Below are 56,401 nucleotides of genomic sequence, written 5' to 3'. Positions count from 1 at the left end.
CAGCGATGGTTTCCCCGGTATGAAACCGGGGAAAATATTCAAGCAAATACGCATCGACTTGTAGCAACACCCGCCGCCGATCCACCCGATCCAACGCGGCATCCTGCTCGGCGCTCAACCGAAACGGCGCCACGAGCGCCCCACCCTGCCCGTGCCGAGGTCGCTGACAGTGCCAGACTTGCCGCGCGCCATCCGCCGTGACCACGCACCCCAGCGGCCCGAACAGACTCGCATCGCCGCTGGCAAACAGCGCCTGCGCTACGGCGGCATCCGCCAGCCGCAACAACACCGGCGAGCCGACCGGCAACTCGACGATCAGCAACTGGCGCAAATGCGCGACGATTTCATGCGCCGGCGCGGCGCTGAACAGCAGCACGCCCCATTCCTGTTGGGCGTGCTGGCGATAAAACCGCGCCACCGGATCGTCAGCGTCAGCGAGCGCCACCAGCAGCGGCGATACGTCACGCAGGGCCGAAAACGGTGGCTGGTCGTACAGCGCAAAAGCGTTGGCGGCGGGGTCGAGCCTTCGCAGTTGCGCCGGCAAATCGGCGATCGTCGCACCATCGAGCAGCACAAACGCCCGCTGCTCAGCCCACGGCAAACCTTCAGGCCAATCCGTCAAAAGGCTCATGCCTGGGCTGCCTCGCAGATCAGGCAACGCGAGGTCCGGGTGGTCAGCAGCGCATGCCGTTGCTGCACGGCATCGAACGTCGCCTTGAGCAACGGCGCAGCCCCCGGCAGCAAGGGTTCCGCTGGCAGACACACCGTCGGCGCCCCGCCCTGCACCACCGGCACACTGCTGAAAATGCCGGCGGCGCCGACCGTCAGCCAATGCCCGCCAGCAGCCAGGGTGATCTGCAGGCCGCTGTTGAAAACCACCTGCTCGCCCGCGCCGAAATGCAGCTGCTGCGCGGCACTGACGCGCTGGCTGGCGACCCGCACATGCTGCTCGCCCTGCACCCACAGATGATCGTCCTGCTTGAGTTCAGTCAGGCGGTTGCCGTGGGTCAGGTGATGTTCTTCGTCGCGCAACTCAAGGCTGGAAACGCCGCCAATCACTTGGCTGTGCAGGTTGTCGATCTGCACACGCAAGTCGTTGAGCACGTGCTGCACCAAGTCGCGCTGCGCCCTGATGGAGATTTCTTCCGCGCCTTGCCGGTCCTCGATGCGCAGCTCGTTGTAACCACCGCCGCCGGGGCTGCTCTGGCTGCGCCAGATACTGCGCGTCTGTTGCGCCGGCAGTTCCAGTGGCACCGGGGTTTCGGCGTTGGGCAGGCAGGCGAGCACATACGGTTTGTCGGGATCGCCATCGGTGAACCCCACTAGCACTTCCATACCGACGCGAGGAATCTGCACGCTGCCGTAGCGGTCATGCGCCCAGGCGGTGGCCACGCGCAGCCAGCAACTTGACTGTTCATCACGCTGGCCGTCGCGATCCCAGAGCATTTGCACTTTCACGCGCCCGTAGGCATCGCTGTAGATTTCTTCGCCGGGCGGGCCGGTCACCACCGCCAGCTGACTGCCGCTGACGCGCGGTTTGACATGCCTGAGCTGCGGGCGAAACACCACGGCCCACGGTGTCGCGACGAAATGGTTGCGATAGCCCTGACTGAAACCATCTGCGTCAGCCTGCTCGGTGAACGCTTCCTCGAGCACTTGCGGCTGTTTGCCGATGTGCTCGACCTCGGTCAGCAACCATAAATCGTTGCAGTCGGCGCGCGAGTAATCCGCCATGGTCATGAAACTGCCGCCGCGCATCAGCGCCTGATTGCTGCGCCCGTTAGCCAGACGATAGTCGGCACCATGGCGCTCAAGCGCACGCTGGCTGAGGTGCTTGCCGCGCTCGCGGTGGGTGAACTGCCCGGGAAACTCATAATCTTCCAGCAGCGGAACCCGCGCTGCACTGACCTTGGCGTCCAACTGCACTGCGGGCTTTTCGAAGTGATAGTCGCGGCGCTCGACGAGGTTGGAGCGTGGCTCCAGGCGCACAGTGAACTGGTCGATAACCGGCGCATCGGCAACCAGGCCGTTGCCCTGCAAATAGCGCGTCTTCACGTCGTGTTTGAGGAACGCCGTTTGATCGTCGCCGAACACCAACAGGTGCGCCTCACGGCGGTGGCGGAAGTGAAAGTGCAGGCCCTCCTCTTCGCACAGCCTCTGAATGAAGTGCAGATCGGATTCCTGGTATTGCACGCAATACACCCGCGCCGGGTACTCGGCGCTGAGCTGAAAATGCCAGGCATCGGCCTGCATACCGTGATCGCCCAGCACATTGGCGATGATCTGCGGCACGCTCAGGTTCTGGAAAATCCGCTGATTGCGCCGATACGCGAGGTAGGCAAGGTGTGGCGCCAAGGTGATCTGGTAACGGCTCAGCCGAACACCGCAATCACCCTGGCCGACCCGATAGACCAGCCCGTGCATGCCGCTACCGTCGGCACCGAAACAGAGAAAGGCCGGCCGATGCAGTAAGCCTTCGAGATCCAGATCGGGGCGCTCGCTGACCAGCTCGAGATCCAGTTCGTAGGTCTGGTTGAGCACTTCCCGGGTGCGAAAACCGAACACTTGAAGATCGTGGGAAACGCCTTCTATCTCGAGAGTGAAAACAACGGGCCTGCCAGCGATGCGCATCCACCTGTCCCTGTGTCTGAGTGAAAGACGGGACTGTGCAACGGTGCACTGCAATGGGTGAAGTCAGACCTTTCCCTGTTTTGCCGGCCTGCGAGCGAAAAGGACATGGCCCACAGAGAAACGGCCGGGATCCTACGGAAATGATCCCGGATCCTATGCCTTTCCCCCTGCATAGCGCGCCGGCCCTTCAGCCAGTGGCACCTCCACCAGGCCCTGCGGCAGTGGCAAGCGATCCTCATCGAAGAAGCGCCCGAACTGCTCGAGCATCGCCGCGCACGCCTCAACGCCGTACAACAACGAGTTGATCCCGACCACCGAGCCGCCCTTGCGATACAGCGCCAGCGCCGGCAATTGCACGTGGCCGTCGACCGGCGCGGCGATGATGGCGATGCGGCCGAAGGTGGCCAGTGCCGCCACCGAGGCCGGTAGCCAGAAACCGGTGGTGTCGAAGATCACATCGGCGCCGCCGCGATACACCGCGTTGACCTGGGCACCGAGGTCTTCTGGCTTATCCAGTTGAATCGTCTGATAGCCCTGCTGCTGCAGATCGGCGACCTGCTCGGGCCGGCGCGCCGCCGCCAGCAATTGCGCGCCGCGCACTTTTGCCAGGGCCAAAGCCGCCGTGGCCACCGCCCCGCCGCCAATCACCAGCAAACGCGTATCGGCGCTGACCAGGCTGCGTTCCAGCGCATCCCACGCCGTGGTGTACGGCACGCCAAGGCTGGCCGCCTGAGCAAAACTCAAATGCGCCGGTTTGTGCGCCACGCCGCTGGCCGGCAATTTGACGAATTGCGCATGGGCGCCGTCGGCGAAGAAGCCCAGCTCGCGCCCGGTACCCCAGACTTCCTGACCGATCAACGCTTGCGGCCCCTCGACCACCACCCCGGCAAAATCCCGCCCCGGAATCCGTGGCAGCGTGGTGTAAGGAAAACGCCCGAGGACGTTTTTCACATCGCTGGGATTGAGGCCGGCAGCCTTGATCTGCACCAGCACTTCATCGGCGCCGGGCACCGGGGTCGGAACGTCGACGAAACGCAGGGAAGACAGGTCGCCGGTCTGATCGAATTGCAACGCTTTCATGGGCACATCCACCGAAAGGAAAAGGGAAAATTCAGGACAACCAGCCAGCGACCAGTTGCCGGCCCAGCGGCCACAACTGCTCACCGGCCAACATGCCGAGCAGACCGACCAGCGCGATCGCCGGTGGTGCGGGAGAACGGAAATCGAGCGCGCCGTAGAGCAGGCCGACGCCCAGGCCGATGGCCAGAGAAATGAGGTAGTTCATGGGGGAACTCCGCCGCGATAAGTGATGGGCAGAGTCTAGGGAAACGGGCGGAGCGGTATCGGCCAAGGACTTCTGAATTTCGGACAAACCTTCTGCAGCCGCCATAGAACCGTGTGGGAGCGAGCCTGCTCGCGAATGCGGTCTTCCAGTCAAAACTTCATTGCCTGGTGCAAAGCTTTCGCGAGCAGGCTCGCTCCCACCGGGATCTGTTCAAGTTGCCGAGAATTGCGAAGGCGCCACCCCCAGCTCTCGGCGAAACATGTCGCTGAAGCTGCTCGGTGAATAACCCAGGTCGCGAGCAATGACGCTCACCGCCACGCCCTGAATCAACGCTGCCGCCGCCGTCGCCAGCTGCACCTGGCGCCGCCATTCGGCGAAGCCCATGCCGAGGCTGTCCTTGAACAGCCGCGCCAGCGTACGCACGCTGGCCCCGGCGTTCTGCGCATGCTGCTCGAACGGGATCTCCAGCGACGGCGCGGCCATCACGGCCTGACACAGATTCATCAGACGCCGGTCGGACTCATCCGGCAGCGGAATCTTCAGTTGCGAACGCCTGGCCCGGCGCAGTTCCAGCAACGCCAGCCCGACCAGTGCCTCGTAATACTCGGCCTCGCCGGCATCGCCCTGCGCCACCAGCCCGACGATCAACTCGCGCAGCAACCCGCCGACTTCGATCACCTGAACCGTCGCATCCAGGGTCGCCGCCAGCGCCGGGCGCAGGTAGATATTGCGCATCTGCAAATCCGACACCACACGAATCCCGTGCGGCACTCCCGGCGGCAACCACACCGCCCGCTGCGGCGGCACCACCAGCGCTTCGTGCGGGGTTTCGACCCACATCACCCCGCTCATCGCATACAGCAACTGCCCCCAGACATGCTCGTGCGGCTCGATGAACAAACCACGCGGATAGGTTCGCGCCAGCGGTTGCACGGGCACATCGGTGTCGGTCAGATCAGGGGGCGCGGCGAGGGCCATGGCGAGCGTTCACAGGGGGGTTGGCGAAGCCGCATTGGTAACCAGCCTGCCCCGCCCTCGCCAACGATAGCTACCGTCGGACAATCCGAATGAATTTTCCCGGCACAGCGCGATCCGTTTAATACCACAGGGAGGAATTCGGGCTTTATGAACAACGCAAAACTTTACGTCATCGACTACACGCTGCATGGCACCCCCAAGTCGTTCATTATCCGCTCGGACAAAATGGACAACGCCGAAGCCTGGCATTGGGCAAGCTGCGACGCGGGCGTGGGTCGCATCCCGCGCTTCGGCCGCGAGAAAGTGCAAAAGACCAGCAAACCGATGGCAGAAAAATTCGGCCTGGAAAACGTCACCTGGCGCCAGACCAACTGACCCCACCGCCTTCACCGCAGGCTTGGCAATCGACAGGGGGAATCGACCGATGACCGACCTTTATCACCCGGCCCGACTGGACTACGGCCTGACCACCTTCTTCGGCCAGATCACCAAAACGGTGAATTGCCAAGTCGCACTGGAAACGGTCGCGGATGACCCTTATCGCTTCACCTTGTGCGTCCAGGCACCGGTACCGGAAGACCTCCACCAAGCCAAGGTTGTGGTGGTCAAGGTCGAAGGGCGAACACTGCAAGGCACGGTGAGGCACTTTGAGCGACAGGAAGACGACAGTCTGAAAATGGAAGTGGAGCCTGATTAGGCTCCACTTTTTTTTCCGCGCTTATTTCGGATGAGCGCAACCGCAACCCTTCATCGCACACTCTTCACCGTGTTTGTGGTGATGAGCGCAAGCCTCGCAGCAATAGTGTTTGCCGTGCACAGCGTAGGAATGTTCGCCTTCTTTGATCGTGCAGTTGCAGCCCGGGCAGTCGCATTTTTTATCGGACATGGGACAGACTCCTTGCGTGGTGGTTGTCTGAGGCTTGCGAGCAAGCCATATGGGACAGTGTAGAAGGTGGTGTTGCAGGCTGGCCAACTGTTGAGAGATTGGGCGACGCAGAGATGGCTTTCGCGAGCAGGCTCGCTCCCACAGAACAACTGCGCGCAGCACAGACCTGCGCAGACATCAAAAGCCCCTCACCCTAGCCCTCTCCCGGAGGGAGAGGGAACTGACCGAGATGATTGCGAGAAACCCGCCGACGTGGAATACCGAGTCGAACGCAAATTTTGAAAAGCCCGAAAATCGGCCCCCTCTCCCCCGGGAGAGGGCTGGGGTGAGGCGCGAATCCCAGCACAAAACCAAAGCCAGACACCACCCGCTCCTAACCACTCAAAACAATGAGCGCAAGCTCGAGTACCGCTTTTGATCTTGATCTCAGAGCCCGTCGGCAGGCTGAGTGGAGGGATTGATCCGGACGTGCGAGCGCAGCGACCGAACGACGCAGTCGTACACAGCGCAACCGCCAGAAGCAACACCCGCAGCAACGGATATGTACACAGTCATACAAATAAATCACTGCGCCTGCCGCGAACTCCGATACATAAACACCAAAGCCACCGCCAGACACACCATCGCCAGCATCCGGCTCGGAGACAAGCCGATCGCCGGATTCCCCAACCAGCCAAAATTGTCGATCAACATCCCCATCCCCAACTGCCCGACAATCACCGCCACCGTCGCCACAGCCGTCCCGACCACCGGCACCGCACCCACCATCACCATCATGTACACCACGCCGAACAGCGCCCCGGTCAACTGCCACTTCGGCACCTCAAGCAGACTCACCGCCTGCGCCGGCTCGAAAAACAGAATCAACAACCCGGTCACCACCGCGCCCACCGCAAAGGTCAGCAGACTGGAGCGCAGCACACCGACCGTTTCACCCAGACGCCCATTGATCGCGGCCTGCACACTCAACACCGCACCGGCCAATACCACCACCGCCAACAAAATCACCAGACCCATCACTCACCCCCGCGCAATCAGAACCAAAGCCACCACAATCAAGCCCAACGCCAGCCAGCGCTCGCCGTTGACCTTCTTGCGCGTCGCGCCGAACCAGCCGAAATGGTCGATCAGCACACTCTTGCCGACCTGACCGGACAAAATCGCAATCATCGTCATGGCGATGCCGATATGCGGCGTCGCCAGCGTCAGCACCACCACGTAGATCGGCCCGAGAAACCCGCCGATCAACTGCCAGCGCGGCAACTCGGTCAGTGCCGGGCCTTTCTGTGGGCCGGCGAACAGCAAGAGCAAAAACAGAATCGCCGAACCCACGCCGAAGATGCTCAAAGTCGCCCACAAATGCCCGACCTGCTCACCCAGCGGCCCCAGCAATCCGGCTTCTACCGATAAGCCCATGCCAGCGAGAATCACCAGCGGCAGCAACAGCAGACGCAACACCGACCTTTTTACCGGTGCAGCAACCACCCCTTCATCCAACGTCTGCATACATCACCTTCCACGCTCAAAAACAATGGCGCGGATTATCGGCTGGCGCCGCTGTGCGATAAATGGGAGCATCCGGACAACACTTTTGCGCAACACGCACAGCGAGACAAGGCATGCACGGGCTCAACGAACTCGGATTCAAAGCGTTAAGGCTGTTTGTAGCGGTCCTCGACCACGGCAGTTTTTCCGAAGTCGCCCGCCGCGAAGGGGTCGCGCCCTCCTCCATTTCACGGCAGATCCAATTGATGGAGCAGGCGCTCAACCAGCAATTGCTCTACCGCCACACCCGCGCCGTCACCCCGACTGAAGCCGGGCGCACGCTCGGGCACCATGCGCGGTTACTGCTGGTGCAATTGGAAGAAGCCGAACAGGCGTTGCAGGAACAGCAAAGCGAACCCACCGGACTGGTGCGCATCAACGCCCCGGTGGTGTTCGGCCAGCGCCATCTGACGCCTTGGCTGGGCGAGCTCTGCGCGCGTTATCCGAAGCTGCAACTGGATATCCAGCAAACCGACCATTACGTCGACCCGCTACAGGAAGGCGCCGACCTGCTGTTTCGCATCGGCGCGCTGCACGATTCAAGCATGCAGGCACGAATTGTGGCGCCGCACCGTTTTCAGGTCGCGGCCAGCCCGGCCTATCTCAAACTCCATGGCACGCCGCAGCATCCCGACCAACTCGCGCAACATCAGTGCCTGGCCTACAAAGGCGCGGCCGGTCAGCAGCGCTGGTTTTTCCGCCGTGATGGCGAGGACTGGACGCCGTACACGGTCAGAGGCCCAATCACCGGCAACCACGCCGACACCCTGACCCAGGCCGCCCAGCAAGGCTTAGGGCTGGTGATGTTTCCGTCGTGGCTGATTGGCGAAGCGGTACGCGAAGGCACGCTGGTGCCGGTCCTGAGGGAGTATCAGGTGTCGAACAGCCTGGAACCGCAGCAGATCGCCGTGCTGTGGCCGGGGAGCCGACGGCTATCGGTGAAGGTGAGGACGGTGATTGATTTTTTTGTCGAGTGCTTTGGCGAAGTGCCCTATTGGGACAGACCTTAAGCCCCACACAAATCCAATTGTGGGAGCGAGCCTGCTCGCGAATACGGTCCGTCTGATATCAGAGCAGCGTCTGATACACAGCTTTCGCGAGCAGGCTCGCTCCCACAGGGTTTATGCAGGGCTCCAGAATTGCGTCAGATACGGAACTGCCCCACCAGCTTGCCCAACCGCTGCCCCAGCTCCGCCAGACTGCGCGACGTTTGCGCGCCCAGTTGCGTTTCATCGGCGACGCTGTCCACCGCCACGGCAATCTGATGCACGCTGCGGTTGATCTCTTCGGCCACCGCCGTCTGCTCTTCCGCTGCGCTGGCGATCTGCGCGTTCATCGAGTTGATCGTCGCGATCAACTGCGCCATGGCATCCAGCGATGCACCGGCCTGATTGGCTTGCTGGGACGTGCCATCGCCGGCCTCGCTGGAACGCCGCATGGCTTCGACCGCCTGTTGCGTGCCGGCCTGCAAGCGGTCGATCATGCCCTGGATTTCCTGGGTGCTGATCTGCGTGCGGCTGGCCAGTGCGCGTACTTCGTCGGCGACCACCGCAAAGCCACGACCGGCCTCACCGGCACGTGCCGCTTCGATCGCGGCGTTGAGCGCCAGCAGGTTGGTCTGCTCGGCAATCGAACGGATCACCCCAAGCACGCCGACAATCGAACTGACGTCCTGCTGCAAGCTGTCCAGCGACACGCCGCTGTTGCGGATATCGTCGACCAGCGCATGAATCTGCTTGATGCTGCCCGCCACCACGCGCTTGGCGCTCTGGCCTTCTTCGTCGGTCTGCTGCGCGGCGACGGCGGCGTTTTGCGCGCTCTTCGCCACTTCCTGGGCGGCGGCGGACATTTCGTTGATCGCCGTGGCGACCTGATCGGTTTCGTGGCGTTGACGCTCCATCGCCTGATCGGAACGCTGCGCCTGTTCCGAGACCTGAGTAACCAGCCCGGTCAGTTGCGTGGTCATCTCGGTGATCTGCCGAACCAGGCCGTGGATCTTGTCGACGAAGCGGTTGAACGAGCCGGCCAGTTCGCCGAGTTCGTCCTGGCTGGTGATGTTCAGGCGCCGGGTCAGGTCGCCCTCGCCTGCCGCGATGTCGTCGAGGTTGGCTTTCATCAGGGTCAGCGGGCGCAGAATGGTGTTGGCCAGCAGCATGCCCGCTGCCGCGATCACCAGCAGCACCAGCACCGCGACGCCGACAATGCTCAGCACCACGCCTTGCACGCGCTCCTGCACTTGCGCCTCGACCTGCGCCACTTGCGCTTCAATGCCGTCGAGGTTGACCGAAGTACCGACCGCCATGTCCCACTTCGGCAGGTATTCGGTGTAGCCGAGTTTCGGCACCAGCACCTTGGCGTTGCCCGGCAGCGGCGAGCTGTATTGCAGATAGTGAGTGCCGTCCTTGGCCACTTTGACCAGGCCGAGGTTGACGTAGACGCCGTTCGGATCGCGGTTGTCCTTGAAGCTTTTGCCCACGCCGTCGGGGTCGTTGGCCTTGAACAGGCGCACGGTCTCGGAGTCGTAGCCGAAGAAGTAGCCGTCCTTGCCGTAGCGGATGCCCGAGAGCAATTTGATCGCCTGCGCCCGCGCCGCGTCGTCGCCCGGTGCGGCGGCGTCGTAAAGCGGTTTGATCGTGGTCATGGCCACGGCGACGTAACTTTGCAGGGTGGCCTTGGCGTCGCTGAGCAGCCGCTCGCGGGTCTGTTCGACCTCCTTACGCGCCTGTTCCTGGAGGATGAACAGCGTGGTCACGCTGATGACCAGCGCAAAGAGCAGCACCGGCAGAACGGCAAGGGACAGGACTTTAGCCTTGAGACTCAGGCGCATCGGGGGACTCACTCTTTTGATTTTGTTGGCGTGGTTAAAGGCTTTAACGGCACGCCGGAGCAAAAGTTGAGTCTTGAAACATCGCCGCCCCCCCTGTGGGAGCGAGCCTGCTCGCGAAAGCGTTGGCTCAGCAACCTGTGTGTCGACTGACACGACGCCTTCGCGAGCAGGCTCGCTCCCACATGGGGCAGTTGTGGATTCTTACAGAACCATCGCCGCCACCCAGCCAAACACCAGCAGCGGCAGGTTGTAGTGCAGGAAGGTCGGTACGACGGTGTCCCAGATGTGGTGATGCTGGCCGTCGATGTTCAGACCCGAGGTCGGGCCGAGGGTCGAGTCCGAGGCCGGCGACCCGGCATCGCCCAGCGCGCCGGCAGTGCCAACGATGCAGACGATGGCGATCGGGCTGAAGCCCAGTTGCACGCACAACGGCACGAAAATCGCTGCGAGAATCGGCACGGTGGAGAACGACGAACCGATGCCCATGGTCACCAGCAAGCCCACCAGCAGCATCAACAAAGCCCCGACGCCTTTGCTGTGATTGATCCAGGCCGCCGACGATTCGACCAGCGTCTGCACCTGCCCGGTGGCCTTCATCACCTCGGCAAAGCCTGAGGCGGCGATCATGATGAAGCCGATCATCGCCATCATTTTCATGCCTTCGGTGAACAGATCATCGGTCTCGCGCCACTTGACGATGCCCGACACCGAGAAAATCAGAAACCCGACCAGAGCGCCGATAATCATCGAGTCCAGCAGCAACTGCACCACGAATGCCGAAGCGATGGCCACACCGGCGATCATCAGGCTCAGCGGGTTGTAGTGCACCGCCGTCTGCTCGACCTGTTCGATTTTGGCCAGGTCATAAACGCGCTTCTTGCGATAGCTGATGAACGCGATCGCCAGGCCGAAAACCATGCCCAGTGCCGGAATGCCCATGGCGTGGGTGACATTGATGCCGCTGATGTCGACGCCGCTGCGGGCGACGTTGGCCAGCAGGATTTCGTTGAGGAAGATGTTGCCGAAGCCCACCGGCAGAAACATGTACGGGGTGATCAGGCCGAAGGTCATGACACAGGCGATCAGACGGCGATCGAGTTGCAGCTTGGTCAGTACATATAGAAGTGGCGGCACCAGCAGCGGGATGAATGCAATGTGAATCGGCAGAATGTTCTGCGAGGCAATCGCCACCACCCACAGCAGGCCGATCAGCAGCCATTTGACGTTACCGCCGCCGGTTGCATGCTGCCGATCCACCATGGCCAGGGCCTTGTCGGCCAGCGCATGGGCCAGGCCCGACTTGGCAATCGCCACGGCGAAAGCGCCGAGCAAGGCGTAGGACAGCGCCACGGTCGCGCCGCCGCCCAGACCGCTGTTGAACGCCTTGAGTGTTGCGTCGATGCCCAGACCGCCGGTCAGGCCACCGACCAGCGCCCCGACGATCAGCGCGATCACCACATGCACGCGCGACAGGCTGAGGATCAGCATGACGCCGACGGCTGCTATGACTGCATTCATTTCACTACCTCAAAAAACACTGCGGGTGAAAACACACCGCCAGACAGGATGAGTCCGCCCGGGGTTGGCCGGCGGAGGTGTACAGAGGGTCTTGTTAGAGGGCGCGCACTGTGCCGCAGAGTGGCGGCGCTGTCAAAGCCCCGTGGCGAGGGGATTGATCGTTCCCACGCTCTGCGTGGGAATGCAGCCCGGGACGCTCCGCGTCCCTTCCAGAGCCGAACGCGGAGCGTCCGTTGAGGCATTCCTTTGCTGCGCGTGGGAACGATCATAACCCTACACGCAAATGTCACGTCTGCTTCGCAGCCGAACGGGGATAAATCCCCTCGCCACAGGACCACAGGACCACAGGACTACAGGACTACAGGCCCCGCATGCGGCAATCGGTCATATTGCGCTCACGGCATAAAGAAAGCCGAAACGCGGCCGCTACAGTGCAAAGTCTCAGATATTTATCGGATAAGGATGTTTTCCATGTCGCTCAGACAACTTTCCATCCAATGGAAAATCACCCTGCTCGCCGGCCTCTGCCTGGCCGGTATCGTGACCCTGTTGGTCGGTCTTTCGCTGTATCGCATGGAACACAGCTCGGCGCTGGTCAAGGCCTCGAGCATGGAGATGCTCACCGAGTCGGCGCAGGCGCGGATCGAATCGCAAGGTGAAGTGCAGGCTGCCGGCATTCGTCAGCAATTCATGGACGCCTATCAGTACGGCCACGGTTTCTCGCGGCAGGTGCTGTTTTTGCGTGAGCAGGCCGAGAAGCGTTTTCTCGATGCCTTCGATCTGCGCGAGGACATGACCCGTCAGGTCAAATCCGCGCTGCAAGCCAACCCGGACCTGCTCGGCCTGTCGCTGGTGTTCGAGGCCAACGCGCTGGACGGCAAGGACGAACTGTTCGCCGATCAGGCTGAACTGGGCAGCAACGACAAGGGCCGTTTCGCCCTTTACTGGTCGCAGCCGACCCCGGGCAAAGTCACCTCGATGGCGCTGCCGGAAAGCGACATGAGCGACACCAGCACCGGCCCCAGCGGTCAGGCCGCCAACGCCTGGTTCACCTGCCCGCGCACCACGCTCAAACCGTGTGTGATCGAGCCGTACTTCTATGTCATCGACGGCCACAAAGTGCTGATGACCAGCATCGTCTTCCCGCTGCAGGTCAACGGCAAAGTCATCGCCTCGCTGTCGGTCGACATCAATCTCAACAGCCTGCAAGCGATCAGCCAGAACGCCAGCCGCAAACTGTATGACGGTCAGACCGCCGTCAGTATTGTCAGCCCCGCCGGCCTGCTCGCCGGTTACAGCCCGGATGCCGGCAAACTCAGCCAGCGCCTGGATGCGGTGGATCAGGCCAGCGGCAGCGAGTTGCTGCGCCTGCTCGCCGCGAGCACTGGCGTGAGCAGCCTGCACAGCAACGGCCAGTTGAAAGTGCTGTCGCCGTTCCAGCCGATTCCCGACGGACCGGCGTGGGGCGTGTTGCTCGATGTGCCGGAGAAAGTCCTGGTCAGTCGCGCCGAAGCGCTCAAACAGCAACTGGATGCGAGCAATACCTCGGGCACACTGATCGAACTGAGCCTGGGCCTGCTCGCCGCGCTGATCGGCCTGCTGCTGGTGTGGCTGATGGCGCGCAGCGTGACCAAGCCGATTCTCGGTGTGGCGCACATGCTTGAAGACATCGCCAGCGGCGAAGGCGACCTGACCCGGCGTCTGGCCTATGACAAGCAGGACGAACTGGGCCAATTGGCCGGTTGGTTCAACAAGTTCCTCGACAAGTTGCAGCCGATCATTGCCGAGGTAAAACGCTCGGTGCAGGACGCGCGCAACACTGCCGACCAGTCCTCGGCCATCGCCACTCAGACCAGCGCCGGCATGGAGCAGCAATATCGCCAGGTCGATCAGGTCGCCACCGCGTCCCACGAAATGAGCGCCACTGCCCAGGACGTTGCACGCAGCGCCGCGCAGGCCGCCGAAGCTGCCAAGGACGCCGACCGCGCCACGCGTCAGGGCCTGACCGTGATCGACCGCACCACCGCAAGCATCGACACCCTCGCCGCCGACATGAGCGCAGCGATGGTTCAGGTCGAAGGGCTGGCTGCGAACAGCGAGAAGATCGGCACGGTGCTGGAAACCATCCGCGCCATCGCCGAGCAGACCAACCTCCTGGCGCTCAACGCCGCCATCGAAGCCGCCCGCGCCGGTGAGGCCGGACGCGGTTTTGCCGTGGTCGCGGATGAGGTGCGCAACCTTGCGCGCCGCACTCAGGAGTCGGTGGAAGAAACCCGCCAGGTCATCGAGCAATTGCAGAACGGCACGCAGGAAGTGGTCGGCTCGATGGGCAACAGCCATCGTCAGGCCCAGGGCAGCGTTGAGCAGGTGGGCCAGGCCGTGACGGCGCTGCGGCAGATCGGCGATGCGGTGACGGTGATCAGCGACATGAACCTGCAAATCGCCAGTGCTGCCGAAGAGCAGAGCGCGGTGGCTGAGGAGATCAATAACAACGTGGCGACGATTCGCGATGTGACCGAATCGCTGTCCGGACAGGCGAACGAGTCGGCGCGGGTCAGTCAGTCACTCAACAGCCTGGCGAATCAGCAGCAGCGGTTGATGGATCAGTTTCGCGTTTGACAAGTGCGGGGTGTCAGTTGCAATCCCCCCTCACCCCAGCCCTCTCCCCCCAAGGGGGGCGACGGGGAAAGGGAGCCGATCTTCATGCCATTCAAGTCCTGAGTTCGACTCGGATTTCAAGTGGGTGCATCTCTCAAGAACAACTCAATCAGTCCCCTCTCCCTCTGGGAGAGGGTTAGGGTGAGGGGCTTTTCAAGGGCTCACCGCCGAGGCAGTTCAATCACCACTTTCAACCCGCCCCACTCGCTTTCGCCCAGCACCAGCAAGCCACCCCAGGTATCGACAATATCCCGCACGATCCCAAGGCCGAGCCCATGCCCGTGGGTCTGCTCATCCAGTCGCGTGCCACGGCTGAACACCTGAGTGCGCTGCTCTTCGGGAATCCCCGGGCCGTCATCTTCCACGCTCAGGGCAAAGCCGTCAGACCTTTCGATCACACTCAAGCGCACCTCGGCATCGGCCCATTTGCAGGCGTTGTCGAGCAGGTTGCCGAGCAGTTCCAGCAAATCCTCGCGGTCCCACGGCAGTTGCAAGCCCGGCGGTGCGACGTAACTCAAGGCCAGATGCTCGCCGTGAATCATGTTCAGCGTCGCCAGCAACCCCGGCAACTCGGCATCGCAATCGAACAACGCGCCGGGCAGCGCATCCCCGGATAACCGCGCGCGATTGAGTTCGCGATTGAGGCGCTGCTGCACCTGTTCCAGTTGTTCCTTGAGAATTTTGCGCAGCTCGGGATGCTCATCGAGCTTGTCGCTGGAGGCCAGGCTGAGCAGCACCGCCAACGGGGTTTTCAGCGCGTGGCCGAGGTTGCCCAAGGCATTGCGCGAGCGCTTGAGGCTGTCTTCGGTGTGGGCGAGCAAGTGGTTGATCTGCGCCACCAGCGGCTCCAGTTCCACCGGCACCTGATCGTCGAGTTGCGAGCGCTGGCCCTGTTGCAACTGAGCGATCTGCTCGCGCGCGCGTTCCAGCGGTTTCAGCGCGCGGCGCACGGTCAGGCGTTGCAGGAACAGGATCAGCAGCAACGCCGCCAGCCCCAGGCCGAGGCCGATCTGGCGCATGCGCTGGAAGCTGTCGCTGACCGGCGTGTAATCCTGGGCGACGCTGATCGAGATCGACTGACCCAGGCGCCGATAGTCCGAGCGCAGTATCAGCAAGCGTTGCCCGCCCGGGCCCAGTTGCAGGTTGCTGTGCAGCCCCGGGTGTTGCAGCAGCGGCAGTTCCTGATCCCACAGCGAGCGCGAACGCCAGTGGCTGTCGGAAAAATCGATGCGAAAGTAATGCCCGGAAAACGGCCGCTGATAGGCCGGCGAGAGATGCCGCTCATCCAATTGCAAACCTTGCGGGCCGCGCACCAGCGCCACCAGCAGGCTTTCGCTGTCGTTGCGCAGGCCGGCTTCGAGGTAGCGCTGCAAACCGACTTCGAACAACCACAGGCTGGTTTGCGCCAGTACCAGACCGACGATCACCATCACACTGATCAAACCCAGGCTCAAACGGCGCTGGATTGATCTCATGAAGCTTGCCCGCCGAACAGGTAACCCTGACCGCGACGGGTTTCGATCACGCTTTTGCCGAGCTTGCGCCGCAGGTGATTGACGTGGACTTCGAGGACGTTGGAGTCACGCTCGGTCTCACCGTCGTAGAGGTGTTCGGCGAGGTGGCTTTTCGAGAGGATTTGTTCCGGGTGCAGCATGAAATAGCGCAGCAGACGGAATTCAGCGGCGGTCAGCTGGATGTCGGCGCCATCGCGAACCACGCACTGGCGGCCTTCGTCCAGATGCAGGCCGGCGGCTTGCAAGGTCGGCTGGTTGGCCTGGCCCTTGGAGCGGCGCAGCAGCGATTGAATGCGCAGGTACAGTTCTTCCGGGTGGAACGGTTTGGTCAGGTAATCGTCAGCGCCGGCCTTCAGCCCTTCGATGCGCTCGGCCCAGGAATCACGCGCGGTGAGGATCAGCACCGGAATCGCCAGACCGGCGGCGCGCCACTGCGCCAACACCTCCAGCCCCGGCACGCCGGGCAGGCCGAGGTCGAGGATGATCAGGTCATAGGGCTCGCTGCTGCCCTGATACACCGCGTCACGACCATCGGCCAGCCAATCCACCGCGTAGCCTTGGCGCTGCAGACCGGCGAGCAATTCGTCGGCCAGCGGTACGTGGTCTTCCACCAGAAGCAAACGCATCGATCAATCTTCCTTGTCTTTGACTAACTCGCCGGTATCGGCCTTCAGGTGCAGCTCGCGCGCCACGCCTTCGACCGTCAGCAATTCGACTTCGTAAATGTACACGTCGTGTTTTTCTTCCAGCTCGACTTCCAGCAGTTTGGCGCCGGGGTAGCGATCCATGGCCTGCTGCAGCACTTGCTCCAGCGGCAGGATCACGCCATCGCGACGCAGGGCCAGCGCCTCGTCCTGATCGAGGTCGCGAGCCATGGCCGTGCTGCACAACAACACCAGCGCCAGCGCCGTCAGGCGGGTGGCGCGACTATTCAGCTTCATTACGTATCCTGATGATCCCTGAGCACTTCACCATCGACGGCGTTCAACTCCAGATCCCACTTCAGCCCTTTCGGGTCGCGCAGTTCGATCTGGTAAATGAACTTGCCGTACTCTTCCTCCAGCTCGGTTTCGGTGATTTCCGAACCGGGGTGTTTTTCCAGGGCGATGGCGTTGAGCTTCTCGAAGGAGACGATAGTACCAGCGTCGCGCAAACGAAGCGCCTCATCGGGTCCGAGATCGCGCGCCAGCGCAGTGTGGGCGCCAAGGCCGAGGATCGAGGCAGTGGTCAGGGCAGTCAGGGTTTTCATGGGTGTCTCCGAATTCTTATATGTTGCTTACGGTGGGCACCATAGCGGGATCAACTTAACTGAAACTGAATGGCCATCATTGTGCCCCTCAGTCCGATCGTTCCCACGCTCCGCGTGGGAATGCCTCAAGGGACGCTCCGCGTTCCAATGGGACGCAGAGCGTCCCCGGCTGCATTCCCACGCAGAGCGTGGGAACGATCTGTACACCGTCGTCGCGGGCCCTCCCACAGGATTCGGCGGTGTGCTTATAATCGCCAGCTTGCTAACGATCGAGACCGGTATGACCGCCATCCACATCAAGTTTCCCGCCCTCACCCTCAAGGCCGGCCCACGGGCCATGGCGCGGATTCGTGCGCAGGGTTTGCACGCCGCGGACGTCGGCACCCTGCCTGGTGCGGCCGGTGGGCCGAAGGCGTTGGGGATTCAGGGGCTCGATCTGGCGTTGTTCGGCGAGTGGCTGCCGAGTGCGCCGCGCGAGCGTTCGCTGATCGGCGCCTCGGTGGGTTCCTGGCGCTTCGCCAGCGCCTGCCTGCCGGACGCCGCCGAGGGCATTCGCCGCCTCGGTGAGCTGTACGCCGAGCAGCATTTCAACAAAGGCGTGAGCATGGCCGAGATCAGCCAGAGCTCGCAGCGCATGCTCAATGATCTGCTCGACGGCCGCGATGCGAGCATCCTCGAAAACGCCGATTACCGACTGAACATCATGGTGGTGAAAAGCCAGGGCCGCCTCGCCGAAGACCATCGCGGGCGCCTCGGTCTGGCGCTGGGTTCGGTGATCGCCGACAACCTGCGCGGTCGTGCACGGCTGTCGCGGCACTTCGAACGGCTGATCATCCACGATCCGCGCCTGGCGCCGCCGCTTGATGCCTTGACCGATTTCCCCTCGCGCTTCGTTGCCCTCAATACCGGCAACCTGCGCCAGGCCCTGCTCGCTTCCGGATCGATCCCGATGGTCATGGAAGGCGTGCGCGACCTGCCCGGCGCCGGCGCGGGTACGTTCCGTGACGGCGGCCTGCTCGACTACCACCTCGACCTGCCCTACAGCGGCGACGGTATCGTGCTCTATCCGCACTTCACCGATCGAGTGATTCCCGGCTGGTTCGACAAGACCCTGCCATGGCGCCGCGCTTCGGTGCAGCGTCTGCAGGATGTGCTGCTGGTCGCGCCGTCGAAGGAATATCTGGCGCGCCTGCCCTACGGCAAACTGCCCGATCGCAACGACTTCAAACGCTTCATGGGCGATGCGCCGAGCCGACAGAAATACTGGCACACGGCGATGGACGAGAGCCGCCGACTGGGCGACGAATTTCTCGAACTGACGGCCAATGGTCGCCTCGCCGAGCGCTTGCTGACCCTTTAGTCAGCACGGCCAAAGACAAGCTGATAAACTCGCCGCCTGCCCGAATCGCTGCGGCGAACGCCATCTGAACAGAGCCGAAAATACCGTGGAAATCTTCAAAGAGTTTACTTTCGAATCCGCCCACCGCCTGCCGCACGTCCCGGACGGCCACAAGTGCGGACGCCTGCACGGCCACTCGTTCAAGGTCGCGCTGCACCTGAGCGGCGACCTCGACCCGCACACTGGCTGGATTCGCGATTTCTCCGAGATCAAAGCGATTTTCAAGCCGCTGTATGAGCGTCTCGACCACAACTACCTGAACGATATTCCCGGCCTGGAAAACCCGACCAGCGAAGTGCTGGCCAAATTCATCTGGAATGAGATGAAGCCTTTGCTGCCGGAACTCAGCGCGATCCGCATTCATGAGACGTGCACCAGCGGCTGCATCTATCGCGGCGAATAGCAACAAAGATCTCCTGCCAAAGCCATCGCCGCTGCCCTCATGCGCTTCTTCTGACCCAACATTATTCCCCCTGACACCGATCGTTCCCACGCTCTGCGTGGGAATGCCTCAACGGACGCTCCGCGTTCGGCTTTGGAATGGGACGCGGAGCGTCCTGGGCTGCATTCCCACGCAGAGCGTGGGAACGATCAGACGCTCTGCGTGGGAACGATCAGATCGCAGCCTTCGGCAGCTCCTACATTGGGCTTCGGTGTGTTCGGGTGCACCGTTTTCGCGCCTGACTTCGCCGTGTCGTCTATACATACCCGGCCCGACCGCGCTTGGCACGACCGCTGCAACCCTTCTGCGTCTTCCCCTTCCAGCAAGGACTGCCCCATGACGCAGAACGCCTCCGGCAACGATTACCCGCTCAGTGAAGTCCCCATGCACGCGCGCAAAGGCCTGGCCTCGACGGCGATGGTGTTACTGGGCTTCACGTTTTTCACTGCGACCATGTTTGCCGGCGGCAAGCTCGGGGTCGCGTTCGGTTTCGCCGAGATGATGGCGGTGATCATTGTCGGCAACCTGTTGCTCGGTCTGTACGCGGCAGGCTTGGGTTACATCGCCTTCAAGAGCGGCCTCAATTCGGTGCTGATGGGCCGTTTCTGTTTTGGCGAAGTCGGCAGCAAGCTCAGCGATCTGATTCTCGGCTTCACCCAGATTGGCTGGTACGCCTGGGGCACGGCGACGGCAGCGGTGGTGATCGGCAAGTATTTCAATCTCGATGAAACCACCGTGCTGGTCCTGATGGTGCTGTTCGGTCTGGGCTTCTGCGCTACGGCGTACATCGGTTATCGCGGGCTGGAGATTCTCTCGTACATCGCGGTGCCGGCGATGATGTTGCTGCTGATGCTGTCGATGTGGGCAGCGACCGTGAAAGTCGGCGGCTTCGAAGGCTTGCTCAGCGTGGTGCCGAGCGGTTCGCTGGACTGGTCGACAGCGATCACGCTGGTGTTCGGCACCTTCGTCAGTGGCGCAACGCAAGCCACCAACTGGACGCGATTTTCCCGCTCGGCAAAAGTCGCGGTGCTGGCCAGCCTGATCGGTTTTTTCATCGGCAACGGCCTGATGGTGCTGATCGGCGCGTACGGCGCGATCGTCTATCAACAGCCGGATGTGGTTGAAGTGCTGCTGTTGCAGGGCTTCGCCATGGCCGCGATGGCCATGCTGTTGCTGAACATCTGGAGCACTCAGGACAACACCATCTACAACTTCGCCGTCGCCGGCTGCAACCTGCTGCGCACCGGGCGGCGCAAGACCGTGACCCTCGGTGGCGCGGTGATCGGCACCCTGCTCGCCCTGCTCGGCATGTACGACATGCTGGTGCCGTACCTGATTCTGCTCGGCACGGTGATTCCGCCGATTGGCGGGGTGATCATGGCTGACTTTTTCTATCGCTGGCGCGGCCACTATCCGCGTCTGGCCGACGCACGGTTGCCGGCGTTCAACTGGCCGGGGCTCGGGGCCTACGGCATCGGCACCATCGCCGCGTTCAGCTCGCCCTGGGTCGCGCCGCTGGTAGGCATTGCCGCTGCCGCGCTAACGTATGTCATCGTCACCGGTGTGCTCGGCGCCCGTCGCGTCAGCGCACCACTACAAGACCTATAAAAAGGATTCGCCTGATGCACATCATCAACGCCCGCCTGCGCAACCAGGAAGGCCTGCACGAATTGCACCTTGAAGACGGCCTGATCCACAGCATCGCCCGTCAGACCGAAGCGCCGACCCTCGGCCCGGATGACCTCGATGCCGGCGGCAATCTGGTGGTGCCGCCCTTCGTCGAGCCGCACATCCACCTCGACGCCACCCTCACCGCTGGCGAGCCGCGCTGGAACATGAGCGGCACGCTGTTCGAGGGCATCGAATGCTGGGGCGAGCGCAAGGTCACCATCACCGAAGAAGACACCAAGACCCGCGCCAAGAAGACCATTCAGGCGCTGGCCGCCCACGGCATTCAGCACGTGCGCACCCACGTCGACGTCACCGACCCGCAACTCACCGCGCTCAAGGCCATGCTTGAAGTGCGCGAGGAAAATCGTCACCTGATCGACCTGCAAATCGTCGCGTTCCCGCAGGAAGGCATCGAGTCGTTCCGCAACGGGCGCGAGCTGATGGAAGAGGCGATCCGCATGGGCGCTGACGTGGTCGGCGGCATTCCGCATTTCGAATACACCCGTGATCAGGGCGTCAGCTCGGTGAAGTTCCTCATGGACCTGGCAGAGCGCACCGGCTGCCTGGTCGACGTGCATTGCGACGAGACCGACGATCCGCATTCACGTTTCCTCGAAGTGCTCGCCGAAGAAGCGCGCAGCCGCGACATGGGCGCCCGCGTCACCGCCAGCCACACCACGGCGATGGGCTCTTATGACAACGCCTACTGCGCCAAACTGTTCCGCCTGCTCGGCCATTCCGGGATCAGTTTTGTTTCCTGTCCGACCGAAAGCATTCACCTGCAAGGGCGTTTCGACAACTTCCCGAAACGCCGGGGCGTCACCCGCGTCAACGAACTGCTCGAAGCCGGAATGAACGTGTGCTTCGGCCAGGATTCGATCGTCGACCCGTGGTATCCGCTGGGTAACGGCAACATCCTGCGCGTGCTCGAAGCGGGCTTGCATATCTGCCACATGCTCGGTTATCGCAACCTGCAAAGTGCGCTGGATCTGGTGACCGACAACAGCGCCAAAGCCATGCACCTGGGCGAGCGTTACGGACTGGAACAGGGCCGCCCGGCGAACCTGCTGATTCTCTCGGCGGACAGCGACTACGAAGTGATCCGCAGCCAAGGCCTGCCGCTGTATTCGATTCGCGGCGGCAAGGTGTTGATGAAGCGGCAGATGCCGGTGGTGGAGTTCAGTTGAGATTGCACTGGGGCTGATGGCCTCATCGCTGGCAAGCCAGGCTCCCACAGGTTTTGTGTTGAGCACATGATTGGGCCCTCATGCAAAACCTGTGGGAGCCTGGCTTGCCAGCGATGGCGTCGGCCGAATCAAGCGATCAACCGCGCCGTGCCAAACAATCTGACGCGCAGCAACTCCCCTTGCGAAACCTCAAGCAAAACCGGTGCGGTGCCACCCGGCATAACCACCCGCACCTCCCCTGCCTCGACCCAACCCACCCGCCACGCCGCACACGCCACTGCGCTGGCACTGGTGCCAGATGACGCGGTCGGTCCCTCACCACGTTCGAATACCCGGGCGAGGATTTGCTGCGGCGACGCCAGCGCGGCCCACTGCAGATTGACGCCCGCCGGGCAGGGATTGCCGGCACCGGTGGGCATGGCATAGGCGATTGCTGTAAGCCTTTCGTTCAGCGGTGATTCAAGCATCTGCTCGTTACTCGGCAACATGGCCGGATTGCTTAGCAGCGTCACGCAATGCGGATTGCCGATGCGGACGAATTGGCTGTGGGTCCAAGTGGGATCGAGTTGTGCCAGGGGCTGGACATGGCTGACGTCGCGATTGTTGAACTGAACGTTTTCAACCGTCTGCGCACCCACAGCCTCCGGGCCGAAGCCAGGCTGACCGAGGTCGAGCCAGATACCGCGCACGCCTTCGACTTCGGCGGGTCTCACCGAGGTTTCCAGCGCCTCGCCTTTGTCATGATGAACGCGCAGCACGACGCCCTGCTCCGGCAGCAAGCCTTGCTCGGTCAATGCCTGAGAAAAAATCGTCAGGCCGTTACCGCTGCGCTCGGCGAGACTGCCGTCGGTATTCACGATCAGCACATCGAACGGCGCAGATGCCTGAAACGGGCCGATCAGCAGGCCGTCGCTGCGGTGGGGTTTGCTGTTGGCCGGGCGTTGGCCTTCGGGCCAGTGACAGCACAAGGCGATGGCGGCCTCGCTCCATTGCTGCCTGGATACGGCGCACTCTGCGGCCCTCGCTGGCAAAGCGATTCCGGCTTCGCGCAAGGCTTGGGGCGAGACCACTCCGTAGATATTGCCGCGTGCGTCGTAGAACTTCGTCATGCCTTGTTCCCGTATTCCATGCTGGCGAAATCCGACTGTAAACCGCAAACCAGTGTGGGAGCGAGCCTGCTCGCGAAGGCGGTGCGTCAGTCGACAATTCCATATTTGACCCACCGCTTTCGCGAGCAGGCTCGCTCCCACAGGGTAGGATGTTCACCGTTATGCCCCGAAAGGCCTGAGATCGAACCTCAACGCCGTCAGAATGTCACTCGGGATGCAGTTGTTTTTTTTGCCAAGGATCGATATGACCAGCCTCAACCCCCAAGACACCTTCGTCCCCGGACGTCTGCAACAGATGTCCACGCGCGTTGCCTTTTTCATTGCCGGCCTCGGCATCGCCGCGTGGGCGCCGCTGGTGCCGTACGCCAAGGCGCGAGCCGGGCTGGATGAGGGCACGCTGGGGTTATTGCTGCTGTGCCTGGGCGTCGGTTCGATTCTGGCGATGCCGCTGGCGGGGATCCTCGCCACGCGCTTCGGTTGCCGACGTGTGGCCACCGGCGGCACCTTGCTGATCTGCGCGGCGCTGCCGTTGCTGGCGACGGTGTCGTCGATCCCGGCGCTGATCGCCACGTTGTTCATGTTCGGCGCCGGCCTCGGCACGGTGGATTCGACGGTGAACCTGCAAGCAGTGATCGTCGAGCGCGCCAGCGGCAAGCACATGATGTCGGGGTTCCACGGCTTGTTCAGCCTCGGCGGCATTGTTGGTGCGGCGGGCGTCAGCGCCCTGCTCGGCCTCGGGCTGACACCGCTGGCAGCGATGCTGGTCGTCGTCGTGTTGCTGATCGGCGCCTTGCTCAAGTGTGTGCCGCACATGCTGCCCTACGGCAGCGAAAGCTCCGGCCCGGCGTTCGCCATTCCCCATGGCATCGTGCTGTTTATCGGCGGCATGTGCTTCATCGTGTTCCTCACCGAAGGCGCGGCGCTGGACTGGAGCGCTGTGTTCCTCGTTCAGGAACGCGGGATCGACACGGCTTACGCGGGAATGGGTTACGCAGCGTTTGCCCTGACCATGACCGTCGGCCGTCTGCTCGGTGATCGCATCGTGCGCAAGCTGGGTGCCACGCGGATCATTCTGTTCGGCGGGCTGTTGGCGGCGGCGGGACTGTTTCTCGCCACCTTCGCGCCGAGCTGGCAAGCGGCGCTGCTCGGTTATGCACTTGTCGGCGCCGGTTGCTCGAACATCGTGCCGGTGCTGTACACGGCAGTGGGCAAGCAAACGGTGATGCCGGAAAGCATCGCGGTGCCGGCGATTACCACGCTGGGTTATGCCGGGATTCTCGCCGGGCCGGCGGTGATCGGTTTTGTCGCCCATGCCAGCAGCTTGAGTTTTGCCTTTGGCCTGATGGCGGTGCTGTTGGTCGCGGTGGCCATCGGCGGTAAGACATTGAAAGTATGAAGATTAGCGCGACACCTGTCAGGTTTGACACTAGACAGGCTTCGACCCTTTGAATCATGGTGATTTCCAGCCCCGCGGAAATGGAAATCTGTCATGAACATTCGAATTGGATCGGCTGTTGCACTTATCGCTCTTCTCCAGGGATGCGCCTCCGTCAATCGATACGACTGGGGCGAAGGCGCAGCCAACTTTGCTCCCGCTGAGCGGCTGGCCAATGCCGACGGACGTTATGCGCATTGGCAAGCCATTGGCCGTGTCGAAGTTGAAGGCGGCATGACCTGCTCCGGTACACTCATTGACACACGAGAACCCGGTACTGTGTCGAATCCGGCTTATGTACTGACCTCCGGACACTGCACACATCCGGAGATAGGCAATAACGAGGTCATCGTCAATCAGCCTGCAAAGGGTCGGGTGACGTTCAATTATTTTTTCGACACGCAACCGCACAGTCGCTCATATGCGGTAGGCCGGATTGGTTGGAGCACGCTACGTGGCCAAGACATCTCTATCGTTGAACTTGCTACCTCTCTGGAACAGTTGATCAGCGACGGTATCGAGCCTCTGAAACTGGCGCATGCCCCCTTGCCCCCTGAAGAAAACATTTTGATCACCGGCGCGCCCGTGAACGGCTTCATTCAGCGAATGGCATGCAAACAGGAACATTCGGCATCGGTCATCGAAGGCCCTTGGCGATGGGTAGGACAATCGAGCAACCGTTGCCTCGATGTTGTCAGTGGATTATCCGGCTCACCATTGCTTGCGCGTTATACCAATGAAGTCGTGGGTGTGTTGGGCACTACCACGCGCGGAAGTGACCGTAATCGATGTGACAAGGGCGCCCCCTGCGAAGTCATTGCCGGGCAGGTCAACAAGCGAACTGCCACCAACTACGCCTCCACAACCGAAGGTCTGGGTGCTTGCTTCACCAAGGGACGTTTCGACCCGCGTCCGGGTGACTGCCCGCTGGGAGCGGCATGGTCTTTTCCAACATCATCGCAAAACAGCGATTACATCAGAGTCGAGCGTGACGAGCACGGACAAGTCGTGCCATGGCATTGGCTGCAAACCTTCGCATTGAGCGCTCCCTACTACCGCTATCGCTATACGCGCACGCTGGACGAATGCCAGTCGCTTGCTGGGTATAGCCAGGTACAAACCGCTCGCCCTGGTTCCGAGAATCAGTTGAGCCATGAACTCAAAGAAGGTGCGGGGCTATATTTTCTCTGCCTGATTGGCCAACAGCGGCCTACGGACGTGCCAAAACAATCGGATGGAAAAACCCCCAGCATCTATTGGCGGTGGTTGCTGGACGCACCAGCGCCGTTGGCGCCTGCCTATAAAATCGAATGGGTGGGTGACGATGACTACGATGTCAGGGTTTTTCCGGTCTCACCGGATCTGGATCCCTTCCAATTTCAATACAAGTCCGGGCAGCCCGGGAGCGTCAACTGCAATGACGGGCAGGGATTCCAGCGCGTACCGCCCTCCACGGGCGTGTTCCATGTTTCCGTTGCCAATGGCCAGCAGAACGTCTGCCTCAAAGGCGCAGACCTGGCTGGGAATCCCGGACCGACCATCGACTTTCTGATTCCTCAATAGCTTCAGGCCTGTTGTGGCTGAGCCGTGTGAAACCGGTTCAGCCAAAACAGCGCCTTAGAAACCGACGCTGGCCTGCACGAAGAACGTGCGCGGTGCGCCGACATACATCCCCGAGTTGTTGTCGCTGGAGCGGGTGAAGTATTGCTTGTCGAAGACGTTCTTCACCCCGGCACCGAGCTTGAGGTTCGACACCTGCGGACCAAAGTCGTAGCCGCCGCGCACGTTCCAGGTCACGTAACCCGGGATGTCGCCGTACTGCCCGTCCGCCGTGCCTTCAGTGATGTAGTTGCCATTGAAGCTGCCATCCGCATTCACACCGGTGCCCGGCGAACGCTGTTTCGATTGGGCGAAGCCATCGATGTTGTACGTCCAGCGGTTGATCTCGTACCGCAATCCGACCGTCGCAACCTGCCGCGAATAGAACGGCAGATCGCGCCCCTTGAAGCCGGGGATCTCGCCTTCATAGGTGGCGCGGGTGTAGGTGAAACCGGCGTTGGCGGTCAAACCATCGAGGCGCGGATCGAGGGCGGCCATGTCGTAGTGCGCCGAGGCTTCGATGCCCTGGTGCTTGGTCGCGCCGAGGTTGGTCCAGCCGACGTCGTTGCTGATGTATTGCAGTTCGTCATCGAAGTCGATGTAGAACAGCGTCACCTCGCCGCCCCAGACATCATCGTTGTAACGCGTGCCGATCTCGTAGGTCTTGGCCTTTTCCGGCTCCAGACCGTTGGCGGTGCTGTCACCCGAACCGCCCTGGCCGAGCTGGAAATATTGCAGGCTGCCGAACGAGGTTTCGTAGTTGGCGAACAGTTTCCAGGCATCGGAGAGGTGATACATCACGCTCAGCGCCGGCAGCGGCTCATTGCTTTCGATGCTGCGGTTTTTCTCCTGGACCGGCCGGCCAGCGGTGTCGAGCACGGCGCGGTCGTGCCAATCGGTGCTGATGTGTTCGAAGCGAATGCCTGGGGTGATGGTCCAGTTGCCGACGTCGATCTTGTTGTCGACATACACCGAATTGGCCTCGGTGCCACCGGTGCGATCCTGGAACACATGGCCGTCGGAGGTCGGCGTGACCACCGGCTGATTGTTGACCAGCGCCAGACGGCTCGATTCTTCGTGCATGGCCTCTTTCAGATAGCGATAACCGACGCTGACTTCCTGCGTGGTCGGACCGACATCGAACACCCGCGACACGCGCGGTTCGATGCCGAGGGTGTAGTAGGAACGCGGGTAAGAGCTGAGGGTGCGCTGATCGCGCGCGGCGATGGTACTGCCGCGAAAGCTGTCGGTGTAGTAGGTGAGGATTTCTGCCTGGGTGCGCTCGTCGATCTGGCGAATCCACTTGAACGACACGTCCTTGCGTCGGCCTGTGAACTGGTCGTAGTCACGCACCGATTCGTACGGTTTGTCGTCGTACTGACGCTGGGTCAGGCCGCCGGGCATGTCGGCGCTGGCGTCGTAGTAGTGGAAGTTGAGGCTGAAATCGTCCTGATCGGTCGGCGCCCAGTGCGTTTTGAGCAGCACGTCGTCGATGTCGTTGCCGTTGTTGCGCTCGCGATAGCCGTGGCCGTTGACGCCGGAGTACAGCAGCGCGACGCCCATGCCGTTGTCGGCGGTGCCACCTAGAAATGCGGTGTCGATGTGTTTCCAGCCGCCGTACTGCGTCGTTTCCAGGGTGGTGCCGATTTCGCCGGTGGTTTTCTCCGGGATCGCGCGGGTCACGAAGTTGATCACGCCGCCGACGTTCTGCGGCCCGTAGCGCACGGAACCGGCGCCACGCACGACGTCGATGCTGTCGAGGTTGCCCGAGGAAATCGGCGCCATCGACAGTTGCGGCTGGCCGTACGGAGCAAACGCGGCAGGTACGCCGTCGATCAGCACGGTCGAGCGTGGCGACAGGCGCGAAGTCAGACCGCGTACGCCGACGTTGAGGGAAATATCACTGCCGCCGGTGCCATTGGAGTCCTGCACCTGCACGCCAGGCACGCGTTTGAGCACGTCGCTGACGTTCATCGCGCCCTGCTCGACCATCGCTTCGCGGCGAATCACCGTGCGTGCGCCGGGGTGGTTCTGCACCACCGCCGCGTCCGCGTCACCGAGCCAGTCGCCGACCACTTTGATGTCGGTCACGCCGAGCTCCAGCGGGCCGTTGCTGGCTGCGGAGGTGGCGGCTGGAGCGAGCGTCACCGAGCCTTCGTTGATCTGATAATCGAGACCGCTGCCCTGCAACAGCTGCCGCAGCGCCTGCTCCGGCGAAAGGTCGCCGTCGACCGCTGGCGCCTGTTTGCCGGCCACCAGCTCGGGGCTGAAAAACACCTGCAGCGAGGTTTGCTGGCCCAGTTCGCTCAAGGCCTGGCCCAGCGGTTGCGCGCGGATATGAATGGCTTCAGCGGCAAAGGCCAACGGCATCGCGGCGCTGACCGCCAGCGCGAGAGCCAATGGCAACCAAGGGGATTTTTTATTGTGGGTTGTGGTGATGTTCACGTCGTACGCAGTCCTGTGGATCGCAAGAGTGTGCGGCTGTTAATGCAAACCAGTTGCAGTTGAACAGGAAGACGATGAACTGAAAAAAAACCTGAATGCTATCTGGAAATTATTTCCTGACTGCCATCGGCAAGGGTGCGCACCGTCACCGGCAGGATGCTCGGCAAGGCTTTGAGCAAAGCGTCGGTGTCATCGGATTTGAACACGCTGGTCAGGCGCAGGCTGGCCACGTTCGGCTGGGTTACGGTCAGCGGTTTGTCGCGATAGCGCGATACTTCCACCGCGACTTCACTGAGGCTGGCGTTGTTGAACACCAGTTTGCCGTTGCGCCATGCGGTCAGTTCCGCCGGGCTAACCGCGTAGGCCGGCAGGACCTTGCCCTGGGCATCGACCGCCGTGCCGAGGCCTGCGGTGAGGTTGATGAATTGGTTGTCCGGGGCAGCACTTCCCTGCACCTTCACAGTACCCTGCTCCACCGCCACGCGGGTCTGCGTGGCATCGCGGCGCACATCGAAACGCGTACCGGTGACTGTGACCTTGCCGCTGCCGGCTTCGACAATAAACGGACGCGAGGCGTCGTGTTCAACACTGAACATCGCCTCGCCCGCGCTCAATTCGATCAGCCGTCGATCCTTCTCATAACGCACCTGCAAGCGGCTGCGACTGTTCAGATCGATTACAGAACCGTCCGGCAACGCCACATGCTTGCGCTCGCCCGGCGCCGTGGCGAATTCGGCGCGGTAGCCACCCGGATGATTCAAACCACTGAACAGGCCAAGCCCCAGCGCCACGGCCAGAACACTCGCGGCCACGGCATAACGCAGCAACGGCCGACGTTCGCGGCGGGGAGTTTGCGCAAGCGCCTGAAGACGCGACGTCGGCAGCAGATCAGCCGCCGCCCACAAACCCTGCAGCAACTGGAATTCTTCGCGGTGTTGCGGATGCTCGTTCAGCCAAGCCTCGAAGCGCTGCCGTTGCTCGACGCTGACATTCGACTCCTGCAATCGCACGAACCAGGCCGCCGCTTCGTCACGCACCGCCGTTTGCCCACAGGCGCAATCACCCGTTTCCATCATGGAATGTCCTGTCCGGCTGAGAATGAAAAGGTGCGAACGCTCATGACTGCAAGCCATCCAGCCGCTCACGCAGATGCCGCAGGGTGCGGATCATATACTTTTCGACCATGTTCTTGGACAGCCCCAGGCGTTCGGCGATTTCTGCCTGCGTCAGGCCTTCGATCTTCTGCCAGACAAAGATCTTGCGGCAGTTGAGCGGCAGCTCGGTGAGCGCGCGTTCGATGGAATCGGCCAACTGGATCGCGTGCATGTAATGCTCCGGATCGCCCGCCGACGACGCAGTGTCCTCGACCGCCTCCGACTCCATGACGCCCCGCCGGTCCTCCCGCCGATAACCGTCAACGGCGATATTGCGCGCGGTCTGATGCAGATACGCGCGGGGCTGCTGCACCGCCACCGAATCTGCCTCGAGCACCCGCACAAAGGTGTCGTGCGCCAGATCCTCGGCCTGCGCGCGATTGCGCAGGCGCCGAGTCCAGGTGCCGATCAACTCTTCGTAATGCTCGAAAAAGCCGGATCTGCGGGAGCGCATGGGGGATGGGCGGCGTGGTGAGAAAGGGGCGTGAATAGTAATGCTTCGTATTAATACAAAGCAATGCACGCTGTGATGGTGTTCTTGATGCGCAAGGTGCGCTCACACGAGGCCGAGTTCAGATGGACACGGAAGATCTCCCTGTGGGAGCGAGCCTGCTCGCGAATGCGGTATGTCAGCAACGATGATGGTGACTGACACGTCGCCTTCGCGAGCAGGCTCGCTCCCACAAGGTAAAAGCGTGAATGCCTCAGGCCTGCGGCAGTTTGCGGAAGCCCACCGCCAGTCGATTCCAGCCGTTGATGGTGTTGATCGCCACCGTCAGGTCAACCAGTTCCTTCGGCGAAAACTGCGCAGCGACGACTTCATAGTCTTCGTCCGGCGCGTGGGTCAGGCTCAGTTGTGTCAGCGACTCGGTCCACAGCAGCGCGGCGCGTTCACGCTCGCTGAAGAACGGCGCTTCCCGCCATGCCGTCACGGCGAACAGGCGGCGTGGGGTTTCGCCGTCCTTGATCGCGTCGGCGGTGTGCATGTCGATGCAGAATGCGCAGCCGTTGATCTGTGAAGAGCGCAGTTTGACCAGCTCGAGCAGGCTCTTTTCCAGCGACAGTTTCGAGACGGCATTTTCCAGCGCCATCATCGCTTTCATGGCATCGGGGGAAGCGGTGTAGAAGTCGGCACGAGGTTGCATGGTGGGCTCCGGGGTAGCGATTGAATGTGCGGCTACGTTAGTCCCCGGGGGTGGTTCGGCAAATAGCCAATATTGCAGAAGAACGGTAGGCCACTCGGCGCGGCGACTGACCGCTCGTCACTCGACGGGCACCAAGGTTTCAGTGCGCAAGACCAATATCAGGTAATCCCCTTTATCAGGAGACGTACCATGATGACGCGCAAATTCACTTCGTTATTGTTGGCCGGCCTGCTCGCCACGGCGTCCGCCGCCAGCTTCGCTGCCAATGACAGCACCGATGCGACGGGCACCAAGTCCGGCGGCGCCAGCAGTTCAACCATGCCGCCAGACAACACCCCAGGCTCGCCATCGGGTGGCAGCGGTTCTGGCGGAACCAATAACGGCACCGGCACCGGTACTGGCTCGGGAATGGGCACTGGAACGGGCACCAATGGCGGCGCCAGTGGCTCAGGTTCCGGCGCGGGCGGCGGCACCGGCTCGGCCGGCGGCGGCACGGGTGGTGCGGGCGGTGGCACGGGCGGCTGAACGAACAAGAGCCATCCCAGATAGTCCTGCATACATCAGGACTCAATGTGGGAGCGAGCCTGCTCGCGAAAGCGGTCTGTCAGCCAACCTTGATGCAAGCTGACACACCGATTCGCGAGCAGGCTCGCTCCCACTTCTGATTTCTGTTGATTGAAAGAATCAGCGATCCGAACGCATCAGCTCGGCAAAACCTTCCTCCGGCGCATACACCGCCGCGCGGTTGCGTCCGGCATTTTTCGCCTGATACAACGCCGCATCCGCGCGCTGGATAAACACTTGCGGGCTGTCGTTGCCGTGCGGAATAAATGCATAACAGCCCAGGCTCACGGTGAGATAACCGGTCGGCGAGCCGCTGTGGATGATGTGCTTGTCGATCACGCTGCGGCGAATTTGCCCGGCTATCGCCAGCGCGCCGTTGATGTCCGTGTCCGGCAACAGCACGGCAAATTCTTCGCCGCCATAACGCACCGCCAGATCCGACTTGCGCTGGCAGCAGGCCTTCACCACTTGCGCCACCTGCGCCAGGCATTGATCGCCGGCGACATGGCCGTAAGCATCGTTGTAACGCTTGAAGAAATCGATATCGAGCATGATCAGGCTGACCGGGCTGACCTGACGTGCGCCCCGGGCAAATTCAATGTCCAGCGAGCGCTCGAACAAGCGCCGATTGGCCAACCCGGTCAGGCTGTCGTGGGTGGCGATCTGCTCCAGCGCCCGTTGCGCCTTGCGCAGGTTTTTCTCGATACGTTCGCCATCGCGCACTTGATGAATGAACACCCAGCCGAACAGGCCAACCCCGAGAATCACCAGCGCGACAATCACGCTGGACTGAAATGCGCGGTCATACCAGCCCTGCAGAATCGTGTCTTGCGACGTCGCAGCAGAGACCACCAGCGGATACGAGGCGAGCTGTCGATAGCCATACAAGCGGGTCACGCCGTCGACCACGGAGTTGAGCATCGCGGTGCCAGCGTTAGCGTTCGGCAGCAAGGTTTGATAGATCTCGCCGTGGGCCACCGAGGTATTGATCAACGACTCATCAAAGGGCCGTCGCGCCAGCAAGGTGCCGTCGGTCAGCGCCAGAAACATGATGCCGCTGTCATCGAGGCTGAAGCTTTTGAAGAACTGATCGAAGTAGGACATGCGGATGCCCGCCATCAGCACGCCCTGAAAGTTGCCGAGCTGGTCGTTGACGCGTCTGGAAATCGGAATGATCCACTCGCCGTTTTCGCGGCTGCGAATCGCCGGGCCGATGTGCGCAACGGTCGAAGCATTCTGCTGATGGAACTTGAAATACTCGCGATCGGCCACGCCGTTGCCACGAGGCAGATCGGCGAACGAGGTGATGATCCACTGCCCTTCGCGATCGAAGAGAAAGATGCCATGCAGCTGATCCAGTTGCTGCGCGCGGCGGGCAAAGATCCGCTGCAACCGAGGGCGCTGCGCCGCCCCGTAACCATCGTCCTGAATCCAGTCGACCAGGCTGGTCATCACCAGATCCGCCGCCCGCACGGTATCCTCGGCCTGCTGCGCCATGGCCCGGGTCAGGTTGCCCGAAGCCATCTTCGCCACTGCCAGATCCTGACGCCGCGACTGCTCCAATTGCAGGTACAGCAGACCGCACAGGCACAGGCTCACCGCAACGATAAACAGCACCGCCGCTTTGCGAAGCGGCAACCGTTTGAGCGTGCCGGGGGCCTGATGCGGATCGTGAATGGGGATTGGCAAAAGCATGTCCTGGGCAGGTACGACAGGGGCGCGAGCCCGAAACCCTTGTATGAGTGAGCGTAGCCCACCGGGATGTACCGGGCAAACGCCCGCCTCCCGCCCAGTTATCGGCGCGTCGCGAGTTTGGATGATCGCTTTTCGTCGATTTATTTACGATTGCTTCTTTACGGTTAATCAGTTGTGCAGGGCCAGGCGTCGCATCGCGCTGGTCAGGTGTGCGCGGGCACTTTGCGCATCGCCTTCACGCATCTGTTCATAGGCGCGCTGCGCAATCGCATGAGGCACCGGTTTCAATTCGCGCTGAGTGGCCATCGCCAGCAGTTGCACCTGCGCGGCGCGTTCCAGGTAATACAGATCGTCCCAGGCTTCGGCGATGGTCGGCGCAGCGACAATCACACCGTGGTTTTTCAGAAAGAGAATGTCGGCATCGCCCATGACGCTGGCGATGCGATCGCCTTCGGATGCGTCCAGTGCGAGGCCGTTGTAATCCTCGTCCACCGCCGTCCGTCCATAGAACTTCAGCGCGGTCTGCCCCAGCCACAGCAGCGGCGGGCCTTGCACCAGGCACAACGCGGTGGCGTGCGGCATGTGGGTGTGGAACGCGACTTTTATCCGTGGCAGTTGTTTGTGCAGGCGCGCGTGGATATAGAACGCGGTTGCTTCGGGCTCGCCATCGCCATCGACCACATTGCCGGCGAAGTCACAGACCAGCAGATTCTGCGCGGTCATTTCCGAAAAAGCGTAGCCGTATGGATTGACCAGAAACAGATCATCATGCCCCGGCAGCATCGCCGAAAAATGATTGCAGATGCCCTCCTCCAGACCATGCAGGGCTGCCAGTTGAAAGCACGCAGCGAGTTCGTTGCGGGCGGTGATGATCGCCTCGGTGTCCAGGTGCAGCGTTGCGCTGGGTCTGGCTTTGCCAGTGCCGCTCAAGATATGCGCCATGGCAATTCTCCTTAGGTCCAGCCGAGGAATTTGAACAGCGGCAGCACTTGATCGAGGCTGGACAGGATCGCGTCGGGGCGATAGTCCGGCAACAACTGACGACCCGTGCCGCGATCGATCCACACGCATCGAAAGCCCATGTCCCGCGCCGCAGTGTGATCGAGCATGGGGCTGGCGCAGATGTGCACCACTTCATCCGGGGTCACGCCCAATTGCTCATGAGCGTAGTCGAACAGGCGCGGCGCCGGTTTGTAGGCACCGGCCTGTTGCGCGGTGATCACCCGGTCGATATGGCCACCGAGTTGCGCAACGTTGCCGGCAATGATGTCGTCGTCGGTGTTGGAGACGATGCACAGCTTGAAGCCCAAGGCTTTGAGCTGCGCGAGGGTGTCGACCACTTCGGCAAATGGCGGCATGTTCGGGATGGCCGCCGCCAGGCGTTGACTGTCCTCGGGCTGGCTCGGCAAGCCCAACTCTGCCAGCGCCAGTTGCAGGCCGAGGGTGCTCAGTTCCCGAAAGGAACGGTGCGGCGGTGTTTGTTCCAGACGATGCTCGTGACGGTCGTAGACTTCGATCAACTTAGTGGCGTCGACGGCGTGCTCGCCCTTGTCGCTGAGCAGTTTCTCGACCACGGCTTTCAGTCCTTCATCCCACTGAATCAGCGTGCCGTAGCAATCGAAGGTCAGCCAGTGCGGGCGTGGCGTGTTGTTCAAGGTCATCGGTCGATTCCTCCAGAGTGAGGACTTCAGCTTATGAGCGCGCGGTGATAGTGTGAAATTAAATAAACACTCAATCGTCATTCGAAGATCAACTATCAGGAATACCGCCATGCTGGATCTGGAATTGCTGAAGACCTTTGTCTGCGTGGTAGACGAAGGCAGCTTTACCCGCGCTGCCGAACGTGTGCACCGCACGCAATCGACGGTCAGCCAGCAGGTGCGCAAACTAGAGGATCTGGTCGGCCACCCGCTACTCCTGCGCGACCGCACCGGAGTGAACGTCGCGGTCACCGAACACGGCGAACTGCTGATCCACTATGCGCGCCGATTACTGGCACTGTCCGCCGAAGCCACGCAAGCGCTGGCCAGTGACGTCGACCTGGAAGTGCTGCGCATCGGCATGCCGGAAGACTTCGACGCCCGGCGCATGGCACTGATCCTCGCCGGTTTCACCCGCAGCCATCCGCAAGCGCGCCTGGAAACCATCAGTGGCATGAGCCTCGACCTGCGCCAGCACCTCGACGCCGGCGACATCGACATTGCTCTGATCAAACGCGAACCCGACAGCGGCCCGGCATGGGCCACCTGGCCGGAACGACTGGTATGGGTCAAAGGCACCGAATTCGACACCTCCAGCGGTGTGCTGCCGCTGGCGCTGTTTCCCCAGGGCTGCCTGTATCGACAACGGGCGATTCGCCTGCTCGATGTGGCGCAGCGACCGTGGCGAGTGGCGTTCGGCAGCCACAGCCTGACCGGGATTCAAGCGGCGGTGGCGTCTGGGTTAGGGGTTTCGGTGTTGCCGGTTTCGGCGCTATTGCCAGAGCATGAGGTGTGTACGGATCTGCCGGAGTTGGCGCCGACGGAACTGGCGCTGGTCAGCCGCGAGGGAGTGTTGAGTGGGATGCAGCGGGGGTTGGTGGAGTTTTTGCGTGGGGAATTGGGCGTGGATGCGGGGGGATTTGCGTGAGTCCCCCGCCCGGGGTTGTTTATTCGGGTTTGTTGATTTCGCGGAGCAGGTCGGCGGTGGGGATGTTCATGGTGTTTGAGTAGTAGGTTTTGTAGCCAAAGGCGGTGATGACGACTTTGCAGGGGATTTGGGTTTTATTGTATAGGAGGTTATTTAGCTCCGTTGTTGACAGGTGACGTTGTGAACTACGGTCGCTGGAGGTTTCAACCAGAAACGCGCTGGTGAGATAGGAAGATTTCTCTTTCTCTCTCTTGCTCACGTCTGAATCAATCAAACCTACGGCAGAAAATTGCATTGCTTTATCAACCGAGAAATCATGGTCATCCGCCAAGGCACACTCAAGCGTCCCTGACGCCATACCGACTCCCTCTCCACGATTAAAAAGATCCAGAACATCAACGTCCGATTGATATCGGATAGCGTACAACCGAAAACTTTCTCTTTCGACCGACACATAATTCAAATTTGCTGGAGGCTTCGCATGGTCTTTCGCACAGCCGGAACAAACGGCTAACAATGCGCAAAGCAAAAATCTGCACATCACGAAAACTCCCTCATGACTGATTCGAACAACAAATCGCTTGCTGATTTAGCTCCAGAGATAGGTGCGACAAATAGACCTTTAGCGTCTGCATGATTGGTATCTACGTTAGCATTAAGGGAAGGACCGCAAGATATGAGCCATTTTTCGCCAAAGTCCGCTACACCATCTGAAGGATCTCTTTGAGTAGGCATCGCTCTGACGTTTATCCAATCCTCCGCAATGGGCTCGGGACGCTCACGATAGATATCCGAGCCTACCCACACCAATGCGCCTTCACCGACAGGGTCCAAAGTAATCAGCATAGGCACTCTGTACCCCCACTCCGACATTATTCTCGTAAGGTGCGCCCCATTCCACCCCCCAAGACTATGTCCAATAATGTAGATAGGGCAGCTTTTGTACGGTATCAGACTCAAAACATGTCGCTGAATATCTGACTTGCCTCTGACCTCGTTGTAGCCCAGCCACTCCGACTTGTATTTCCCCTCGTCTTGTAACGACTCAGCACGCTTATTAAAGTCCAGCCACGCCCGTTGTATATTTCGATACGGCCCAGAGAAGTAATAACTCTCCTTATCCCCGGCCCCACCAATAAAAAGCACGATCACCTTGGTACTTTCCACCGGCACAGGCTTGGCGCTGACATCCTTCTTGTCGGTCAGCGTATGCTCCTTGTGCAGCTTGTAAGTGTTGCCCTTCGCGCACGTTACCGTCTCCGCAGCCATTGCCTCACTCCTCCAGAAACAGCTTGATGGTTTCAGGCAGGTGCGAACTGACTTCGTGAGTAAACCCGTCGGCATCAGACACGCCATGCTCCATGCGCCCGTCGGCGCGCTGGATCATGTAGGGATGGTTAGGCATCGGTTCGCCGGTTACATCGTTGACCAGTTTCAGCTTGTCGGTGAAGTGCACCGGCATCGGCAGCAGACCACTGAAAGGCGCCGCGACTACGGTGTCGCCAATGATCACCGTGCCTGAACCGCCGATGACGACATTGCCGTGGCCACCGGTGCTGTCCAGCGTCGCCGCGTTCAAGCCATTGATGAACACGGTGCCAGATACAGCGCCGCTGATCGCACTGCCGCAAGCGGACTTGTCGGTCATGCGCGCAGCCGCCAGTCCATCAAAATTGACATTTGGCGAGCCGCTGACGATCGGGTTGGTGCCGTGTCCCGGCAACGGGCAAGCGGTGGGGTCGGTGACGCGGGCAGCGGGTTTTCCGCTCATGAACAGCTCCTTGCAATGTGTCGTGCAGATCCTTTGAGGCGCGCAGCATGCGCGAATTTGCCAAGCGCTACAAATCGTCAGGCAAAAAAGGCGCTCATGCGAGCGCCTCTCTTCATAGGCTGTTACTGATGCTCACCGTACCGGCGGCACCCGAATCTCCCCCGCCCGGCACTGCGTCTTCACCCCTTTGCCACACGCGGCAAACTGCAGGTCCTTGCCCATGCACACCCGCACTTCCGACAGCTGCGGGCCGCTGCAAACCACCGCAATTCCGTCCTCGGGAATACCCGGATTGGCCTTGCGAAACAGATCGACAATCTCCTGAGCTTCGAAGTAGTACGACGTCGAGCCGAACGGCTGTAACGCCTGCGGAATCTTCACCGCGCCGAGGGCCTGATCGGACTTGTCCAGATAGCCCTCCGCGCCGAGACCGCTGCAGGTGCCGTGCTTGGACCATTCGTGATCGAGGAGTTTTTTCGTCGGGTACATCGTCAGGCCCTTGCTGGTTTCTGCCGCCGATAGCCTGGTCAGCGGTGGGCAGGATTCTGGCCAGCCGCCCTTGGCGTATTGCGGCCACAAACCGTGCAGGACAAAACCATAACCCTTGCCGGTGCACTGCGCGTCGTCCTTGTGCGACAGACAAAAAGTCGGCGACCAGGACAGCGCCAGCAGGTAGTAGTCGAACACCCCCGCCACCGATTCCGCCTGCGCTTTGTTCGACGCCGGCTGACGCGCCGAACTCATGCCGATGCTACCGGCCGTCAGCGCGATCAGCGCCAGAATTGTAAACAGCTTTTTCATTGACCCGTTCCTTGGGACGCCTGCGTCCGTGGTTTTCGTTGTTGGCCAGACCTGGCCAGTGCTGATTTCGACACGCTTGTATTGCAAGCGCATGACGCAAGGCAAGGCCCTGCGCCGTGCAAAGGTCTACGCTGAACAGGCAGACATCCAACAAGGGAACCGACATGAGTAAAGCAGACGAACTCGCCGCCAGACTCAAGCAGACACGGCATACCCAGGCTGATGCGGCGCTGGAAATCGATTGCTGGCCTGCTCAGGTGTACGACTTGTACCACCGCATCGGAGCCTGGCTACAGCCAGTCACCGAAGTAGGACTGAAGATTCGGCGAAATCCTACGCACGTTTGCGAAAGTTCGCCGGACGGCGAGAGCCACGATTACGCAATCGATCAGTTGGTGATCGAAGCGAACGATCACAGTCTGATTTTCGATCCGATTGCGCGGTTTACCGAGGACGGTTGCGGACGTGTCGAGATCAAGGTGCCGGGGCGTGATCAGTCGTTGCTGCGCACGGTTGACGAGCATGGCGAAAGCCATTGGTGGTTGCAGACTATCGAGACCGGCCAGGAGCTGGATGCGATCGCGCTGACGGAAAACAATCTGCTGCAAGTGGTGCAGCAAGGGTTGAGCCTGTAAGCCGCCCGGGTTAACTGACAAAACTGTAATGTTTGCCTCAGCCAACTGAAAGCCGGGGCTGGCTAGTCTCTCTGTCATGAGCCAGACGGGGATTTCCAGCGCATGCCTTCCATTCTCACAAGACGCACTTTTGTCAAAGGTCTGGCCGCCGGTAGCTTGCTCGGTGGCCTCGGGCTCTGGCGGACACCGGTCTGGGCGCTGAACGGCGCCGCGCCCGTCAACGAACTGAGCGGTAACGAATTCGAGTTGTTCATCGGCGAAACTCCGGTCAATTTCACGGGTTCGGCACGCACAGCGATGACCATCAACGGCAGCCTGCCCGGCCCGCTGTTGCGCTGGCGCGAAGGCGATACCGTGACGCTGCGGGTGCGTAACCGGCTCGCGGCAGACACCTCGATTCACTGGCACGGCATTCTGCTGCCGGCGAACATGGACGGCGTGCCGGGCCTGAGCTTCCACGGCATTGAACCGGGCGGCGTGTACGTCTACCAATTCAAGGTTCGGCAACACGGCACCTACTGGTATCACAGCCATTCCGGGTTACAGGAGCAGGCCGGCGTCTACGGGCCGCTGGTCATTGAGGCCAAGGAGCCGGAACCGTTCCAGTACGATCGCGACTACGTGGTGATGCTCAGCGACTGGACTGACGAAGACCCGGCCAGCCTGATGAAGACCCTGAAAAAACAGTCCGACTACTACAACTTCCACAAACGCACCGTCGGCGACTTTATCAACGATGTCGGTGAGAAAGGCTGGGGCGCCACGGTTGCCGATCGCACGATGTGGGCGCAAATGAACATGAACCCCACCGACATCGCCGACGTCAGTGGCGCCACGTACACCTTCTTGATCAACGGCCAGGCCCCCGATAGCAACTTCACCTGGCTGTTCCGTCCCGGCGAAAAACTGCGCCTGCGCCTGATCAACGGCTCGGCCATGACCTACTTCGATGTGCGCATTCCGGGATTGAAAATGACGGTGGTGGCTGCCGATGGCCTGCACGTCAAACCGGTCAGCGTCGATGAACTGCGCATTGCCGTGGCCGAGACCTATGACGTGATCGTTGAACCTGAAACCGAGGCCTACACCCTCTTCGCTCAGGCGATGGATCGCAGCGGTTACGCCCGTGGCACTCTCGCCACACGCCCCGGCATGTCGGCAGCAGTGCCGGCGCTGGATCCGCGTCCGTTGGTGAGCATGGACGACATGGGCATGGGCGGCATGGATCACGGCAGCATGGACATGAGCGCCATGGATCACTCCGCCATGGGCCCGATGCAAGCCCATCCCGACAGTGAAAACAACAATCCGCTGGTGGACATGCAGGCCATGATCACCGCGCCAAAGCTTGACGATCCGGGCCTTGGCCTGCGCAACAACGGCCGCCGAGTGCTGACCTACGCCGACCTGCGCAGCACCTTCGAAGACCCGGACGGCCGCGATCCGGGCCGCACGATAGAGCTGCACCTGACCGGCCACATGGAGAAATTCGCCTGGTCGTTCAACGGCATCAAATTCTCCGATGCCGAGCCTCTACGGCTGAAATACGGCGAGCGCATCCGCCTGGTGCTGGTCAACGACACCATGATGACCCACCCGATCCACCTGCACGGGATGTGGAGCGATCTGGAGGACGAAAACGGCAACTTTCAGGTGCGCAAACACACCATCGACATGCCGCCCGGCAGCCGCCGCAGCTATCGCGTCACCGCCGACGCCCTCGGCCGCTGGGCCTATCACTGTCATCTGCTTTATCACATGGAAACGGGCATGTTCCGCGAAGTGCGGGTGGAAGAATGAAGAGGTCCATCATGACTCGACTCAGCGTGTTCTCGCTGATGCTCGCCGGCACCTCAGCCATGGCCGCCGACGCCATGCACGGCATGGACCATAGCCAGATGCCCGGGATGGATCATTCGGCAATGCAAAGCATGGACGACGGCATGATGCAGCCCGCCGCACCCAGCGAAAGCCGCACGCCGATTGCGCCCGTGACCGACGCCGACCGCGCTGCGGTGTTCACCAGCCCCGGCGGTCATCAGGTGCATGACAGCGTCATCAACAGTTACTTTCTTGCCGACAAACTCGAATGGCAGAACGCCGATGACGGCAGCGCTTTGGCCTGGGATCTGTCCGGCTGGATCGGCGGGGATACCGATCGGCTGTGGCTGCGCTCTGAAGGCGAGCGCAACAACGGCAAGACTGAAGACGCGGAAATTCAAGCGCTATGGGGCCACGCGATTTCACCATGGTGGGACGTGGTCAGCGGCGTGCGTCAGGACTTCAAACCCGGCGCACCGCAAACCTGGGCCGCGTTCGGCGTGCAAGGCATGGCGCTGTACAACTTCGAGGCCGAAGCCACGGCGTTCCTCGGCGAGGGCGGCCAGAGTGCGGTACGCCTGGAGGGCGACTACGACATCCTGCTGACCAATCGACTGATCCTGCAGCCGACCGCAGAACTCAACATCTACGGCAAAAACGATCCGCAGCGAGGCATCGGCTCAGGGTTGTCCAATACCGAGGCGGGCCTGCGGTTGCGCTATGAAATCCGCCGCGAATTCGCGCCTTATATCGGCGTGACGTGGAATCGCACTTACGGCAACACCGCTGACTATGCCCGCGAAGAAGACGAGGATCGCAGTGAGGCGCGCCTGGTCCTCGGGGTCAGGCTGTGGTTCTGAATTCTTCTAAAAAAACAAATTGGAGACCTTGCATGCGCACACTAACCCTGCCCCTGATATTCGCCAGCGGATTGCTCCTGAGCACCCTCGCCCAGGCCCATCCGAAACTGCTCTCGTCGACGCCAGCCGAAGGTGCGGAAGGCGCCGCGCCGGGCAGGATCGAGCTGCACTTTTCCGAGAACTTGGTCACGCAATTCTCCGGGGCCAAACTGGTAATGACCGAAATGGGTGGCATGGCTCACTCGCCGATGCCGATGAAAGCCAAAGTCAGCGCCAGCAGCGATCCGAAAACCATGCTGATCACCCCGCTCGCCCCGCTGCCTGCCGGCACCTATCAGGTGCAGTGGCGCGCGGTGTCCGCCGACACGCACCCGATCACCGGTAACGTCACGTTCAAAGTGAAGTGAACAATGGCGGACCTGCTCAACATCATCCTGCGGTTCGCCTTGTACGTGGATTTGCTGCTGTTGTTCGGGCTGGCGTTGTTTGGCTTGTACAGCTTCAACGCGCTGCTGCGGTTCCGTCCGTTGTTGCGCGGCATGGCAGTGACAGGGGCATTGCTGTCAGTGGCCGGGCTGGTGCTGATGACCCGCGCCATGAGTGGCGAAACCCAGCTCGCGGCATTGTGGCCGCACCTGCAGATGATGCTGCTGGAAACGGACGTCGGCCTGGCGTGGGCGCTGCGGATGACAGCGCTGGCCATCGTAGTGATCCGGCCGAGTCTGTGGCCAGCGTCGTTGGCAGGCGCCATTGCCCTCGCTTCGCTGGCGTGGAGCGGGCATGGCGCGATGGACGAAGGATGGCTGCGGTTCTGGCACTTTCTCAGCGACATCTTGCACTTGCTTGCGGCGGGAGCGTGGTTGGGTGCCTTGCTGGCGCTGGTGGTGATGGTGAGCGGGCGGATCGGTGATACACGCCTTCGCTTGCTCGCCGATGCAGTGAAACGCTTCGAATGGGTGGGCGCGTTGATCGTGCTGACGGTGTCGGTCACCGGGGTGATGAATTATCTTTTCATCGTCGGCCCAAGGCTCGACGGAGTGCTGTTCGGCACCTACGGGCTGCTGCTGGCGATCAAGGTGCTGGCGTTTGCCGTGATGCTGGTGCTGGCTGCGTTGAACCGCTTTCATCTTGGACCGTCACTGCAACGATCGCTGCGCGACGGCCAGCACCTCATCGCCGCGAAAGCGCTGCGGCGCAGTGTGGTGATGGAGCTGGCCCTTGCCCTGTTGATCGTGGCGCTGGTGGCGTGGCTCGGCACATTGAGTCCGGACCCGGGATGACACCCGTGGAAGGCTTTCACTACACTGGGCCACCTTCCCTTTCAGAAGCCCGATCTCAATGACAACACTAAAAAGCACGATGATCCTCGGCGGCCTGCTGACCCTGGCGACTGGCGCTCACGCTGACCCGGCCTCGTCCCACCTCGACAGCATTCAGCAACAAGGCCAGTTGCGCGTCTGCACCACCGGCGACTACAAGCCCTACACCTTCAAGCGCAGCGACGGCGACTTCGAAGGCATCGACATCAGCATGGCCCGCTCCCTGGCCGACAGCCTCGGCGTCAAGGTGCAATGGGTGCAGACCACCTGGAAAACCCTGATGCCCGACATGCAGGCCGGCAAATGCGACATCGGCATGGGCGGCATCTCGGTCACACTGGAACGGCAGAAAAAAGCCTACTTCAGCAACACCCTCGACACCGACGGCAAGATCCCGCTGGTGCGCTGCGCCGACCAGTCCAAATACCAGACCATCGACCAGATCAACCAGCCCAACGTGCGCCTGGTGGAACCTGCCGGCGGCACCAACGAAGCCTTCGTCCACGCCTTCCTGCCCAAGGCGCAACTGGCGCTACACGACAACGTGACGATCTTCCAGCAACTGCTCGACAACAAAGCCGACGTGATGATCACCGACGCCTCGGAAGCGCTGTATCAGCAGAAACTCAAACCGGGGTTGTGCGCGGTGAATCCGCATAAGTACATGCAGTACGGGGAGAAGGCTTACTTGCTGCCGCGCGATGACATGAGTTGGAAACTGTATGTCGATCAGTGGCTGCACTTGAGCAAGGTCACTGGCAAGTATCAGCAGACGTTGGGTGAGTGGATTGCGGTGCCGCAGTAAGCCACGGAACCCGGCCACCGCGCGCGTTGAGGGAACGGTTCGCTCAATGCACGCGGTGTCGGGAATCTGAACGTGCTCAAACTGAATGCATTCCTGGCCGGCCTGCTGTTCGGCGTCGGTTGGGGGATAGCCGGCATCTGCCCTGGCCCGGCAGTGACCATCCTGTTGACGGGCCACTGGCAGGCAATGGTTTTCGTATTGGCGATGCTCGCAGGCATGGGGTTATTTACGCTGCTGGAAACCCGACGCAACCCGTGACCGCAGAACAACCGGCATTCAGGCGCATGGCACCGACGGCAGCCAGTGTCGGTGGCGGTCAATGTTTTGCATAAGAGCGCGGATTGGATGATCTCCCCAGCCACGCACTCGTCGAGATCTGCGCCAACGATTTGAACGAGGGCCTGGCAAACCAGTAGCCCTGCATCAGATAAATGCCGCAATCGGCGAGAAAGTCTCTTTCCTCGGCATTTTCTATGCCCTCGGCGATCACTTCCACGCCCAACTCTCTGCACATGTTGACCACGTTGCGCACGATGGTCTGGCGTACGCGGTCACGGTGAATATTGCGGATCAGCGCCATATCCAGCTTGATCAGGTCCGGTTGAAAATCCGCCAACAAGTTAAGGCCAGAATAGCCTGCGCCAAAGTCGTCGATGGCCGTCTTGAAACCAAACTCACGATACTCACGCAAGATATTCATCAAGTGTTTGTTGCTTTCAACGTGCTCGCCTTCCACGGCTTCGAAGATCAGCCGCTCCAGCGGAAAGCCGTATGTGCGCGCCGCTTCCAATGTGCTGCGAATACACATCTCCGGCCGGTAAACGGCATTCGGCAGAAAGTTGATCGACAGGTACTGCGTCATGCCTAAGTCAGCCGCGGTGGAAATTGCCCGCACTCGACACAGTTGATCGAATCGGTAACGGTTCTGATCGTCCACCTGCTCCAGGACAGACAAGGCACCTTCACCGTTTACGCCGCGAACCAACGCTTCATGGGCAAACGTCGTTTGATCGCGCAGATCCACAATGGGCTGGAAAGCGAAGGCGAAATCCATCTCTGGCACACCTTTGTTTCTACAGCCCTGGCAGCCACCGGGAGACGCGAATGATTTTGGAAAGTCGGTCATGAACCACCTGATGACGGGGTGCAACCTTCCATGGCGATAAATAAAACAGCTGCTGGCCTTAGTTATCTGCAAACAACGCAATAACTTCAGCCCCCGCGGCGCCTGAATAGTTGAAGGCACCGCGTGCGCCAAGTTGAAAAGATCAGGTGCGGAAATGCGCGGTCATTCGCTGCAGGTCCTGCCCCAGGGACGCCAATTCGATCGTCGCCGCCGCACTTTCTTCGCTGGCGACAGCCGACTGGTCAGCCACATCACGCACACTGACAATGCTGCGGTTGATTTCGTCGGCCACGGCACTTTGCTGCTCGGCGGCGGCCGATATCTGCAGACTCATCTCCTGGATCGTACCGATGGACTGATTGATCTCGGTAATCGCCAATTCGGCTTTCTGCGCCAGTACCACCGTATCGAGGGTGCGTTCGCGGCTTGAGGTCATCAGCGTCGCGGCCGCTTGCGTGCCTTGTTGCAGGGTGACGATCAGCGCTTCGATTTCCTTGGTCGAGTCCTGCGTGCGCTGTGCGAGCGAGCGCACTTCGTCTGCCACCACAGCAAAACCACGACCCTGCTCACCCGCCCGCGCGGCTTCAATAGCGGCGTTCAACGCGAGCAGATTGGTCTGCTCGGCGACGGCTTTGATCACATCGATGACTTTGCCGATCTGCTCGCTGTCCTGAGTCAGCACATTCATCGCACCGCCCAACTCTTCAATGGCTATGGCAAGTTCGCTGATCTGCACCGTCGCCTGCTTGACCACCGTGCTGCCGTGGCGCGCCTGCTGATCGGCGAGGGTCGCGGCAGCGGAGGCATCGGTGGTGTTACGCGCAACTTCCTGCACCGTCGAAGCCATTTCGTGCATCGCCGTGGCAACTTGATCCACTTCACTTTTTTGCTGACGTACACCTGCGCTGGTCTGCTCGCTCATGGCCGAGAGCTTTTCCGCAGAGGTGGAAATCTGCGTGACGCCATTGCCGATACCTTGCACCAGCGTGTTCAGGTTCTGCGCCATCTCCTGCATCGCATTTTGCAGATCGCCCAACTCATCTTTGCGCGCAGACCTGGCCTGGACCGTCAGGTCGCCTTTGGCAATCCGTCGTGCCAGATCAACCGTCAGCGCTAGCGGCGCAGTGATCTGGCGCGAGATGACCACCGAAGCCAACAGCCCGATCACCAGCGCCAACGCAGTCAATACCGCCATCTGAATAAAAGCCGAATGCTGATCCTCATGCGCAAGGCGCTGCTGGGTGTCCATCAGGCCACTCATGATCTTGTCCATCGCCTTGCTTTCCTGGTCGACCTGCTCGCGCATGTTCTGCTTCTGCTCAAACAGTCCGGCCACTTCCACCAGTACTTCGCGATAACGGCGCATGCCGGCGTGGGCTTCTTCCAGTTGGCTCGACAGCGCCGTCGGCAGGCTGGTGCGCGCCTTGCTGATATCACTCAAGAAGCTATCGATGGTTTCCATCAGCAGTTTTTTGTTCACGTCGTTGGGCACCGCGATGTAACGACGCAACATCAGGCGAAACGTGGTCATGCCATTGCGCAAGTCGGCCACCGTACGCAGCTCCCGAACGCGTTCACCATCGGCAGACGCCAGTGCACTGGTCGTGGTGCCTTCAAGCATGCCGGCAAAAGTTTGCGCGTACTTGTCCGACAGCGCCGTCAGCGGTTTCAACGCATCCGTGGTCGACTGGTCGGCAGCGATCAGCCGTTTCACCTTCTGGTCGTAGGCAACAATCGTGGTTTGCAACGCCTTCAGGGCTTGCTGGTTTTCAGCGCGGGTCAAGGTGTCCAGCGCCTTGCCCACAAGGCCCTGCAAGACATTCAACTGCGCGTTATAGGACTCGGCGAACGCTGCGTCAGCGGCGGCTTCGTACTGTTTCTCGGACAGACGCATATTTTGCGTAGCGTCATTCAACGTGCCGATCAGACGCGTCGTACTCAAGCGATCAACCAGCACGCTGTTGCTGTTATAGCCAATGAAGGCAACCGCCAAAACGGCCAGCAGAAGAATGCCGAAGCCGGTTCCCAGCTTGCGGGAAACTTTGATGTCACCGAGGAAATTCGATGCTACTGCCATATTCAGCCTCAAACGTCCTGACGCGAAACGCCAGGCACAAAAATTGATCACCGGTAACCACAGTCACCGTCCAGACATTCGGGGGTCGTCATCCAGGGCGTAATACGGGACGCTCCAGCTGTCCCGGAAATGCAAATGCCAATGCTGTTGAAGCGTCGAAAACAACCCGACGCGAGCACCGACAGACAAACCTTTCACGTCGCAAACAGAGCATCTGCACGCTGGATTTATCGTTTCAGCAAAGGTGTGTGGAGGGATGCTATTAATTTCGGGAAAACTTGTACAACTTTATATTTTTGTATAAACGTTGAACTTTTTGAGTGGCGTGATGACGCATTGCCATCATGATTTGTGGCACATTGCTACTGGCGTGAAACGGGATTGAAAATGCGGATTCAGGTGCCTGGCCACGCAATCACTGCCTCGGAGGCGTCCGATGTGGTGTGTGGTGGGCATGGATACACGCAGATTGCCTTGATGGCCATGCAGTGATGGTTTGGATTGCTTACCAGCTGACGCGGTTGAGGAAGCCGAAATCTGCGGTTGAGTCGGCGAGTCAGTTTGGCTAGATCCGCAAGCGTAAGCCGTCACCTTAAGGTGACGGCTTTTGTGTTCATTGAAAGGCTGTGCCAATCCTCGATCGATCGGATGAATACCAGATACCGGTGACTTTACCGGTAATGTCCTGGACTGCGACCTGACCCATAAAGCGGCTGTCGTTACTGCTGTCGCGGTTATCGCCGAGCAGATAAACATGATCTTTCTCGACCACCGTCTGCGGCGTTTGCAGATAACGAGGATCCTTCACGCGCTCTGGCGGCGCAAAGAACAGCCCCATGTTTTCGCCGTTGCGAATGACCTTACCGTCAACAATCGACAAGGTATCGCCACCCACTGCCGCCACACGTTTGACCGCCTCCGTGCCGTTGTAGCGATACACCACAATGTCGCCCACCTGCGGCGCGTCGATGCGCATGTTGGTGACGATATAGTCACCGATCGAAAGGGTCGGAACCATCGAGCCGGAGGGGATCAAGTAAGTCTTGAACCCTAGCGTCGGGCCTCGCAATGGACCGAAAAGAACCAGCGTAAAGATGACCAGCGCCACCACGTAAAGCACATGGAAACGGGTGCTGGGGCTGTTCACCGGACGGTCGTTTCTACGCACCGATATCGCAGCCGCCGTGGCCGAGCCGAGTTTCACCAGGACGATAAACGTAGCAAAGACATACAGGCCCAATGGCGTGGCAGGCACCCCGCAGACACCGAGTAAAATCACCCCCAGATAAAGCAAAGCGGCAACACGCACCGCCCACTTCACCTGACCGGCATACACCAGCCCCCAGCCGGCCACTAGGCACGACATCACAAATGCTTGCAGCGGCAACTTCGGCTTATCAGGAGTAGACATAAATTCTCTTCACGTAAATAGCTAACAATCAAGCGCCCGGCCTATTCAGCCAATAGGGCGCTACGGGCAATGCAGTGGGGGTTATTTAGCGGAAAAATAACCGGTCGTACGCAATTGCAGGCTGTACAACTCCTGACGGATGAACGAAAGGGAGCCATCACTCTCGCTACCAAACGAAGGGTGGAGGCCATATGCAGGTTGGTAGACCGGTCGTCGGGAACCCCGGCGCATCCGAAGACGCCCCGCGCATGACCACCATAAAACAAAGACGAGAAACGTCGTCGCAAGACGGTAGTCTTGTGCTTTTGACGGAACGCGCTACCAAACCCGATCACTGTTTTCAGTGACCCGGAGACGATAAAACCCGCAGGCTAGACGCACAAGCCGGCGGATTCTGTCTTAGGTGTAGGGGAGGCGCAAGACAAGGTAGGCTTCGGATGACTTTCACCAGTCAGATTTAAACAAGCGCCTGCGCAATCGTTTAAACGGATACTGAAGGACAGAAAACAGGCAGAAATACACTTCCTCCCATCAGGCCGAGCGCGTCGGAGCCCAGTTCAAACCACAAACAGCGGCTCGCAAGCCTTTGCCTGTTCGCAGACCTGATAAACTCTTGCGCCTTCGCCTTCTTGATCCAGATTCCTCACATGTCCCTACAACCCGTCACACTCTCCCGCCGCTTCTCTGTCGCCCCGATGATGGATTGGACGGACCGCCATTGCCGGTACTTCCTACGCCTCCTGTCGAAGAACGCCCTGCTCTACACCGAAATGGTCACCACCGGCGCTCTGCTCAACGGCGATCACGAGCGTTTCCTCCGTCACAACGAAGCCGAGCACCCGCTGGCGTTGCAGCTCGGCGGTAGTGTTCCGCTCGATCTAGCCGCCTGCGCGCGCATGGCTCAGGAGCACGGTTACGACGAGGTGAACCTGAACGTCGGCTGCCCGAGTGATCGTGTGCAAAACAACATGATCGGCGCGTGCCTGATGGGTCATCCGCAACTTGTGGCGGATTGTGTGAAGGCGATGCGCGATGCGGTGTCGATTCCGGTGACGGTGAAGCACCGGATCGGCATTAACGGGCGCGACAGTTATGCCGAGCTGTGCGATTTCGTCGGCACTGTTCGCGATGCCGGCTGCACGAGTTTTACCGTGCATGCGCGGATTGCGATTCTGGAGGGGTTGTCGCCGAAGGAGAATCGCGACATTCCGCCGTTGCGTTATGACGTCGCGGCGCAGTTGAAGGCGGATTTTCCGGAGCTGGAGATTGTGCTGAACGGCGGGATCAAGACCATGGAAGCCTGCCATGAGCATCTGCAGACGTTCGATGGCGTGATGTTGGGGCGTGAGGCTTATCACAATCCGTATTTGCTGGCGGAGGTGGATCAGCAGTTATTTGGCAGTTCGGCGCCGGTGATCAGTCGGGCTGAGGCGTTGGCGCAGTTGCGGCCGTATATCGCCGAACATCTGCTGGCCGGTGGTGCGATGCATCACATCACGCGGCACGTGCTGGGTTTGGGCACGGGGTTCCCCGGGGCGCGCAAGTTTCGTCAGTTGTTGTCGGTGGATATCCACAAGGCAAAAGATCCGTTGGCGTTGCTGGATCAGGCGGCTGAGTTGCTTGAAGGTCGTTGATTGATGGTTTGAGTGTGCGGGCGCCGCATGAGCGTTGCCCGCTGTTTTGTTGTACTGACAGGATGTCTCTTGGTTATGCCCGCGTTTAAACGTGCTCTATTCAATCGCTTCACCCTCCTCGCTTTATGCTCGACGGCTTCCTCCAACATCTTCGCCGAGTGCAATTTTGCGCGAGGGTGTGGTGAAGGGAGCGGTGGCCCTTTTGAATCAACGCAAATGTCCGGCTTTCTGGTGTTCACGGCGACGATGGTGTCGGTCGACGGAACCTCGGACATATCCGGCCTCAAAAAACGTGTTTACTCGGCTGAGGAAATCGAAGCCGCGCGGTACTTCCTGGCCAGCGACGGCATGCTGCAAGCCGCGTATTTCACCTCGGCCTTGCAGCGCTTTCGTCAGGAGTCGTCGGATTCGACGTTAAACGATCTCGCCGTGGCGGCGTTGATCAGCGCGCAGTGATCAGGCAGCCGCTGCGGCGGTCCAGTTGACCCAGCCAAACAGCCAGGTTGCCAGAATCAACAAACCAAAACCGATCCGGTACCACGCGAACGCGGCATAGCTGTGGTTGGCGATAAATTTGAGCAGGCCACGCACGGCGATCATGGCGAAGATGAAGGCGGTGACGAAGCCGAGGGCGAAGACAGGCAGGTCGTTGGGTTGAAACAGGTCGCGGTATTTGTAGCCGGAATAAACGGCGGCGCCGACCATGGTCGGCATGGCGAGGAAGAACGAGAACTCGGTGGCGGCTTTGCGCGAAAGGCCGAAGAGCAGACCGCCGATGATCGTCGAGCCGGAACGCGAGGTGCCGGGAATCATCGCCAGGCATTGTACGAAACCGACCTTCAACGCGTGAGACCAGCGCATGTCGTCGACATGTTCGACGCTGACTACATGGCTGCGCTGTTCGGCCCACAACATAACGATGCCGCCAACAACCAGGGCCACCGCAACGGTGATCGGGTTGAACAGGTATTCATGAATCGCGTCGGCGAATAACACGCCGAGGATAACGGCCGGGAAAAACGCGATCAGCAGATTAAGGGTGAAACGTTGCGCGTTGCGCTCGGTGGGCAGGCCTTTGACGATTTCGAAGATCTTCGGACGAAACTCCCAGACCACAGCAAGAATGGCCCCCAGTTGAATAATGATGTTGAACGCCATCGCGCGTTCGCCGCCAAACTTGAGCAGGTCGGCGACAATAATCTGGTGACCGGTACTCGAGATGGGCAAGAACTCGGTCAAGCCCTCTACCGCGCCTAATATCAACACCTGGAAAAGGGTCCAGAAATCCATTAATCCTCCGTCAGAGCACTCAGGGTGAGCGACCAGTCAATAACACTCAGGGGTTGAGTATCTGAGTTACACAATTGGCGCATATGAAGATCCAAAGATCGCAGCCTTCGGCAGCTCCTACATTTGGAATGCATTTCCATGTAGGAGCTGCCGAAGGCTGCGATCTTTTGATTTCGAAGAATAGGTCTAACGGACTGCCACACTCAAGTCATGTTAGTAATCGTCGGCCGACGAACTAAACGGAAAAAATTTACATCTATTACTACAAATATTTCAGTTCAGATATGAAGTGTGATCAACCTCACACATTGTTGACATGGCCAATCAATGGCAAAAGGACATAGACAAAGCCATCGCCACAAGCTCAAAATAGTGGCACCATTGCATATAGCCATCACTTACGCATTAGTTCACAAGCCCGAGAAAATCAACTAAAAGCCTGAAAAGCTTAGTTATTGTTAGAAAACTCGGGAGACACGTCTAAAATCCGCACAAATGTTACCAATTGTCAGTCACAGATGAGAACCGGTGCTTTAACATCCCGATGTCAGCACCTAATTCGAGTCAACGCATGATGCTCTCAGGGAACTTGGCGACGAGAAGTCCGCGCCCGACAAATGATGAATCCGGTGTTCTTGCGCTGGGTCGTACACTGGGTGTGGCTGATCATTTCAGATCGCTGATCGCAAAGCACGTGCAACCCGATATGACCCTGGAAACAGGTGCTTTCACTAGTTCATATAAACAGCACGGCTACATAGGTTCCTATCGCGCCATTTTCGTCATCATCGATAGTCCACAAGCCATCGAAGAAAATCTGGCCCTGGTGCAGACCCTGCGCGATGACAACTTGAAGCCACTTATTTGCGCTGTCGTTACCGGCCGCGGTGCCGTCAACAAGATCAAATATTTCCTCGCCGGGGCGGATGCCTGTATCAAGCTCAACACATTGAGCGATGACAGCGAAGACTTGCTCGCGGAGTTCTTCAACAGCGAAGACTGGCAACGAGATATCAATCTCACGCTTGATCCGACGCGGATCTGCCTGATGGACAGTCGGCGCAAACTGGATATCTCTTTCGCCGAAATGAAGATCCTCGAGGCCTTTGCGCACACCGGCAATCACATTCTGAGTCATGATGAAATCGCCAGCATCATGGGCCTCAACACCAATTTCTACGACCCTCGGGCACTGGAAAAATCAATCAGTCGCTTGCGTGGAAAAATCAAGGACATGTATGGTACAAACGCGATTCAGAGCATCCGCGGCTACGGCTATCGCCTGATGCGGGGCCTGATATCGACTGCCTGAGTCTCGGGCAGTCTTCCCTTTTGCATACGTACGAAGGATCGTCTGATGCAGCCATATCGTTTCAATTGCGCCTCATACTTATTAAAACTCAAGCACTTGAATGAGCACGGCATCACGCCACATAACAATAAAACTCCATAACATAGCAGCAGATCGAGTGGAATTTATCGATGGCCATTTTCGGCCAGAACCCTGCCTACGATTACTTCCGAGGAAGTCATTGCTCGCCTGCCGATTTATCTTTTAGCCAATTTTGGTGTGTATTTAGGAGAGAGACATGGAAACGAGTACAACCCTCCCCAGAAAATATTTTGTTGTTGTGACGCACAGCACAACGTCGCAACGTGAACTGGAAAGCATCTTGTCCAGTGAGCGTTTCAATTCGTTTGGCACGTCGCAGGCACAAATGTTTGTTGAAGGTGTTGCTTCGCCCTCTTCCGCCCCGATGGTCATGGAGTTCAGTTACCCAAGCCTCAGCCGAAAGAATGTTGCGCGCAGTATCGAACATGATACTCAACGCATACTGGCCACTCTTGAAAATGAATGGCGAGCTGCGCAAACAGACAATCCGTTTCAAAGCTTCCCGACACGCAGTGCAGAACGCGCTCATATCTCCAATGTCTGCGAGAGCACTGAGCCTTGCAGCGACACCTGGCATCTTGACGATGAACAAGGCGTGTTGCTCAAGGACAATGTTGCGATCAGCCTGACTGGTTTGGAAACCGCTCTGGTCAGGAAAATGCTGAGCCATGAAGAGCGCGTGGTCAGTCGTGATGACTTGATCATCAGCATTGGTCGGGAACCCGAGCAATACCGTGGCCTGGAAATGTGCCTGAGCCGATTGCAGGATAAATTCAAGAGCGCAAGTAATGGCGAGCGATTGTTCCGAGCCGTAAGAAATCGCGGATATTGCCTGATCCAGGAAGTCGTTGCTTAATCACAAGCGACACACAAACCAAGACAAACAGATATAAAGTGCGACTACAACAACAAGAAGAGCACTCTGTTTGGTTTTCCCTCCCTGATTCAATAAAAGCTTCCCTGCCTTCACCCTTCAACAGTAACAAATACGCCCTCGCTTTTTCATCCCCCGCTCTGCGACCTTTTCTAACAACCTTCTATTTAATTATTAAAAAGTTGGCATTGTGCCATCTTGTTAGAACTCGTCAGACACCATTCCCGGCAATAACTTAGTCTATTGGCTGACGACAGTTCGGCTCTCGATGTTGTTACCTCAAGACACTCGCTAAAACAAAAACAATAAGTCTGCATAACAACTCGGCTTTCAACTGTTGAAACCTGAATGGACGTCTTTTGGGGATATCGTATGGATCTTTCTCTCAGTATTAATCGAAGCACGGGCCTCAAGGGACTGACCTTTTGGGGCCAATGGGCGCTGGCACAGGCTTTCGTTGTGACGCTGCTGTTCATCCTCGCTGAACAGCACACCGGCACCGTCGCGTTCTACTACCGAATGTGCGCCACCCTCGCCGTCCTGGCCTCGGTGCCGGCTTACACATTCAGCGGCGTTTATCGCAAACGCGACAACTACCTGACCGGCCTCGGCCGCTTGTTCATGGGCTGGTCGATGACCATGGCCGCGCTGGCGTGCATCGCGTTTGTCTGCCAGGCCGATGAGCTGTTTTCCCGTCAGGTGATTCTCAGCTGGGCGGTGTATGGCTTCCTCGGTCAGGCGTTCCTCTACGCGCCGCTGCATGCGTTTTCCAAGTACTACCAGCGTTCGCGTAAAAGCGAACACCGCACGCTGATTGTCGGCACCGGCGAACTGGCGTTGGGCCTGGCGAAAAAGCTCAGCCAACTGGAAAACCTGCCGCTGATCGGTCTGGTCAGCAACGGTGACAAACCGGTCCTCGCTTCCGACGCACCGCGTGTCGTTGGCGCTCAGGACGAGTTGCTCGAGCTGATCGAAGCCCACGACATTCGCCGCCTCTACATTACCCTGCCGCTGTGCGAAGCGGCGAAGATCGAAGCGATGTATGTCGATTTGCTCGGGGCCAACGTCGATGTGGTGTGGGTGCCGGACTTGAACAGCCTGACCCTGCTCAATCATTCGGTGAAAGTCGTGGACGGCCTGCCGGCGATTTACCTGAACGAAAGCCCGCTGACCAGCCGCCCCACCGCTGCCCTGAGCAAGAGTCTGGTTGAAAAAACCGTGGCATTCCTGGCGATCATCGCGCTCAGTCCGCTGCTGTTGATCATCGCTCTGGCGGTGAAAATCAACTCGCCCGGCCCGGTATTTTTCAAGCAGGACCGCCATGGCTGGAACGGCAAGGTGATCAAGGTCTGGAAATTCCGCTCGATGCGTGTCCACGATGACCGCGAAGTGAAACAGGCCAGCCGCAATGACTCGCGCATTACCGCAGTAGGCCGTTTTATCCGCCGCACTTCGCTGGATGAGTTGCCGCAACTGTTCAACGTGTTGCAGGGGCATATGGCGCTGGTAGGTCCACGGCCGCATGCGGTGGCGCACAACAATTACTACTCGGGCAAGATCCTCGCTTACATGGCGCGTCACCGAATCAAACCGGGCATCACTGGCCTGGCACAGATCAGCGGCTGCCGCGGTGAGACCGACACCATCGACAAGATGCAAAAGCGTGTCGAGATCGACCTGCAGTACATCAACAGCTGGTCGTTGTGGCTGGATCTGAAGATCCTCGTGAAGACGCCGTTTACGTTGTTGTCGAAGGATATTTACTGAGGCTTAGCGCTGCAGATCACAAGGGGACGAACGTCCCCTTTTTTGTGGGCGGGATTTGGGTAACCAGTATCGACTACAGGTGCGCCCCCGTGGGAGCGAGCCTGCTCGCGAAAGCGGTGTGTCAGGCGATGGAGACGTTGGATGTGCCGGACCATTCGCGAGCAGGCTCGCTCCCACAGGGATCAGGGTTAGGGTCGAAAACTGTGCTGTAACACAACACCCTGTGGGAGCGAGCCTGCTCGCGAAAGCGTTGTGTCAGGCACTGAAGATGTTGGATGTGCCGGGCCATTCGCGAGCAGGCTCGCTCTCACAGACCAGCGCTTACTCGGTAATCTTCTCGAAGTTGCGATAGAACATGTCCCCTTCCCGGCTATCCGTCATCGAGTGCAGTTGATAGCTGCGGCTCAGTCTGGCGCCGCCATCTCGGGTCAGTGGTGCCCAGACCAGGTTGGCGCGGCGCATGGTCGACATGCTCATCATTTCGTCGAACGGGATCGACAGGTACAGCCCCTTGTCGAAACTACCTTCGCCATATTCGGCGCTGCTGGCCGTGGTGATGGTTGCCCAGGCACCGACGCGCACGCCGTTGAAGAACTCACGGGAGATATCCACGGTGGTGCCCCAGTCTCCGGCCAGATAGCGACCGACACTGACCGCCGCCAGCGTGTCGAACGGCAGATCGGTATAGCCGGTGATATGCCCGGTCACTACCGAGTAATCGCGCAAGGCAAAGCCCTGATCGAAATCACGCTGGCGCACCCAGTTCAGATCGGCGCCCAGCGACCAGCGCTCGCCGGTCGGGCGGAACAACACTTCCGCACCGACGCCGGCAAACATCGATTCCAGATAGCCGCCGTACACCATGCCGTACAGATCCTTGTCCAACTGCTCGGCATGGCTGAGCTGGAACAACGGCATGGTCGTGTTTGACGTGGTCAGATACTGGCGCAAATCCGTGCGCACGCGAGGCAATCCGCTCGGCGCGTCGTAGACGAATTTGTCGAAGTTGTTGACCAGGTTGGCGCTGAGCAAACCGCTCCACCAGGTGTTGCGGTTGAAGCGATATTCCGCGTCCGCGTCAGCACTGAATTGATAGAGCAAACCGTCCGGGCCGCCGACGTTCTGCTTGAAGCCCAGCCCCACGCCATAGCTGAAATGCTGCGGCGCTTCGGTGTAGAGGGTTGTCTCGTTGTGCGGCATCGCCGGGTTGATTTCGGTGGTGCGGTGCAGCGCCTCCAAGGGTTCTTCGTTGT

General features: G+C 60.1%; 54 protein-coding genes and 1 pseudogene (2 of these 55 only partly in view). 24 read left to right on the top strand and 31 right to left on the bottom strand.

What is annotated here, in order from left to right; genetic code table 11:
* The 5 genes from D8U82_RS24145 to D8U82_RS24125 form a co-directional block, all read right to left on the bottom strand.
* Positions 1-631: the 5' portion of a DUF4123 domain-containing protein gene (locus D8U82_RS24145; protein WP_130887427.1), read on the bottom strand. It extends 236 nt beyond the left edge of the window; only the first 631 of its 867 coding nucleotides appear in the window; it begins with the start codon at positions 629-631; its stop codon lies off the left edge, out of view.
* Positions 628-2,631 carry a type VI secretion system tip protein TssI/VgrG gene (tssI, locus tag D8U82_RS24140; RefSeq protein ID WP_130903138.1) on the bottom strand — a complete coding sequence of 668 codons (2,004 nt, stop codon included), beginning with the start codon at positions 2,629-2,631 and terminating at the stop codon, positions 628-630. Before tssI ends, D8U82_RS24145 begins: the two co-directional genes overlap by 4 nt.
* Before the next feature lie 153 nt (positions 2,632-2,784).
* On the bottom strand, positions 2,785-3,711 hold the full coding sequence (locus D8U82_RS24135) for a zinc-binding alcohol dehydrogenase family protein (RefSeq protein WP_130903137.1): 927 nt from the start codon (positions 3,709-3,711) through the stop codon (positions 2,785-2,787).
* Between the two features lie 31 nt (positions 3,712-3,742).
* Entirely contained in the window at positions 3,743-3,916 is a 174-nt protein-coding gene (locus D8U82_RS24130; RefSeq protein WP_073471384.1) for a DUF1427 family protein, read from the bottom strand.
* 210 nt (positions 3,917-4,126) lie between these two features.
* Positions 4,127-4,894 (bottom strand): helix-turn-helix transcriptional regulator, encoded by a 768-nt coding sequence (locus D8U82_RS24125; RefSeq protein WP_130903136.1) that lies wholly within the window; start codon positions 4,892-4,894, stop codon positions 4,127-4,129.
* A 147-nt stretch (positions 4,895-5,041) separates the two neighbouring features.
* Here D8U82_RS24125 and D8U82_RS24120 point away from each other — a divergent pair, with 147 nt between their 5' ends.
* Positions 5,042-5,269 (top strand): DUF6555 family protein, encoded by a 228-nt coding sequence (locus D8U82_RS24120; RefSeq protein WP_016775403.1) that lies wholly within the window; start codon positions 5,042-5,044, stop codon positions 5,267-5,269.
* 49 nt (positions 5,270-5,318) lie between these two features.
* Positions 5,319-5,591 carry a hypothetical protein gene (locus tag D8U82_RS24115; protein WP_130903135.1) on the top strand — a complete coding sequence of 91 codons (273 nt, stop codon included), beginning with the start codon at positions 5,319-5,321 and terminating at the stop codon, positions 5,589-5,591.
* Positions 5,592-5,612: 21 nt separating this feature from the next.
* On the opposite strand, the gene D8U82_RS24110 is transcribed toward D8U82_RS24115, so the two are convergent.
* The 3 genes from D8U82_RS24110 to D8U82_RS24100 form a co-directional block, all read right to left on the bottom strand.
* The gene (locus D8U82_RS24110) at positions 5,613-5,780 is read right to left on the bottom strand and encodes a metallothionein (RefSeq protein ID WP_016775405.1); all 168 of its coding nucleotides are present in this window, start codon (positions 5,778-5,780) and stop codon (positions 5,613-5,615) included.
* 564 nt (positions 5,781-6,344) lie between these two features.
* Positions 6,345-6,797, bottom strand: coding sequence for a DMT family transporter (locus D8U82_RS24105; protein ID WP_016775406.1), 453 nt, complete (start codon positions 6,795-6,797; stop codon positions 6,345-6,347).
* Between the two features lie 3 nt (positions 6,798-6,800).
* Complete coding sequence (locus tag D8U82_RS24100) at positions 6,801-7,286, bottom strand: DMT family transporter (protein ID WP_016775407.1); 486 nt, start codon at positions 7,284-7,286, stop codon at positions 6,801-6,803.
* Positions 7,287-7,399: 113 nt separating this feature from the next.
* On the opposite strand from D8U82_RS24100, the gene D8U82_RS24095 reads away from it, so the two are divergent.
* Positions 7,400-8,335 (top strand): LysR family transcriptional regulator, encoded by a 936-nt coding sequence (locus D8U82_RS24095; RefSeq protein WP_130903134.1) that lies wholly within the window; start codon positions 7,400-7,402, stop codon positions 8,333-8,335.
* A gap of 134 nt (positions 8,336-8,469) precedes the next feature.
* On the opposite strand, the gene D8U82_RS24090 is transcribed toward D8U82_RS24095, so the two are convergent.
* Entirely contained in the window at positions 8,470-10,152 is a 1,683-nt protein-coding gene (locus D8U82_RS24090) for a methyl-accepting chemotaxis protein (RefSeq protein WP_016775408.1), read from the bottom strand.
* A 201-nt stretch (positions 10,153-10,353) separates the two neighbouring features.
* Positions 10,354-11,670 (bottom strand): Na+/H+ antiporter NhaC family protein, encoded by a 1,317-nt coding sequence (locus D8U82_RS24085; protein WP_056791374.1) that lies wholly within the window; start codon positions 11,668-11,670, stop codon positions 10,354-10,356.
* A gap of 471 nt (positions 11,671-12,141) precedes the next feature.
* Between D8U82_RS24085 and D8U82_RS24075 the strand changes: the two genes are divergently transcribed.
* Positions 12,142-14,289, top strand: a complete 2,148-nt coding sequence (locus D8U82_RS24075; protein WP_016775410.1) for a methyl-accepting chemotaxis protein — start codon at positions 12,142-12,144, stop codon at positions 14,287-14,289.
* Between the two features lie 200 nt (positions 14,290-14,489).
* Here the strand turns inward: D8U82_RS24075 and D8U82_RS24070 are convergent, their stop codons facing one another.
* Genes D8U82_RS24070 through D8U82_RS24055 form a run of 4 tightly spaced genes read right to left on the bottom strand, consistent with a single transcriptional unit; the run spans position 14,490 to position 17,091 of the window.
* Complete coding sequence (locus D8U82_RS24070) at positions 14,490-15,803, bottom strand: sensor histidine kinase (protein WP_130903132.1); 1,314 nt, start codon at positions 15,801-15,803, stop codon at positions 14,490-14,492.
* Entirely contained in the window at positions 15,800-16,468 is a 669-nt protein-coding gene (locus D8U82_RS24065; protein ID WP_110603823.1) for a response regulator transcription factor, read from the bottom strand. Before D8U82_RS24065 ends, D8U82_RS24070 begins: the two co-directional genes overlap by 4 nt.
* A gap of 3 nt (positions 16,469-16,471) precedes the next feature.
* On the bottom strand, positions 16,472-16,783 hold the full coding sequence (locus D8U82_RS24060) for a PepSY domain-containing protein (RefSeq protein ID WP_016775413.1): 312 nt from the start codon (positions 16,781-16,783) through the stop codon (positions 16,472-16,474).
* Complete coding sequence (locus D8U82_RS24055; protein WP_110603822.1) at positions 16,783-17,091, bottom strand: PepSY domain-containing protein; 309 nt, start codon at positions 17,089-17,091, stop codon at positions 16,783-16,785. The genes D8U82_RS24060 and D8U82_RS24055 overlap by 1 nt, the downstream gene beginning before the upstream one ends.
* A 280-nt stretch (positions 17,092-17,371) precedes the next feature.
* On the opposite strand from D8U82_RS24055, the gene D8U82_RS24050 reads away from it, so the two are divergent.
* The 4 genes from D8U82_RS24050 (at position 17,372) to codA (ending at position 21,790) form a co-directional block, all read left to right on the top strand.
* Positions 17,372-18,451 carry a patatin-like phospholipase family protein gene (locus D8U82_RS24050; RefSeq protein ID WP_130887433.1) on the top strand — a complete coding sequence of 360 codons (1,080 nt, stop codon included), beginning with the start codon at positions 17,372-17,374 and terminating at the stop codon, positions 18,449-18,451.
* Between the two features lie 85 nt (positions 18,452-18,536).
* Positions 18,537-18,893 (top strand): 6-carboxytetrahydropterin synthase QueD, encoded by a 357-nt coding sequence (queD, locus tag D8U82_RS24045; protein ID WP_007915588.1) that lies wholly within the window; start codon positions 18,537-18,539, stop codon positions 18,891-18,893.
* 375 nt (positions 18,894-19,268) lie between these two features.
* The gene (codB, locus tag D8U82_RS24040) at positions 19,269-20,540 is read left to right on the top strand and encodes a cytosine permease (protein WP_130903131.1); all 1,272 of its coding nucleotides are present in this window, start codon (positions 19,269-19,271) and stop codon (positions 20,538-20,540) included.
* Positions 20,541-20,554: 14 nt separating this feature from the next.
* Positions 20,555-21,790 (top strand): cytosine deaminase, encoded by a 1,236-nt coding sequence (gene codA, locus D8U82_RS24035; RefSeq protein WP_125927249.1) that lies wholly within the window; start codon positions 20,555-20,557, stop codon positions 21,788-21,790.
* 128 nt (positions 21,791-21,918) lie between these two features.
* Here codA and D8U82_RS24030 read toward each other — a convergent pair whose 3' ends face one another.
* On the bottom strand, positions 21,919-22,899 hold the full coding sequence (locus tag D8U82_RS24030; RefSeq protein WP_130903130.1) for a diaminopimelate epimerase: 981 nt from the start codon (positions 22,897-22,899) through the stop codon (positions 21,919-21,921).
* A 244-nt stretch (positions 22,900-23,143) separates the two neighbouring features.
* On the opposite strand from D8U82_RS24030, the gene D8U82_RS24025 reads away from it, so the two are divergent.
* Positions 23,144-24,295, top strand: coding sequence for an MFS transporter (locus D8U82_RS24025; protein ID WP_130903129.1), 1,152 nt, complete (start codon positions 23,144-23,146; stop codon positions 24,293-24,295).
* Between the two features lie 93 nt (positions 24,296-24,388).
* Positions 24,389-25,897 carry a trypsin-like peptidase domain-containing protein gene (locus D8U82_RS24020; protein WP_130903128.1) on the top strand — a complete coding sequence of 503 codons (1,509 nt, stop codon included), beginning with the start codon at positions 24,389-24,391 and terminating at the stop codon, positions 25,895-25,897.
* A gap of 54 nt (positions 25,898-25,951) precedes the next feature.
* On the opposite strand, the gene D8U82_RS24015 is transcribed toward D8U82_RS24020, so the two are convergent.
* The 4 genes from D8U82_RS24015 to D8U82_RS24000 form a co-directional block, all read right to left on the bottom strand.
* The gene (locus D8U82_RS24015) at positions 25,952-28,378 is read right to left on the bottom strand and encodes a TonB-dependent receptor (RefSeq protein WP_122612644.1); all 2,427 of its coding nucleotides are present in this window, start codon (positions 28,376-28,378) and stop codon (positions 25,952-25,954) included.
* Between the two features lie 98 nt (positions 28,379-28,476).
* Complete coding sequence (locus D8U82_RS24010; protein WP_130903127.1) at positions 28,477-29,454, bottom strand: FecR family protein; 978 nt, start codon at positions 29,452-29,454, stop codon at positions 28,477-28,479.
* Between the two features lie 40 nt (positions 29,455-29,494).
* On the bottom strand, positions 29,495-29,986 hold the full coding sequence (locus D8U82_RS24005; protein ID WP_130903126.1) for a sigma-70 family RNA polymerase sigma factor: 492 nt from the start codon (positions 29,984-29,986) through the stop codon (positions 29,495-29,497).
* Between the two features lie 250 nt (positions 29,987-30,236).
* Positions 30,237-30,677, bottom strand: coding sequence for a carboxymuconolactone decarboxylase family protein (locus tag D8U82_RS24000; protein ID WP_016775423.1), 441 nt, complete (start codon positions 30,675-30,677; stop codon positions 30,237-30,239).
* A gap of 189 nt (positions 30,678-30,866) precedes the next feature.
* Here D8U82_RS24000 and D8U82_RS23995 point away from each other — a divergent pair, with 189 nt between their 5' ends.
* Positions 30,867-31,202, top strand: coding sequence for a hypothetical protein (locus tag D8U82_RS23995; protein WP_016775424.1), 336 nt, complete (start codon positions 30,867-30,869; stop codon positions 31,200-31,202).
* 159 nt (positions 31,203-31,361) lie between these two features.
* On the opposite strand, the gene D8U82_RS23990 is transcribed toward D8U82_RS23995, so the two are convergent.
* The 3 genes from D8U82_RS23990 to D8U82_RS23980 form a co-directional block, all read right to left on the bottom strand.
* Positions 31,362-32,930, bottom strand: coding sequence for a sensor domain-containing diguanylate cyclase (locus tag D8U82_RS23990; protein WP_130903125.1), 1,569 nt, complete (start codon positions 32,928-32,930; stop codon positions 31,362-31,364).
* Between the two features lie 174 nt (positions 32,931-33,104).
* Positions 33,105-33,878 (bottom strand): aldolase, encoded by a 774-nt coding sequence (locus D8U82_RS23985; RefSeq protein ID WP_130903124.1) that lies wholly within the window; start codon positions 33,876-33,878, stop codon positions 33,105-33,107.
* Between the two features lie 11 nt (positions 33,879-33,889).
* Positions 33,890-34,597, bottom strand: a complete 708-nt coding sequence (locus D8U82_RS23980; protein WP_130903123.1) for a haloacid dehalogenase type II — start codon at positions 34,595-34,597, stop codon at positions 33,890-33,892.
* A 109-nt stretch (positions 34,598-34,706) separates the two neighbouring features.
* Between D8U82_RS23980 and D8U82_RS23975 the strand changes: the two genes are divergently transcribed.
* Positions 34,707-35,564 carry a LysR substrate-binding domain-containing protein gene (locus D8U82_RS23975; RefSeq protein WP_130903122.1) on the top strand — a complete coding sequence of 286 codons (858 nt, stop codon included), beginning with the start codon at positions 34,707-34,709 and terminating at the stop codon, positions 35,562-35,564.
* Positions 35,565-35,583: 19 nt separating this feature from the next.
* Here the strand turns inward: D8U82_RS23975 and D8U82_RS23970 are convergent, their stop codons facing one another.
* From D8U82_RS23970 to D8U82_RS23955, 4 genes are all read right to left on the bottom strand, one after another.
* A complete protein-coding gene (locus tag D8U82_RS23970; protein WP_071173012.1) occupies positions 35,584-36,105 on the bottom strand; it encodes a hypothetical protein in 522 nt (173 codons plus the stop codon).
* Positions 36,105-36,833, bottom strand: coding sequence for an alpha/beta hydrolase (locus D8U82_RS23965; RefSeq protein ID WP_073471407.1), 729 nt, complete (start codon positions 36,831-36,833; stop codon positions 36,105-36,107). The genes D8U82_RS23970 and D8U82_RS23965 overlap by 1 nt, the downstream gene beginning before the upstream one ends.
* A 4-nt stretch (positions 36,834-36,837) precedes the next feature.
* Positions 36,838-37,365 carry a PAAR domain-containing protein gene (locus D8U82_RS23960; protein ID WP_256674686.1) on the bottom strand — a complete coding sequence of 176 codons (528 nt, stop codon included), beginning with the start codon at positions 37,363-37,365 and terminating at the stop codon, positions 36,838-36,840.
* A gap of 102 nt (positions 37,366-37,467) precedes the next feature.
* Positions 37,468-38,136, bottom strand: a complete 669-nt coding sequence (locus D8U82_RS23955) for a ribonuclease T2 (RefSeq protein WP_130903121.1) — start codon at positions 38,134-38,136, stop codon at positions 37,468-37,470.
* A gap of 164 nt (positions 38,137-38,300) precedes the next feature.
* On the opposite strand from D8U82_RS23955, the gene D8U82_RS23950 reads away from it, so the two are divergent.
* The 7 genes and pseudogenes from D8U82_RS23950 to D8U82_RS23920 all read left to right on the top strand — a co-directional run.
* A complete protein-coding gene (locus D8U82_RS23950) occupies positions 38,301-38,771 on the top strand; it encodes a hypothetical protein (protein WP_130903120.1) in 471 nt (156 codons plus the stop codon).
* A gap of 102 nt (positions 38,772-38,873) precedes the next feature.
* Complete coding sequence (locus tag D8U82_RS23945; protein ID WP_130903119.1) at positions 38,874-40,571, top strand: copper resistance system multicopper oxidase; 1,698 nt, start codon at positions 38,874-38,876, stop codon at positions 40,569-40,571.
* Positions 40,572-40,582: 11 nt separating this feature from the next.
* Complete coding sequence (locus tag D8U82_RS23940) at positions 40,583-41,452, top strand: copper resistance protein B (RefSeq protein WP_130903118.1); 870 nt, start codon at positions 40,583-40,585, stop codon at positions 41,450-41,452.
* 32 nt (positions 41,453-41,484) lie between these two features.
* Positions 41,485-41,859: a copper homeostasis periplasmic binding protein CopC gene (gene copC / locus D8U82_RS23935; protein ID WP_056791417.1), complete on the top strand. Its 375-nt coding sequence runs from the start codon at positions 41,485-41,487 to the stop codon at positions 41,857-41,859.
* A gap of 3 nt (positions 41,860-41,862) precedes the next feature.
* Positions 41,863-42,732 carry a copper homeostasis membrane protein CopD gene (copD, locus tag D8U82_RS23930; RefSeq protein ID WP_130903117.1) on the top strand — a complete coding sequence of 290 codons (870 nt, stop codon included), beginning with the start codon at positions 41,863-41,865 and terminating at the stop codon, positions 42,730-42,732.
* A 58-nt stretch (positions 42,733-42,790) separates the two neighbouring features.
* Positions 42,791-43,576: a transporter substrate-binding domain-containing protein gene (locus D8U82_RS23925; RefSeq protein WP_130903116.1), complete on the top strand. Its 786-nt coding sequence runs from the start codon at positions 42,791-42,793 to the stop codon at positions 43,574-43,576.
* A 78-nt stretch (positions 43,577-43,654) separates the two neighbouring features.
* Positions 43,655-43,834: pseudogene (locus D8U82_RS23920) on the top strand (DUF6691 family protein); the annotation flags it as partial.
* Positions 43,835-43,892: 58 nt separating this feature from the next.
* Here the strand turns inward: D8U82_RS23920 and D8U82_RS23915 are convergent.
* The 3 genes from D8U82_RS23915 to lepB all read right to left on the bottom strand — a co-directional run bounded on the left by D8U82_RS23915 (position 43,893) and on the right by lepB (position 48,190).
* Entirely contained in the window at positions 43,893-44,702 is an 810-nt protein-coding gene (locus tag D8U82_RS23915) for an EAL domain-containing protein (protein ID WP_071173021.1), read from the bottom strand.
* A 142-nt stretch (positions 44,703-44,844) separates the two neighbouring features.
* A complete protein-coding gene (locus tag D8U82_RS23910; protein ID WP_130903115.1) occupies positions 44,845-46,779 on the bottom strand; it encodes a methyl-accepting chemotaxis protein in 1,935 nt (644 codons plus the stop codon).
* Positions 46,780-47,392: 613 nt separating this feature from the next.
* Positions 47,393-48,190: a signal peptidase I gene (gene lepB, locus D8U82_RS23905; protein WP_122603762.1), complete on the bottom strand. Its 798-nt coding sequence runs from the start codon at positions 48,188-48,190 to the stop codon at positions 47,393-47,395.
* A 647-nt stretch (positions 48,191-48,837) separates the two neighbouring features.
* Between lepB and dusA the strand changes: the two genes are divergently transcribed.
* Both dusA and D8U82_RS23895 read left to right on the top strand, forming a co-directional pair.
* Entirely contained in the window at positions 48,838-49,824 is a 987-nt protein-coding gene (gene dusA / locus D8U82_RS23900) for a tRNA dihydrouridine(20/20a) synthase DusA (RefSeq protein WP_122880625.1), read from the top strand.
* A gap of 75 nt (positions 49,825-49,899) precedes the next feature.
* Positions 49,900-50,280 (top strand): DUF2388 domain-containing protein, encoded by a 381-nt coding sequence (locus D8U82_RS23895; protein ID WP_125927265.1) that lies wholly within the window; start codon positions 49,900-49,902, stop codon positions 50,278-50,280.
* Here the strand turns inward: D8U82_RS23895 and D8U82_RS23890 are convergent, their stop codons facing one another.
* The gene (locus D8U82_RS23890; RefSeq protein WP_125927266.1) at positions 50,281-51,114 is read right to left on the bottom strand and encodes an undecaprenyl-diphosphate phosphatase; all 834 of its coding nucleotides are present in this window, start codon (positions 51,112-51,114) and stop codon (positions 50,281-50,283) included.
* A 571-nt stretch (positions 51,115-51,685) separates the two neighbouring features.
* Here D8U82_RS23890 and D8U82_RS23885 point away from each other — a divergent pair.
* The 3 genes from D8U82_RS23885 (at position 51,686) to D8U82_RS23875 (ending at position 55,148) form a co-directional block, all read left to right on the top strand.
* Complete coding sequence (locus D8U82_RS23885) at positions 51,686-52,426, top strand: winged helix-turn-helix domain-containing protein (RefSeq protein WP_125918355.1); 741 nt, start codon at positions 51,686-51,688, stop codon at positions 52,424-52,426.
* 277 nt (positions 52,427-52,703) lie between these two features.
* Entirely contained in the window at positions 52,704-53,363 is a 660-nt protein-coding gene (locus D8U82_RS23880) for a helix-turn-helix domain-containing protein (RefSeq protein WP_122699470.1), read from the top strand.
* Positions 53,364-53,753: 390 nt separating this feature from the next.
* The gene (locus D8U82_RS23875; protein ID WP_016775452.1) at positions 53,754-55,148 is read left to right on the top strand and encodes an undecaprenyl-phosphate glucose phosphotransferase; all 1,395 of its coding nucleotides are present in this window, start codon (positions 53,754-53,756) and stop codon (positions 55,146-55,148) included.
* Between the two features lie 321 nt (positions 55,149-55,469).
* On the opposite strand, the gene D8U82_RS23870 is transcribed toward D8U82_RS23875, so the two are convergent.
* Positions 55,470-56,401, bottom strand: the 3' portion of a protein-coding gene (locus D8U82_RS23870) for a YjbH domain-containing protein (RefSeq protein ID WP_122508333.1). Its footprint extends 1,147 nt past the window's final position; the window shows 932 of its 2,079 coding nt (coding positions 1,148-2,079); the start codon falls outside the window, past its right edge; the stop codon is at positions 55,470-55,472.

The sequence above is a fragment of the Pseudomonas sp. Sample_23 genome, from assembly GCF_004307595.1.
Classification (GTDB): domain Bacteria; phylum Pseudomonadota; class Gammaproteobacteria; order Pseudomonadales; family Pseudomonadaceae; genus Aquipseudomonas; species Aquipseudomonas atacamensis.
Note: the sequence above shows the minus strand (reverse complement) of the source record. Positions and strands in the feature narration are given on the sequence as shown.

What these genes read in the sequence shown, in the direction of transcription:
- tssI (WP_130903138.1), bottom strand. Translation starts at nt 2,631, where the DNA reads ATGCGCATCGCTGGCAGGCCCGTTGTTTTCACTCTCGAGATAGAAGGC.
- D8U82_RS24135 (WP_130903137.1), bottom strand. Translation starts at nt 3,711, where the DNA reads ATGAAAGCGTTGCAATTCGATCAGACCGGCGACCTGTCTTCCCTGCGT.
- D8U82_RS24130 (WP_073471384.1), bottom strand. Translation starts at nt 3,916, where the DNA reads ATGAACTACCTCATTTCTCTGGCCATCGGCCTGGGCGTCGGCCTGCTC.
- D8U82_RS24125 (WP_130903136.1), bottom strand. Translation starts at nt 4,894, where the DNA reads ATGGCCCTCGCCGCGCCCCCTGATCTGACCGACACCGATGTGCCCGTG.
- D8U82_RS24120 (WP_016775403.1), top strand. Translation starts at nt 5,042, where the DNA reads ATGAACAACGCAAAACTTTACGTCATCGACTACACGCTGCATGGCACC.
- D8U82_RS24115 (WP_130903135.1), top strand. Translation starts at nt 5,319, where the DNA reads ATGACCGACCTTTATCACCCGGCCCGACTGGACTACGGCCTGACCACC.
- D8U82_RS24110 (WP_016775405.1), bottom strand. Translation starts at nt 5,780, where the DNA reads ATGTCCGATAAAAAATGCGACTGCCCGGGCTGCAACTGCACGATCAAA.
- D8U82_RS24105 (WP_016775406.1), bottom strand. Translation starts at nt 6,797, where the DNA reads ATGGGTCTGGTGATTTTGTTGGCGGTGGTGGTATTGGCCGGTGCGGTG.
- D8U82_RS24100 (WP_016775407.1), bottom strand. Translation starts at nt 7,286, where the DNA reads ATGCAGACGTTGGATGAAGGGGTGGTTGCTGCACCGGTAAAAAGGTCG.
- D8U82_RS24095 (WP_130903134.1), top strand. Translation starts at nt 7,400, where the DNA reads ATGCACGGGCTCAACGAACTCGGATTCAAAGCGTTAAGGCTGTTTGTA.
- D8U82_RS24090 (WP_016775408.1), bottom strand. Translation starts at nt 10,152, where the DNA reads ATGCGCCTGAGTCTCAAGGCTAAAGTCCTGTCCCTTGCCGTTCTGCCG.
- D8U82_RS24085 (WP_056791374.1), bottom strand. Translation starts at nt 11,670, where the DNA reads ATGAATGCAGTCATAGCAGCCGTCGGCGTCATGCTGATCCTCAGCCTG.
- D8U82_RS24075 (WP_016775410.1), top strand. Translation starts at nt 12,142, where the DNA reads ATGTCGCTCAGACAACTTTCCATCCAATGGAAAATCACCCTGCTCGCC.
- D8U82_RS24070 (WP_130903132.1), bottom strand. Translation starts at nt 15,803, where the DNA reads ATGAGATCAATCCAGCGCCGTTTGAGCCTGGGTTTGATCAGTGTGATG.
- D8U82_RS24065 (WP_110603823.1), bottom strand. Translation starts at nt 16,468, where the DNA reads ATGCGTTTGCTTCTGGTGGAAGACCACGTACCGCTGGCCGACGAATTG.
- D8U82_RS24060 (WP_016775413.1), bottom strand. Translation starts at nt 16,783, where the DNA reads ATGAAGCTGAATAGTCGCGCCACCCGCCTGACGGCGCTGGCGCTGGTG.
- D8U82_RS24055 (WP_110603822.1), bottom strand. Translation starts at nt 17,091, where the DNA reads ATGAAAACCCTGACTGCCCTGACCACTGCCTCGATCCTCGGCCTTGGC.
- D8U82_RS24050 (WP_130887433.1), top strand. Translation starts at nt 17,372, where the DNA reads ATGACCGCCATCCACATCAAGTTTCCCGCCCTCACCCTCAAGGCCGGC.
- codB (WP_130903131.1), top strand. Translation starts at nt 19,269, where the DNA reads ATGACGCAGAACGCCTCCGGCAACGATTACCCGCTCAGTGAAGTCCCC.
- codA (WP_125927249.1), top strand. Translation starts at nt 20,555, where the DNA reads ATGCACATCATCAACGCCCGCCTGCGCAACCAGGAAGGCCTGCACGAA.
- D8U82_RS24030 (WP_130903130.1), bottom strand. Translation starts at nt 22,899, where the DNA reads ATGACGAAGTTCTACGACGCACGCGGCAATATCTACGGAGTGGTCTCG.
- D8U82_RS24025 (WP_130903129.1), top strand. Translation starts at nt 23,144, where the DNA reads ATGACCAGCCTCAACCCCCAAGACACCTTCGTCCCCGGACGTCTGCAA.
- D8U82_RS24020 (WP_130903128.1), top strand. Translation starts at nt 24,389, where the DNA reads ATGAACATTCGAATTGGATCGGCTGTTGCACTTATCGCTCTTCTCCAG.
- D8U82_RS24010 (WP_130903127.1), bottom strand. Translation starts at nt 29,454, where the DNA reads ATGATGGAAACGGGTGATTGCGCCTGTGGGCAAACGGCGGTGCGTGAC.
- D8U82_RS24005 (WP_130903126.1), bottom strand. Translation starts at nt 29,986, where the DNA reads ATGCGCTCCCGCAGATCCGGCTTTTTCGAGCATTACGAAGAGTTGATC.
- D8U82_RS24000 (WP_016775423.1), bottom strand. Translation starts at nt 30,677, where the DNA reads ATGCAACCTCGTGCCGACTTCTACACCGCTTCCCCCGATGCCATGAAA.
- D8U82_RS23995 (WP_016775424.1), top strand. Translation starts at nt 30,867, where the DNA reads ATGATGACGCGCAAATTCACTTCGTTATTGTTGGCCGGCCTGCTCGCC.
- D8U82_RS23985 (WP_130903124.1), bottom strand. Translation starts at nt 33,878, where the DNA reads ATGGCGCATATCTTGAGCGGCACTGGCAAAGCCAGACCCAGCGCAACG.
- D8U82_RS23980 (WP_130903123.1), bottom strand. Translation starts at nt 34,597, where the DNA reads ATGACCTTGAACAACACGCCACGCCCGCACTGGCTGACCTTCGATTGC.
- D8U82_RS23975 (WP_130903122.1), top strand. Translation starts at nt 34,707, where the DNA reads ATGCTGGATCTGGAATTGCTGAAGACCTTTGTCTGCGTGGTAGACGAA.
- D8U82_RS23970 (WP_071173012.1), bottom strand. Translation starts at nt 36,105, where the DNA reads ATGTGCAGATTTTTGCTTTGCGCATTGTTAGCCGTTTGTTCCGGCTGT.
- D8U82_RS23965 (WP_073471407.1), bottom strand. Translation starts at nt 36,833, where the DNA reads ATGGCTGCGGAGACGGTAACGTGCGCGAAGGGCAACACTTACAAGCTG.
- D8U82_RS23955 (WP_130903121.1), bottom strand. Translation starts at nt 38,136, where the DNA reads ATGAAAAAGCTGTTTACAATTCTGGCGCTGATCGCGCTGACGGCCGGT.
- D8U82_RS23950 (WP_130903120.1), top strand. Translation starts at nt 38,301, where the DNA reads ATGAGTAAAGCAGACGAACTCGCCGCCAGACTCAAGCAGACACGGCAT.
- D8U82_RS23945 (WP_130903119.1), top strand. Translation starts at nt 38,874, where the DNA reads ATGCCTTCCATTCTCACAAGACGCACTTTTGTCAAAGGTCTGGCCGCC.
- D8U82_RS23940 (WP_130903118.1), top strand. Translation starts at nt 40,583, where the DNA reads ATGACTCGACTCAGCGTGTTCTCGCTGATGCTCGCCGGCACCTCAGCC.
- copC (WP_056791417.1), top strand. Translation starts at nt 41,485, where the DNA reads ATGCGCACACTAACCCTGCCCCTGATATTCGCCAGCGGATTGCTCCTG.
- copD (WP_130903117.1), top strand. Translation starts at nt 41,863, where the DNA reads ATGGCGGACCTGCTCAACATCATCCTGCGGTTCGCCTTGTACGTGGAT.
- D8U82_RS23925 (WP_130903116.1), top strand. Translation starts at nt 42,791, where the DNA reads ATGACAACACTAAAAAGCACGATGATCCTCGGCGGCCTGCTGACCCTG.
- D8U82_RS23915 (WP_071173021.1), bottom strand. Translation starts at nt 44,702, where the DNA reads ATGACCGACTTTCCAAAATCATTCGCGTCTCCCGGTGGCTGCCAGGGC.
- D8U82_RS23910 (WP_130903115.1), bottom strand. Translation starts at nt 46,779, where the DNA reads ATGGCAGTAGCATCGAATTTCCTCGGTGACATCAAAGTTTCCCGCAAG.
- lepB (WP_122603762.1), bottom strand. Translation starts at nt 48,190, where the DNA reads ATGTCTACTCCTGATAAGCCGAAGTTGCCGCTGCAAGCATTTGTGATG.
- dusA (WP_122880625.1), top strand. Translation starts at nt 48,838, where the DNA reads ATGTCCCTACAACCCGTCACACTCTCCCGCCGCTTCTCTGTCGCCCCG.
- D8U82_RS23895 (WP_125927265.1), top strand. Translation starts at nt 49,900, where the DNA reads ATGCCCGCGTTTAAACGTGCTCTATTCAATCGCTTCACCCTCCTCGCT.
- D8U82_RS23890 (WP_125927266.1), bottom strand. Translation starts at nt 51,114, where the DNA reads ATGGATTTCTGGACCCTTTTCCAGGTGTTGATATTAGGCGCGGTAGAG.
- D8U82_RS23885 (WP_125918355.1), top strand. Translation starts at nt 51,686, where the DNA reads ATGATGCTCTCAGGGAACTTGGCGACGAGAAGTCCGCGCCCGACAAAT.
- D8U82_RS23880 (WP_122699470.1), top strand. Translation starts at nt 52,704, where the DNA reads ATGGAAACGAGTACAACCCTCCCCAGAAAATATTTTGTTGTTGTGACG.
- D8U82_RS23875 (WP_016775452.1), top strand. Translation starts at nt 53,754, where the DNA reads ATGGATCTTTCTCTCAGTATTAATCGAAGCACGGGCCTCAAGGGACTG.